We start from the raw sequence: 55929 nt of genomic DNA, 5'->3' as shown, positions 1-55929 counted from the left end.
TTCCAGCTCGCCGGATGGGACCAGTATCTCAAACTGCTGCTTAGACACATTGATCGGGCGGATTTTCACAAGAAACCCTTCCTGAGTCAGCCGGTTTTTAATGGTTTCCGCAATCTTCGGTGTTTGCGCGATATAGATAACCGTCCACATGAAAGGTACCTCCTGAACATGGTAAACTGGCTGCAAAAGCCGCCACAGGCGCGAAGCCGCGCCGATATTCCATCACGGTATCCGGGCATATGATGCCATAATGATATCATAAATGCCGAATTGCCCGCAATGCGCGCCGGTTCCTTGCAGCCAGCCGACGACGTCAGTCTTTCACGCGAAAGCGGCGACGCTTGGAACCAAGCTGCCGCCCCGGCCTTATTCCGGAACGCCGTACTGGTTCGCTTTCAAATCCTGATGGGCGATTCGCGCCGACGCCGCCGCCGCGAGACCCGCTACCAGATCGTCCAGGAAGACGTGAATATGCTTACCTTTCTCGTTCAAGCGCCGAATGATGCCGGGCTTCACTTTATCAAGATAACCGAAACTGGTCAAGCCAATCATGCCATATACGTTCGTGATGCCGAGCGCGAGCGTCTCGTCGACGCCGTACAAGGACTCATCCGCTTCCATGATCGCCTGCAGCGGCGCCGGAAGCAGCTTCCGTTCCGCCAGTTCGTCTAAGGCGATTCCGGTGAACAGCACATACTGTACTTCGCGCTTGCCCAGGACGGCTAGCACGCTGCTCTCGCACTCCGCAAGCGTCAGATCGGCGTTGTAAGGGCGTTGAAGCGAGTACACGATATCTGCCACGTCGGCGACCGTCACGCCGCGGCTTTCGAGCCATTTTACCATTTCGGTCGACATAGGTTCATCCCTCCGCTTCGGCTTGTACGCGTTCGGCAGGACTTGCGCCATGCGTCGACGGCGCCGCCGAACCGCGCGCAAGCAGCGAACTTACGGTGCCGGCGAACCTACCGGACAAGCATCCAGGGCAGCCGGCTCCGTGTTTCCTAAATGTATGCGGGGGAGCGTCCGGTTGTGCATGAAAAAAAACGCCGTCGTTATTTTACGACGGCGGAACCATGGCCGAACAGCGCTTCGATCTCCCGCAGCAGCGGCTGCGACGGTTTGACGCGGTAAGCGTCGCTCAGGGCGACGGTCTGCTGGCGGCCTTCGTAGAAGAGCACCGTCTCCAGCGGACCCGCGCTCGCGGCCAGCAGCGTCTTCAGCCGGTCGAGCGCGCCGGGCTCTTCCCGTCCGGCTGGAATTTTGATGTACACGCGCTGCTCGCGTCTTGGGCGTGCGCCGCCTTCGCGAGCTGCGGCAGGCGCGCCGTTCTTCGGCGTCGAGGCGTAAGCCGGCAGGCGCAGGCCGGCCAACTCCGGCCGCCCGGCCCCCTGCGTTGCAGGCTTCGCCCCGTCCCGCGCTGACATGCGGTCGTGGACAGGAGCCTGCTGGCCGCCATCCGCCACGCTGCGGGACGCGAGCGCAGCCGGCGGTTCGACCGCCCGGTCTCCCGCACGGTCCGAAGGCGCAGGGGCGCCCGGCGCGCCCGGACGGCGTGCTTCGCCTCCTCGCCCGAACCCGCCCCGCCGGCCGGATCGCGCCCGCGACTGCAGCCGCTTCACGTCCTCTGCCAGCCGGCCGGCGGCGGCCGCCTGCGCGAGGGGCACCGCTTCCTCCAGGATGAGCTTGAAGTCTTCCTCCTGATGCTGGACGCCCGCTTGCAGCACTACGAGATTGCCCGGCTGCAGCTGCGCGGACTGGCGCTGCCAGATCGAAGGGAAAGCCACCGCTTCGACTTTCAGAATACGATCCTCCACTTCGAGGAACGCCATCGCCTGCCCCTTCTTCGTCGTGAATGGCTTTACAGACACGACCATGCCTGCAATGTGGGCAGTCGCGCCTTCCGGCGCCTCCGCCAGATCGACGAGCCGATCCAGTCCGAGCGGCTCAAGCGTTCCTTCATAATCGTCAAGCGGATGACCGGATAGATAAAGCCCAAGCAGCTCGCGCTCCAGCACCAGCTGCTGTCCGGTCGTGAACGGCTGCACTTCGGGCAGCGTTACGTCCCAGTTCTGCACCTCATCGAACCCGAATAGCTCGATCTGCAGCTCCTCGCGGTCCTTCCGCCAGCGCGCGGCGGCTTCCACCGTCTCGTCCAGCGCCGCGAACAGCTGCGCCCGATGGCCGCCGAGCATATCGCATGCCCCTGCCTGAACAAGCGATTCCAGCACGCGCTTGTTGACGACGCGAAGGTCGACGCGCCGGCACAAATCGACCAAGCTGTCGAACGGACGCTCCGCCCGTTCCTTCATGATCGAATCGATCGCCTGAGCGCCGACGTTCTTGATTGCGGCCAGTCCGAAACGGATCGCTCCGGCGATGGGCGTGAAGGAGACGCCGCTCTCATTGACGTCGGGCGGCAGCACGGCGATGCCCATCCGGCGGCATTCGTCCACGTATTCCGCCGTCTTGTGATGGTTGCCCGTCACCGACGCGAGCATTGAAGCCATGAACGGCACGGGATGGTTCGCCTTCAGCCAAGCCGTCTGGAACGCGAGCACGCCGTATGCGGCCGCGTGGGCGCGCGGGAAACCGTAATCCGCGAAGCGCACGATCATATCGTATACCTTGTTGGCGTCCTCCTCCGCATACCCTTGGCCCCGGCTGCCTTCGACGAAATGCGCGCGCTGTTCGTCCAGCACCTCGCGCTTCTTCTTCGACACTGCGCGCCGCAGCAAGTCGGCTTCGCCGAGCGTGAAGCCTGCCATCGTCGAGGCGATCTGCATAATCTGCTCCTGATAGACGATAATGCCGTACGTATCCGACAAGATCGGCTCAAGCGACGGATGGGGATATTCGACCTCAATGGCGCCGTGCTTGCCCTGGATATATTTCGGTATAAACTCCATTGGGCCCGGACGGTAGAGCGCCAGCACCGAGACAATATCCTCGAATTGCGTCGGCTTCATCTCTTTCAGCACGCGCCGCACGCCCGCGGACTCCAATTGGAAGATGCCGGTCGTATCGCCGCGTCCAAGCATCGCGTACGTCGGCGGATCATTGTCCGGAATGTGCCGGAAATCGACGGTGATGCCATGCTGCATCTTCACCCAACCTAGCGCCCGCTCCAGGATCGAGAGCGTCCGCAGGCCGAGAAAATCCATCTTCAGCAGACCGACGGATTCCAGATGCTCCATCGAATATTGCGTTAATGCAGTGCGCTCCGTGCCCGCCTGAAGCGGTACCACATCCGTAAGCGGACTGCCCGCGATCACAACGCCCGCGGCATGGGTCGACGCGTGCCGCGGCATCCCTTCGACCTTCAGCGCCATATCCAGCAGCGCCTTCGTCTTCGGCTGGCGCTCCGCCGCCTCGCGGAGTTCGGTGCTGACGCGAAGCGCCTCGGCGAGCGTCATGCCCATCTGCCCCGGGATCAGCTTCGCCGCGCGGTCCACTTCGGCGAACGGGACGTTCATCGCCCGGCCGACGTCGCGCACCGCGGCGCGTGCCGCCATCGTGCCGAACGTGATGATCTGCGCGACGTGCTCCTCGCCGTACTTCGCGCATACGTAAGCGATGACCTCGTCGCGGCGCTCGTCGTTGAAGTCGATGTCAATATCGGGCATCGTGATTCGTTCAGGGTTGAGGAAGCGCTCGAAGAGCAGCTTGTATTTGAGCGGATCGACGTCGGTGATGCGCAGCGTGTAGGCCACGAGGCTTCCCGCCGAAGAGCCCCGCCCCGGGCCGGTCCGAATGCCCTGCTCGTGCGCGAACCGGATGAAGTCCCATACGATCAGGAAGTAATCGCTGAAGCCCATCTTCTCGATGACGGACAGTTCGTAGGCCAGCCGTCTCTCCGCCGCTTCGCGGAAGCTCGGGTCTTCGCTCCACTCGGGCTTGCCGGCATAACGTGCCTCGAGCCCTTCCGCGCACAGCACGGCCAAATAGGATGCGCTCGCCATACCCTGCGGCAGCGGGCCGAACGATGGCAGCAGCGCCCGGTCGAACGTCAGCTCCAGATTGCACTTCGCCGCGATCTCAGCCGTACGCGCGACCGCATCCGGCGCCTGCCGGAACTGCTCCGCCATTTCGCCGGCGCTCTTCAAAAACATCTGATCGGTCAACATGCGCATCCGGTCCTCGTCGTCGACCGTTTTGCCCGTTCCGATGCAGATGAGCACGTCCTGGACGGCCGCGTCGTCCGGATGGAGATAGTGCACATCGTTCGTGGCGGCAAGCGGAATGCCGGTCTCCTTCGACAGCTCGATCATCCGCCGGACGACCTTCTTCTGGTCGAGCAGTCCATGGTCTTGAAGCTCCAGGTAGAAGTCGTCGCCGAAAATCTCCTTGTACCGCAGCGCCGCCCGCAGCGCCTCGTCGTCCCGGTCATGCAGCAGATGCCAAGATACCTCGCCCTTCAGGCAGGCGCTCAGACAGACGAGCCCTTCCGAATACTGCGCGAGCACCTCGTGATCGATGCGCGGTTTATAATGAAAGCCCTCCAGCTGGCCGATCGAGCAGAGCTTCATCAGGTTCTTGTAGCCCGTCTCGTTCTTGGCGAGCAGGATGAGATGGTAGGTCGGATTGTCCTTGCGCGAGCCCTTCTCGAACCGGGAGCCCGCCGTCAAATACACTTCGCATCCGATTATCGGCTTGATTCCGTTCGCCCGGCACGCCTTGTAGAATGCGATTGCTCCGTACATGACGCCGTGGTCCGTCAGCGCGAGCGCCTTCATGCCCAGTTTCGCCGCCTTGGCGGTCAGGTCGCGGATGCGCGCCGCGCCGTCCAGCAGGCTGTATTCGCTATGAACGTGCAAATGCACGAATTCCGTTTCGGCGGTCATGGCCGTCCCCTTCTTCCCCGGGCGCAAAACAAGTGTTCGCGTCCTTTTTCACCTAGTTTAACATATTACGCACCCGGACGGCCATAGAATGGAACTAGTGGGGACACGCCTCCCCATAATTCACGAACGGAGTGGAGCGGATGCGCGCCATGATCAATATACACCCCGTACTCGTACTGGCCTTTATCGATTTCTTCACCGCGTTCGGCGTCGTGTTCGGAGGCGCGATGCTTGCGGGCATCGGCGCGACATTCCTGTTCATGCCCCCCTCGACGATGATGCTCAAGACGGCCGCGAACCTGAAAATATGGGCGGTCGTCGCTGCGATCGGCGGCTCCATCGACCCCATCCGGGTCATCGAGAGCAATCTGTCCGATGGCCAGCTCTCCCCGGTCGCGCAGCAGATCGCCTTCATCGTCTGCGCTTTCCTCGGCGCGCACTTGGGCACCGAGCTGATCCGATGGCTCTGCAAGGGGGCCGCATAGCCGATGCGCGTCCCCCAATTCGAACGTTACGCGGTGCTCACCCAAGGCGCGGCCAGCTTCCTCGTCGGCGCTATCGTCGGTGCGATTTTCTACCATTCCGTCTTCACGGCCAACTTCGAAGCGGTCATGATCGCCAATTCGGACATGGAACAGCAGCTCTCCCAGTACGAGATCGATCTAAAGGAGCTGCGGCAGTTTAAGAACAAGCATTCCGTCATCAAGGGCGTCCTGCCCATCCAAGAAGATGCCCGCGATGCCGATGGCGAGACGATCGAATTCGACGAATTGACCAAAGCCGAGCTGAAGAAGCGCGTTCGTGCCAACTTGAACGCCCTGCTCGGGACAAGCATCTACGATATTGGCACCAATTCCAAAATCGCCCGGCTGCTGCTGGACGACAAGGTGTTCACGGGCATATACGGCAATTCGTATACGATCGAAATCAAAACGATGCTCGTCTCCGACAACGTCCTTCAAGTGTGGTTCAAAGCGAGCATCCTCAAGCCGTCGCCGGGTTAATGCGCAAGCGGCTGGATTCATGGTACAATGGAAGGCAATAATGTTATGCAAAGGAGCTGTCCCTTCGTCATGGAAATTGCCCTCCACTGGGTGCTCATCATCGCCATCATCGCGGTGTCCGTCTGTTCGGTCACCTTCAGCTTCAAGGCGCGCCGCTCGTCCGATGTCCGCGTTCGCGGCTTGAACACCTCGCTGATGAACGTCTGCATGGGCGTCATGCTCATGTTGCTGGCGCTGTTCTTCCTGCTGTTGTACAGCGGGTCGACCGTCAAAGTCATCGTCAGCACGCTGCTGATCGTAATCGGGCTGTTCAATCTGTTCGCCGGATTGCGCAATCACAGCATCTATCGCTCTATGAAAGGGTAGCCCCCGGCGGCTGCCCTTTTTTGGTCCGCCCAGCCTACGATCAGAACGGGTCGATAAGCTGCGCCGTCAGCATGGCCTTGGCCGCCAGCCCCGTCGCATCGAGCAGCTCGACCTCAAGCTTCGCGTTCTTGCGGCTCATCTCGAGCAGCTTCGGCACGATCGACACTTCGCTCTCGAGCTGCAGCGGACGAATGAAGTATGTGCTGAAGCTGTCGATGCCATGGTCGCGCTTGCCGAGCTCCCGGATAAGTCCGCGGGCCGCCTGCGCCATCAGCGTCACAAGCACGCCTTCGGAGATGACGCCGAGCGCGCCGGACATCTGCGGGGTGATTTTGCCCCGGAAAATCCAGCCATCGCCCGCATCCTCGGCCTTCATGAATCCCGCGCCGATCAGATCTTCGAACGTATCGCCCGATTCCTGCTGCTTGCCGGCGTAGCGCATCGCGTCGAGCACCTCGGAACGCGTCAGCGTCGCCAGCAGCTTGCGGTTCTTGTCGACGATCGGCAGCAGGTCGATGCCCTCGGCCGCCATCGTGTGCGCCGCCGAAGCGATCGGGATGTTCGGCGCCGCCGTAATGGGGTGCTTCGTCATCAGCTTGTCCACCGTTTGCGACTCCGGCGCTCCCTCGGCGTCCTTCATCGTCATCATGCCTACGACCCGGCCCCGGTCGTCCAGCACCGGGAATCGCGAGCGGCCGGTCCGCGCCGCGAGGGCGTGAAAATCACGGTTCGTCTCGGTCGTGCGCATCGTCTCGATCGGACGGCTGTAGGTCACGATATCCTCGACCAGCATGATTTTCTGCTTGATCAACCGGTCGTACATCGCGCGGTTGATCATCGAAGCGACCGTGTACGTGTCGAATTTGGACGAGATGACGGGCAATCCGCGTTCGTCCGCCAGCCGCTTCATCTCCTCGCTCGTGCCGAATCCGCCGGTGATGAGGACGCCCGCCCCGTGTTCCAGCGCGATTCGGTGCGCGCGGTCCCGGTTGCCGACGATGAGGAGGCTTCCCGCGTCGATATAGCGGCTCATGGCGTCGAGCTCCATCGCGCCGATGACGAATTTGTGCAGCGTCTTCTCCAGGCCCGATGCCCCGCCGAACACTTCGCCTTCCACGATGTCCGCCACCTCCGCGAACGTCAGCCGCTCGACCGCGCCCCGGTTTTTGCGGTTGATCCGCACCGTGCCGATCCGCTCCTTCGTGCTGACCAGCCCGAGCGCCTCCGCCTCCTTGATCGCTTTGTACGCCGTTCCTTCGCTTACCTCCAGCTCCTCCGCCATCGTGCGTACAGACAGGCGCGTCCCGATTTTCAGCTTCGTTATATATTGAATGATCCGCTCATGTTTCGTATGCGCGACGTTATTGCTATCCCTGGGTTCCATCGCTTCCGCTCCTTTCACATAATACGACAAATAATGATTCCTATTTTAGCAGAAAGCCGATAAAGTAAGGAGTATAGCCAAGCCCGACACGGCATTAACGGAAATACGAATAGGCGGGACGGCGCCGCCAACGCGCGTTCCGGCGTACCTAAGAAAGGCAGAATGCACGATGCAAAATTGGGATGAGATTCACCGGATCTATGCGTTTTTCATTCTTACTTATCCGCAATTCGTAATTTATATGTATTTCTCCGCCGTCCTGCTGGGCATGTGGCAGCCCATCCTTCGTCGCCGCCTGCTGCTGCCGACGGTATTCTTCGCGCTGGCCTATGTGGACGTTCTGTTCGCCGTGCTGCCGACATCGCTGCACTTGGTCAACTCCATGGCGACCAGTCTAGTTATCATTTGGCTTGTGTTCCGCAGGCAGCCCGTCAAGATGAAATTGCTCTTATTCACGCTGCTCAACTTCATGGGCATCATCTTCGACACCGGTTTTTTGATCATCTATTCCCGATTTGGCGATTACGACGAAATATGGAATTCTGCCCCCTATGTCATATACCTCGTCTACTGGATTCTGTTCAGCGCGCTTCTATATGCAGGACGCAAGCTGCAGCGGGCGAAGATCCCGCCGCTTAAGCGGTTCATCGCTTTTCTACTGAGCCTGAGGGGACGTCCCGCGTTCTATCTGACTCTATTATCGGTGATGCAGATCGCCTGCATTTCCTATTTTATCGTCAGTCGCTATGTGGACCCGTTATTCGTCAGCGGTTTTGAAGCGGCGCTGTACGTCTCGCTCGTCCTCATTGTGCTTGTCTTGATCTTGGCCATTCGTGAAATCATCAAGACGCGTGAAGAAGCGACCCAGGCGACGCAACGAACGTACATCTCGGAGCTCAACCAAATGTTCGCCACCGTGCGGGGCCAGCGGCATGACTTTATTAACCATGTGCAGGTCATGCACTCTCTGCTCGCGATGAACAAAATGGACCGGCTGCGCGAATACATGCACAGCATTGCGGAAGAAATCCGCACCGTGGACCGCGCGCATGTGGATCATCCTTCGCCCGCGCTGGCCGCGCTAGTCGAAGCCAAAATCGCCATCGCGGACGCCAAACGGATCGCGTTCGACTACAGAATCGACGACGCCCCCGCCACCTTCGGCGCTGTAACGAGTATCGACCTCGTGCGGATGATCGGCAATTTGATCGACAACGCGTTCGACGCCGTCCTCGCCCTGCCCGTCGGCGAACGGTTCGTGCTGCTGGAGATGACAACGCTCCGCAGGGCGTTAATCATCTCGGTGACCAACCAAGGCACCCTCTTGACAGAGGAGCAGATGAAAGCGATGCTGGCCCCCGGCTATACCACGAAGACAGGCGAGCACTCCGGTCTTGGCTTGAGCAATGTTGTCGAACGCGCCGCCGAATATCGCGGCACGGTTGCCGTGGAATCCGACGAAAGCCGCGGCGTCGTGATCACCATCCGAATTCCGAACGTGGCCAATGCCAAACCGAAGGCAGGTCGCCAGACCGCACATGCTGCCGATAAGGGGAAGCGCGCGGAGCGCTCGTGAGGTTGGTCAGTCGATTCTCGACTCCGTTCTTGGCCCGCTCCCGTATATTCTTCTATGGCTGCGGGCCGTTCGCCCGCGCCCCATTATCGCTTGTGAGGGAGTTTTTCGAACTATGACTTACGCTCAGCTCGATACCGTGCTTGAATTCATTTTTATTACGCTGCCGCAGACCTACGCCCTCTTCTGGTTTATTTATGCGGTGCTTGGGCTGCAGCAGCCGTTGACTTGGCGTCGTCTTCTCGTCAGAACGGCCGCGCCGACCATTTACATGGAAGTGATGTTCAATATTCTGCCGACATCGCTGCATTTTCTAAATTCCGTAGCTGTCTTATTTATTGCGGTCATGCTGACGTTCGGCAAACAATCTTTCAAATTGCGATCGCTTTTCGTCGTGCTCTTTTTCCTGTTGGCTATCCTAACGGATCTATCGAGCATTTTCATCGCGTCCAAAACCATCACGTTTGAATCGTTTATGAGCGCCCCCTTTTATTACAAAATGGCGTTCTGTACGCCGATTCATGTTTCTTTATACGCTCTGGCGCTCTACCTAAGGCGCATAGAGTTCGCACCGTTAAAGCAAGCCGCGCAATTCGTCATCGGGCTGCGCGGGGCGCCAACCTTCTACTTGGTCGTGTTGACCGTATTTCAACTTGTCTGCATCAGCTACTTCCTCGTTAAAACGTTTATCGACACGTCCGCCGATGCCGGGGTCGAAATTTCGATTTATGTGTCTTTGGTACTGATCTGCTTCATCTTCGTCCATACGATCCGGCTCATCGTCCGTATCCGTGAAGACGCGATCCAATCGACCCAGAAAACCTACATCGACGAGCTGAACCAAATGTTCGCCACCGTGCGAGGACAGCGTCATGACTTCATCAATCACGTTCAAGTCATGCATTCGATGCTCGCCATGAACAAGCTGGACCGGCTCCGCGAGTACATGCACGGGGTGGCTGAAGAGATCCGCACTGTGGATCGCGCGCATGTCGATCATCCTTCGCCCGCGCTAGCCGCTCTCGTCGAAGCGAAGCTGGCCATCGCCGATACGAAGCGGATCGCCTTCGACTACCGGATCGAGGATGCGCCTGCCACGTTCGGCGCGGTCACGGGCATTGACCTTGTTCGCATGATCGGCAATCTGATCGACAATGCGTTCGACGCCGTCCTGGCGCTGCCCGTCGGCGAGCGGTTCGTCTTGCTGGAGATGACCGTTACACGCGGCACGCTAGCCATCTCCGTCGCTAACCGCGGCACGGTGCTGACCGAAGCCCAGAAGAAGGCGATGGTGACGCCGGGCTACACGACCAAGGAAGGCGAGCATTCCGGACTTGGCCTCAGCAACGTCATCGAACGGGCTGCTCAGTATCGCGGCCTGGTCTCGATCGAGTCCGACGAGGAGCGTGGCGTCGTGATCACGATCCGAATTCCGAACGTGGCGCGCGACAAGGACGCCGGACGCGGGCAAGCGTCTGGAGGAGACAGAAGCCATTCCGTCGTCCGATCTTAGCCATCTCCGCGATAGCGGCAAGCCCGTTTGAACCGAAAGAGCCCGCAGGCCGGTCTTGGACCGTACCTTGCGGGCTCTTTCGCGCTGCGCCTTGCTTGTCGCTTGCTCCTCCGGATTAACCGCCCACGGAACGCAGCGCATCGGATATAATGCGGTTCACGTCATCGAACACCGCGCTGAACCGCCGCTCCGCGTCGAACAGCTGTCCGATCAACGGGTGGCGCGCGATGGTCTCGTACCGTTCGCTTAAGCCAGCCATGGCATCCTCCGCCGGTTCTTCCCCCGCCATAATCTGCTGCTGCAGCTGGGCTTGCCGCTCGCGAAAGTCGTCCATAAGCCGCTTCGCTTCGGGGTCGGCGTCCACGGCGGCTTGAGCTGCTTTAAGCACCTTCGCTTCCTCGCCGTCCGTTAACGCTTTGGCCAAGTCGTACGCCTTGTCATATACGTTCATCGTCCGTCTCCTCTCCTTCAAAGCCGACCGTTATTTATAAAATCAGGCTTATTCGCCCTGCAATCGCATGCCTTGCGCCAATCACCAAGGATGATCTGTCCTCATATGATGAAGTAATTCGCATAAACACCCATAAGACCGCTAGCTGCCCGCCCTCAATTCCCAGCGTGGAAGGAGATTCCTATGCTGAAATCCAAAATCGCCGTACAAGTGACCGGCCCGGGCATTCTGCCCGATGACGTGGTCATGCTGGGCGATGCTTATTTGAAACCGTGGAAAATCCCGCAAGGCCAGCCGGTCACGCTCAAGTTCGGCGCGATGCGCCAACCCGTTAAGGTCGTTGCGGTCGAGAAATTCGACGGCATGCGCATCAGCCAAAGTCTGGCCAGGCGCATGGGTATTGTTGCCAGCTGTCAACTCCGGCTGCAGTACCGCAGCGCAAGCGCCGTGCTTGCCCTTGGCCCCTTGATCGGCGTGCTGATCAGCCGGGATGATCCGAGTATGCCGGAGAAACCGTTTGGTTCGATTACGATGTTCTGCAAGGAGCTTGTCGATGCTTGCGCCGTCTACGGCGCGCATGTCTACTTCTTTACGACGGAAGGCATCGGCGACAGCCATCAGCACGTGAACGGCTGGGTGTACGCCGGCGGCTGGCGCAAGATCGCCGTGCCCGTCGCCGATGTCATCAGCAACCGGCTTACCTCCCGCAAGCTGGAGAACAAACCCAGCGTACAACATTTTTTCCGAGAAGTAAAATCGCGCCACCACACCGTTGTCTTTAATGAAAAGTTTCTGGATAAACCGGAAGTGTTCGAGGCATTGGGACGCGACCGCACGCTTGTGAAATATTTGCCTGAGTCGCATGTACTGCGGAACTACGCGATGCTGAAGTCGATGTGCTCGAAATATTCGACCGTCTTCTTGAAGCCCGTCCGCGGCAGTCTCGGTAAAGGCATTATCCGCATTACGCGGCTGGATCAGGAAAATTTCGTCGCACATCACGCCACCGTCGGGGGGACCCGTAAGCAGAATTATTCCAACCTGCTCAAGCTGTTCTCATCCATCTCCGGCAAAATGAAGTCCGTTCGTTATCAGATTCAGCAAGGCTTGAACCTGATCGATATCGGCGGGCGCCCGGTCGACTTCCGCGCGCTCGTGCAAAAAAACGAGCAGGGCAAATGGTCGATGACGTCCATCGTCGCTCGCACCGCCGGCAGCCATCACTTCGTCTCCAACCTGGCCCGGGGCGGCACGCTGAGCACGGTCAAGGAAGCGGTCGCCAAGTCCAATCTGAGCAATGCGCAGGGCCACGATGCATTCGCGCGGCTGCAGCGCGCCGCGCTCGACATCGCCCAAGGCATCGATACGCAGATTCCCGCCCACTTCGGTGAGCTCGGCATCGATCTAGCGCTCGATACGAACGGCCGGGTATGGCTGCTCGAGGTTAACTCTAAGCCATCGAAGAACGACAACACGCCGCTACAGCCGGATCAGAAGATCCGCCCGTCCGTCCGCAATCTGATGCGTTACGCCCGGCATCTGGCCGAATTCTAGATACGGCTTCGCGCCGCAGCTTAGGAGGCAGCACCGATGAGAGCCCACGCAACGCCTGCATTGGCGATCCTCGCCAGACCTCCCAGCCCGAGCGAGGAGCAGCCAGGCGAATCATCGCCAAGCCTCCTGCCCGAAGACCGGTTCTGCCGCGAACTGTGCCGGATGGGCGCCGAGCTTGGCATGATCGTGTATGTCGTCTATGCACACCCGGCTTGGGCGGCCTTAAGCGAGACGGAATTGACCGGCTACGCGCTGCAGGGCGGCAGATGGACCGAGAAGCGCTGGCCGCTGCCCGACTTGGTATACGACCGGGCCATCGGCGCGAACCCGGCCGAGCGGCAAGCGAAAGCCGGTCTGCTGAAGCAGCTGGCCGAGCGGAAGCCGCTCACGCCGCTCAACGGCAGCCTTCCCGGCAAGCTCGCCGTCTACGAGGCGCTGCGAACCGATCAGCGGCTTCGTCCGGCGCTGCCGCCTACCTTCGCTTATCCGGGCACATCAAGCTTGCAACGGCTCGCGCTTCGGTTCCCCCGCGGCGTGTTCCTCAAGCCGGACGCCGGGTACCAAGGTCGCGGCGCCATTGCGATAACCGCTCGCGATGGGCTCTGGCGGGCAGAAGGACGAACGATCGGGAACGCCGCCGTCGCGCGCACGTTCACGAACGCGGCCGCCTGCGCGGCTTGGTGCGAACGGTTCATTCGCGCCGCTTATATTGCGCAGCCGTATTTGCCGCTTCGGAACGAATCCGGCGCAAGCTGCGACATTCGCTCGCTCATCCAGAAAGACGAACGGGGCCGCTGGCGCATAACCGGCATCGCGGTGCGGGAAGGCGCGCCCGGCAGCGTTACGTCCAATCTGCACGGAGGCGGCGAAGCCAAAGACGCGGCTGCCGTGCTCGCCGCCCGCTTCGGCGAGGCGGCGGCGCGCCGCCTGCTCCTGCGGACGGCACGGCTCAGTCTGCGCGCCTCCCGCGCGCTGGAGCAACATTTCGGCCGTTTCTTCGAACTGGGCCTCGATTTCGGCCTTGAAGCAAGCGGCCGGCTATGGCTGCTCGAAGCGAACGCCAAGCCCGGCCGAATGTCCTTCTATGCGAGACCGGCCATCTACCGGCTCGCCGTCCTGCGTCCGCTCCAGGCCGCCATGCGGCTCGCCGGAGCCGGCCGCACCGTCCTGTCGCCTGTTCCGCTATCGTCCCATCATCGGTCCACACGCGGCTCCACCTACACCCAGCAAGCCCGATACCATCGGGGATGCATCCAGGAGGTTCATCCATGAGTTTGACATCGTGTCACGTCCACTTTTCACCGCATAACGATAAAGTCATCCACTTGTCGGGTTCGCTCCTCAAATCGCTCAACTTATCCGGCAAAAAGAACGTTCAGCTCAAGCTCGGCAGCGAATCGATCACCGCCGCGCTTAAACCGATCCGCAAGCAAGGCCATCACGTCTATCTGTCCGCGGGCGTGCGCGAGCGCATTCGCGTGCCGAAGACTGGCAGTATCTCGGTCGTGCAGCCGACGGAAGGCGAAATGCAGCTCGGGCCGCTCGTCGGTATTCTGACCGATTCGGGCGTCCGCGCGTCGAATGCCCCTTTCGGCGGCCGTACTGGCTATATTCGCCAGCTTATCCGCACCGGCGAGAGCAAGGCGTATATTTTCGCGTTCACCCCGCGTGACATCAATTGGCAGCAAGGCACCGTCAACGGCTATTTCCTGAACGCGCAGGGCGGCTGGTACCGCAAAACGGCTCCACTGCCGGACGTCGTCTACAATCGGCTTCCCAGCCGCCGGGCGGAAGTTACAACTTCGATCGTGAACTTGCGCGAGCGGTTCATTCGAAATAAAATACCGTTCTTCAACTGGAGCTTCTTTAACAAGTCCGACGTGTACAAAATGCTCGACAAGGACATCGAAGCGCTGGAGCATTTGCCCGAGTCCGTCAACCATCCGAAGCCGGAGAAAATAAAGGAGATGCTCGAGAACCATCAATTCGTCTACTTCAAACCAACCGCCGGCAGCCTGGGGATCGGCATCTATCGGCTGACGTACCATCCGAACCGCGGCTACTTCGCCCGTTATCGCCAGAATGGCAGCAACGTGCTGCTGCGCTTCAACACATTCAACGCGTTGATGCGGATGCTCCAAGGGCGGCACGGCACGAACCTGAGTCAATACGTTTGCCAGCAGGGCATTCGGCTGATCGAGATCGACGGATGCCCGATCGACTTCCGTTTCCACATGCATAAGAACGGCAAGAACGAGTGGGTGCCCGTCGGGATTGGAGCGAAGAAAGCCGGCAAGGGCAGCGTCACGACCCATATCAAAAACGGCGGACAGCTGCTAACGCCGGACCAGGCGTTGAACCAAACGTTCGGCAGCCGCTCGAGCGAGATTCTGGAGAAGGCGAAGAAGGTGTCCATCAAGCTGTGTCAGGCCATCGAGCGCAATTTCCCGCATACGCTGGGCGAGCTGGGTCTTGATATCGGGATCGACAAAGACGGTGAAATCTGGATGTTCGAAGCGAATGCCAAACCGGGTCGCTCCATCTTCGGGCACCCCGCGCTTCGCGGTCAGGGGCGTGATTCTTACTCCCATATCATCGAACATTGCCTTTACTTGGCCCGCTTCAAAGGGAGGGAGTAGCCCATGGAGCTTGAACTCCAAGATACCGGAGAAGGAGCGGAGATCTTGGGCAGGCAGCCCGTGCTCGCCATCCTCACGATCGAGGACGATATTCAACTGTTCCGGGGCAATCGGAGCAATTTCGCGGATTTGATCCGTATCGGCCGTGAGCACGGCTTTCTCGTCTACGTCATCACGGCGAAACAATTGAAGTTGACGCAGCGACAGATGAACGGGTTTACGTACCACGATAAGACGGATACGTGGATTGCGCACACCTTCCCGTCTCCCGACGTGGTCTACAATCGGATCCCGCTCCGCGAGGACGAACTGCAGCCGGCCGTCAGACGAAAGCTCGAAGCTTGCCTGAACCATCCGCACATCCATCTGTTCAACCCGCATTTTTTCAATAAATGGACGCTCTTCAAATGGCTGCGCGAGGCGCCGACCACCCGTCCCTACATTCCGACGACGCGCCGCATGATCAGCCGCGAAGCGCTCAGCGATATGATGCGGGAGCATCCGTATCTCTATTTGAAGCCGGTGAGCGGCAAAGCGGGCAAAGGCATCATGACGATCAAGGTCCGCCCTGAGAAGACGCTGCCCTTTCGGCTGCAAATTCAAGCCAAACGCAAGAGCATCGCCTACAATTGCGACACGATCGGCAAGCTGTGGGCACGGGTGAAAAGAGAGAGCGGCGGGGAGCGCTATATCGCGCAGCAAGGCATCCCGCTCGCCTCGTTCCAGACCCGCCGCTTCGATCTGCGCGTCCTCGCGCAGAAGAACATCCGCGGCCAATGGGACATTACCGGCATCGGCGCGCGCGTCGCCGGCTCGCTCAGCATAACGACGCACGTGCCGCGCGGGGGGAGCATCGAGGATCCCGAGAAACTGCTCGTCAGCGTATTTGGCCAAGAAGAGGCGCGTAAGATTTACACAAGGGCCAAACAAGCGGCGCTGGTCATTGCCAAGCAAATCGAACGAGGCGCAGGTATGAATCACGCCGAGATGTCCATGGACTTGGGCGTGGACCAGACGGGCAACGTGTGGTTCTTCGAAGCCAATGCGAAACCGATGAAATTCGACGAGCCCGAAATCCGCAAACAATCGCTCGACCGGATTTTCCAATACAGCCGCTATTTGCTTCGAATCGGCAGCAAGCGATAGCCCTAGAAGGGAGGCGGAGGAAATGAAAGTGCAGCTGCTCGCGCCCGAGCGCTGGGCGGCCATCCGAGCGAAGCTTGTCGCCTTTGCCGGCCGTCACGGCGACAAACGGATAACCGCCTCCGCAATCGCCAAGCTTCGCGCGCTCGATCCGGAAGAAGACACAGATGCCGGCATCGCCGTCGCAACCGACGACGGCGAACTTGCCGGCTTCGCCTTCGTGCTGGATAACGGTGAACGCGCCTGCATCGTCGTCGTGCGCGGCGATCTGCGCGGACGCGGCATCGGTTGCGCGCTCCTGCGCGCCCTGTGCGTACGTTACGGACGCCTTTCCTGCACAGTCGCGGCCGACAACGCCTCCAGCATGCAGATGTGCTTTAAGGCCGGAATGACCGCGGTCGCGCTGCAGCGCGGTCCGACCGGCAAGCCGACGCTGCGCTTCGAATACGGCCGTTCGCGCAATTGACCCAAGGAGGATTCCCATGGCCCAACCCGTGCTCGGTATTTTGACGCTCTATCTCAACGACGCCGGTCTGCTGGAGGAGCGGCCTGTCTACCAGAAGATGACGCTAGCCGGACAGCAGCTGGGGCTGGACGTATTCGTCTTTACGCCGGATGACGTCAACTACCAGACGAACCGCATTCATGCGCATGTTTACTACCCTAAACTAAAGACATGGCACCGCGAGTGGCGCGCATTCCCGACCATGATCTTCGACCGCTGCCGCATTCAGCGCAGCCCCCGGTTCGAACGGCTGCAGCAGTTCCGCAAGCAATACGGGCACCTGTTTTTCCTGAACCGCATGCTTCGCAACAAGTGGACGGTCTACCGGACGCTGCGCCTAGAAAGCCAGTTCCGCGACCATTTGCCCGAAACCCGCCTGTACGAGAGCCAAAGCGATTTGTCGGAACTCATCCGCAAATATCCGCTAGTCTACTTGAAGCCGATTACCGGCACCGGCGGACGCGGCATCCTCCGTATTGAGAAGCAGAAGGATGGCACTTATCTGATCCAGGGCCGGGAGCATAATCGGAAGATCATCCGGCCGCAGCGCGTACCGCTCTCTTCGCTGCATGCCCGGCTCGCATCCTGGGACTTAAAAGGCAACCGTTATCTCGTGCAGCAGGGCATCCAGCTCAAGCTGGCCAGCGGACGCGTGCACGACTACCGCATGCTCGTCCAGAAGAACGGGAACGGCGAATGGGCGGTGACCGGCTGCGCGGGGCGTATCGGCCCCTCCGGCAGCATCACGTCGAACTTGCACGGCGGCGGCGAGGCGATCCCTATGACGGACTTGATGCGTCAGTGGCTCCAGGACGAGGAGATCGAAGAGGCGGCCAAAGCGGAAGCCGAGTCTTTCAGTCTTGAGGTTGCCGCCCATCTGGAGGCGTCCTATGGCCGGCTATGCGAGCTCGCGCTCGATTTGGCCATCGACAAGAAAGGTCACATCTGGTTAATCGAGGTCAATCCGAAGCCAGCCCGCGAAGTGTTCAAACAAATCGGCGACCAAGAGACGTACCAGACAGCAATCACGCGTCCGCTCGAATTCGCCTTATGGATGTATGAGCAAAAACAGCAGCGTAAAGCGGCAGCGGCCGCCATCAAACGCAGCAACGACAAAAAAGCCGGTTCTCGCTGAGAACCGGCTTTTCGTGTTCGGCGTGCGGTTGCGGCTTAGAGCGCCAGCAGTTCGCGGAAATCACGGATCAGTACGTCCGCGCCGGACAGCTCGTCCGGACGACCATAGACGGCGTACGCGCAGCCGATCACGGGCAGGCCATTGCCCTTGCCCGCTTCTACGTCAGAAGAGCGGTCCCCGACCATCCAGGCGGATTCGAGTCCATGGTCCCGGAGCAGGCGGGCAACCAGATCCACCTTCGTCGCCGTCTTGTATTCGCCGGCGCTGTAGACGCCGTCGAACAGTTCCAGAATGCCTTGATGCCGGGCAACACCCTTCACGTAATGTTCCAGCCCGTTGCTTGCGACGTACAGTTTGCGGCCGCGCGCCTTCAGTTCGCGCAGCACGTCCGCAACGTGCGGATAGAGCGAACCCTCGCCCGCTTCCAGCCCTTCAAGCTCATACTGGAGCATTAGCTCGTCGGCGCGCAGACGGGCGGCCTCCGTGCTGCCGGGCATCAAATTCATCCAAATATCCTCGAGCAGCATGCCCAGACACCCGAGCAGCTTCTCGACCGGCGGCGTCGGCTCCAGATAGAGCCCTTCCTCGCGCAGCGTATCGAAGATTCGCTCATGCACGCCGCGCAGCAGCGTGTCCGTCTCGAACAGCGTGCCGTCCATATCGAAAATAAGCGCCTGCGGTTCCGGCAGGCGTGGCGTTTGCTCCATCGTACGCTTCTCCCCTTTCATGTCTGCACCTATGATACTGGAAAGGGGGTAGCGGACGCAATGACAAGCGGGGCTCCTTGGTTCACCATTTTCCCGCATCAATATCCCCCGGCCGAAGCCCTGCCCACACGTTCGGAATATCGACCGACTCCGGGTCGTCGAAGACGAGGAACGCAGTCGGCAAGTAACGGCCTTCCTCGCTCTTGGTGGACGGGCGATTGAGCACCTTGTCGTCCTTGACGAGCACGGTGGACGAGCCTCCGTCCAGGTTGGCCGCGATGACGGCGCCGTGCTCGAGCATAATATTTTGCACGTCGTACAGGTTCGCCCCGATGCTGTGGCCTGGCTGGCGGCCGTCGATGACGACGAAGATGATCGCCCCGTCCTCTCGCTGACCCATCGCCGTGCGAGGTGCGATCCCCCAACCGTCTTTGGCGTTCTTGATGAGCCCTTTGCCGTTGACGATGAGCCGCGGCTGGAACGATACCGCTTCCCGCACGTTCAACGCCTTCATCTCCTCCAACGAATAACGACCCGCGATCATCTTGCCGTTGTAGTCAAGCCCGACGATCTGCGTCGTCTTCTTCTTGCCAAGATCGCTATAGAAAACTTCGCCGTGCGAAATGACGACGCCGATCGGCTGGAAGCCGTTGCCCTGCCAATTCGGGTCCGCGAACCCGCCGGCGTTGACCCCGGCAATGGCGCCGGTACGCTCGACCATGCTGCGCACGCGTTCGCCCCGCCCTTGCTTGGCCGGAACGCCGAGCCGAATCTTCGTCGGGTCGTTCACGATCATCACATGGCCTTTATAACCGGTGCCGGAAATTTCCTCAATCTCGACCAACGGCTTCGTCTCGACTTCCCCCGCCGTCTCCGCCGCTGTAGACCGCACGATCTCATGCGTATCCACTTCGACGCCCATCTGCTCTTCGATCGCCTTCTTCTCTGCGACCCGCTTGTCCAGTTCAGCTTGCCCGATAATATACTTCGCCCAATGGCGATGCTGCGTAATAATGAGCGAATCGGCGGCCAAATACCGCAAGTTCGTGCCGGACGGCGTCAGGAACAGCCATCCAAGGCCAGATGCCGCTACCAGCATGAAAAAAGTACTCAAATAAAAGAATGCTTTATACGACCGGCGTTTACGCGTGCGCCGCTTCATGCTTTTGGCCTGCATGGCGGCCTGCGCGCGCGTGGATGCCGGTGGAAGCTGTGCTGCCATCGTCGTACTTCCCCGCTTTCTACTCTCGTTCTAATGCTACATCCTAGACGATGGTGAGAAGCAGAAAGTTTCACATGCCGACGAAATTTTACAAATTAAGTAAAATAATTATCGCGAACGGAGTGCCTGAACGACGGTTGGACGATCAATTGTTACAGACCGGCGAACTTTGAGGCGCGTTCAAAAAACGTTCAACCTCTATGCCCATTCCGAAGTTGGTCTTATGTTACGATAGGATCAACTTCAAGGGAATCGTGAAAGGAGCCGTCCTTTTGTTAGATAAAGCGAAGGTTTACTATGAAGCGCGCACCACGTATTACTCTATCGTTCTCATCGTCAACGTGGTCGCCATGGCTGCCCTCACATCATTTGCAATGACCCATTTCGTCCTTTTTCTGGCCAGCCTGCTTGTCTACTCGTACGGACTGCGCCACGCGCTCGTCGCCGAACTGACAGCATCGCGCCAACATTCGGCCAGCGCCCGACATCGTTCTGCTTCCGATCGCTTTGGCCCCCGCATCCGATGGGAACGGACGGCCGTGCTCTGGTTCTCCCTTCTCTATACCGTTTCGCTGACCGTGCTCACGCTCGTCATGTCGACCAACTAATCCAACGCTTACAAGCAGGGACCGACGCTTGCGCATATCCGTCATGGGTATACGTGATCGTTCCCTGCTTTTTTGTTGTTTTATGAATTCCCGTTAGAACACCTTTCTCGCATCCCGATCCGCTTTGATGATCTCCACCGCTTCCTTGAATCGAAGCGCATGGACGATCTCGCGTTCACGCAGGAACTTCAAGCTGTCCTGCAGATCGACGTCGTCGGTCATGTCGATCAGCCATTGATACGTCGCCCGTGCCTTCTCTTCCGCCGCGATGTCCTCGTACAGATCCGCCAGCGGGTCGCCTTTCGCCTGAATGTACGCCGCCGTCCATGGCACGCCTTCCGCATTCGCATAGAAGATCGCGTGGTCCCTCTGTGCGTAGTTGCCGCCCAGCCCTGCCGCCTCCAGCTGCTCGACCGTCGCATCCTTGGTCAGCTTGTAGATCATCGTCGCGATCATCTCGAGATGCGCGAACTCCTCCGTGCCAATATCATTCAATAATCCAATTACCTTATCCGGTATCGTGTACCGCTGATTTAAGTAGCGCAGCGCGGCGGCGAGCTCGCCGTCGGCGCCGCCATACTGCTCAAGCAGAAATTTCGCCATGCGTGGATCGCACTTGCTTACCCTTACCGGATACTGCAGTTTTTTTTCGTATACCCACATGCGTCTCTTCTGCCTCCTTTAAGTACGATCAATAGTCACGCCAACTGTCTATACTTGCCAAGGCCAAGGACTTTCCACCCATTGCCACGGATACTTCGAAAAGCTGTGCCCGAAATTCATGAGGGGGCCGTATTGGTGTTCGAAATGAATAGCGCATTGTTTACGCTGCTGAGCCAGCTGATTGTACTGCGTCACCGCCTGCATATCGTTCGGGTGGGTATCCAGATACAGATTCAATTCGACGAGGGCAAAATCCAGCTGCTGAAGCTCCAGAAGCTTCGCGTAGTAATTGGCGTCTAGCTGTCGCTCGCTCATGGCCTTGGTCCTCCCGTTCCGCATTTGGATTCATAGGGGCTGAACAACGCCGGCCAGAGCGTGCCGAGCTTCAGCGCCTGATCGAGCGGGAATTGCGGCAAGTTCATCGGCTGATACGGAATATACTGATTCGGCGGCACGACATATGTCTTGACGATAATCGGTGGACACGGATCGAACGGTCCTACGAACGGATACCACTCTCGAAGCTGATTGTTGACGCTCACCGTTTAACCTCCTCTTGGGTGCAGACTTCATTCTTGTTTATGTATATGCGGCGCCCATTGCTTTCTTGTTCGTTATTTCGGCAATTTCCCGGGTAATAAGACAGGTTTGTCCAATTGCTGCCCCCTGCTTGCGCAACGAAAAAAGCCTGCAGCCGCATGCGCGGCCGCAGACTTCAAGAAAGTCGGACATTATTCCAGTTTGATTTTCGTTTGGAACAGTCCCGCTTTGCGCGCCGCCATATAGACGATGACGACAAGCGGTCCGAGAAACACGCCGATGACGCCGACGAGTTTAAACCCGACATACAAGCTGATGAGCGCAGGCAGCGCGCCGATCCCGACCGCATCTCCCAGCACCTTCGGCTCGACGATCCGGCGGAAGACCGTGATGACGACGAACAGGATGAGCAGGCCGGCGCCTTCGAAGCCATGGTCGGTGAGAAGTAAGTAGCCCGCCCACGGTACGAGCACCGAGCCCGTCCCGAGGATCGGCATAATGTCGACGATGACGACGAGCAGCGCGATGGCAAGGGGATATTTAAGCCCGAGGATGATCAGGCCAATCAACGTAATGACATAGGTCAGCGCGCTCAGAATGAGCTGCGAGCGGATAAAGCCAAGCACCGATCTGCGCAAATTTTCGAGCACCTGCTCGACTTGCCCGCGCGAACGCTCGTCGAAAATCGAGAGGAACGAGGATTTGAGCGAAGACAAGCTGAACGTGAACAAATATACGGCGACGAGAAACACGATGAAGAAGATGAACATCCCCGGTATGCCCTTGGCAAAGCCGACGAACGAATGCGAAATATTCGCCACCACGCTCACTAGCGAGTTAGACAGTCCCTTAAGCGTGCTCTCCAACTGACTCGCTGCATCCGGCGGCATATGGGCGTACAGCTCCTTCGCGCTGTCGATCGTCTGTTGAATGTATGCGTTCGCTTCGCCGACGACCCGCGGCGCCTTATCCCAGAAGGCGATCACTTCCGCGGATAGCTTGACGCCGATTCCGATGAATAGGCCGATCAGCAGCACGGTAAACAACGTGCATGAGATGATGCCCGCGGCCAGACGGTTCAACCGCAACTTCCTCATAAATAACCGGTTGAGCGGCTCGAGAAAGATCGCCACCAGCAGCGCGAGCAAGAAAGGCGATCCTACCGTAAACAGCAGGTAGAGAAATATAAGCCCCGCCGCGGCAGTTAATACTTGTTTCATGGACATTGGTCCGGTTCCCCCTCTATCTGTCTCCCCAAGCCCAAGCCCCCTCCCGATTCACTCGGGAGATGCTTCTACGACTCGAAGCGGCGGCTGCTTGTAGATATGTACGCGAAGCACGCGAAGCTTAACACTTTCGGCCACTTCGAAAATATAGCCGTCGTGGATGATTTTCTTCCCCTTCACCGGATTGCCTTCAAGTCTGGTGAACAACCAGCCGCCGATCGTATCGACGTCCTCATCTTCGATGTCGAGCTGGAACATCCCGTTCACGTCCTCGATGAGCGTGCGGCCGTCCACCGACGTGACTTCGCCGTTCACGACGATGCTTGGTTCTTCCGTATCGAATTCGTCATGGATTTCCCCGACGATCTCTTCCAGAATCAGCTCGGTCGTCAACATCCCCGCCGTGCCGCCATATTCGTCTACGACGATAGCCAGCTGGGAGTGCTTAAGCTGCATCAGCTTCAGCACGTGGCTGATCTCCATCGATTCCGGCACATTCAGAATCGGGCGCACGAATTTCCCCAATTCGTGCTCTTCGTCCGGGTCAGCCATCAAGAGGTCGGTGATGTGGACGAAACCGATGATTTGATCCTTATCGTCAACGCAGACTGGAAAGCGGGTATGCTTCTTCTCGTAGACGAGCTTCATGTTCTCGGAGAACGGCATCTCCGCATTCAAGCAATCCATGTCCGTGCGCGGCAGCATAACCTCGCGGGCTAGCCGGTCCGAGAATTCAAAGATGTTATCGAACAGCGTCATCTCGTCCTTATCGATGATGCCGCTCTTGGTGCTCTGATCCATCAGGATGCGGATTTCTTCCTCCGTATGCGCGGACTCGTGCTCGCTGGCCGGCGCGATGCCAACCAAGCGCAGCAGCCGGTTGGCGGTCCCGTTCAAGACGAAGATTGCCGGCAGGAACAGCCGGTAGAACCAAAGCAGCGGAACGGACAGCCATAGCGAGGTTGCCTCCGACTTGCGGATGGCCAGCGACTTGGGCGCGAGCTCCCCAAGCACGATATGGAGGAATGTAATCACGACGAAGCCGATAATGACCGATACGGTCGTAATGAGCCCTTCGTCGGTCATCCCTAGCTGATAGAAGAGCGGCTCGACGATCAGTTCTGAGATCGCCGGCTCCCCGACCCAACCGAGACCGAGCGAAGCAAGCGTAATGCCAAGCTGCGTCGCGGATAAATAAGCATCGAGCTTACCGTTCACTTTGAGCGCGTAACGTGCGCGGACATTCCCTTCGCCCGCCAGCTGGGTCAGCCGGGTCGAGCGGACTTTGACAAGGGCGAATTCGGCGGCAACGAACAGACCGTTCAGGATGACGAGTACGATGACGAGCAGCAAATTGAGTACGATAGATCCGAGGTGAAATTCGGTATGCACGGCCTTAAATCCGCTCCTCTCCCGCCTTTTCTTATTACATAACCGCCTGGCGCTTCGTGAAATCGACGTCCTTGTAATACATGTCCTTCACAAGCAGGTTCGGTCCGCAGCAGGAAGCTTGCGGGCAATGGCAGCTGACGCTTGCCGCGAGGGAATCGCCGAGCCAGCGGTCGAACAGGTCGCCGAGCCGGTCGCGCTGCACGTTGCCGAACGAAGGTACATCGGCGAAGTCGGTCACGAATACGTCGCCGGTGAACAGGTTGACGTTCAGCCGATTGCGGCCGTCCGGATCGTTGCGCACGGTGACGTTCGGCTCCGACGCCAGTCGCCGCAGCAGCTCGCGGTCCTCCGCGTTCTCGCTGCAGTGGAAGAACGGCAGCGTGCCGAACAGCATCCATGCCGATTTGTCGCGGTGATCGAGCAGATCGACGATCGCCCGGCGCATGTCTTCCCCGCTCAGTACGGGCAAGTTCGCCGCGAACGCGCTCGGATACATCGGGTGCACCTCGTGGCGCTGACAGCCCATCTCCATGATTAGTTTGTGAATGTCGACTATCTTCGTATGCGTCCGGTAGTTAATCATCGATTCCGCGGAGACGAGCAGCCCGCCTTCGGTCAGACGACGCGTATTGTCAATCATACGCTCGTACATCCGCACCGCCGCTTCCCGGGGCACAGCATGACCGCTCTTCGCGAATCCGATCTCGTGGAAGTCGTCCGCGTTCGTATAGTTGAAAGAAATGTGCATGACATCCAAGTACGGCGCGATCGCCTCGTACCGGCTATAATCAAGCGTCACGTTCGAGTTGATCTGGGAGCGTACGCCCCGGCTGCGGGCATATTTCAAGAGCGGGATAATGTACTCGCGAACGGTACGCTCCGCGAAGGACGGCTCGCCGCCCGTAATGCTGATCGTCTGCAAATGCTCCACTTCGTCCAACCGCCGCAGCATCAGATCCAGCGGCAGCTTCTCCGGCTCGCGGAGTACGAGCGTATCGCCGACCGCACAGTGCTCGCAGCGCATATTGCACAGATTGGATACGGTCATCTCGACGCTTGTTAGGCGATGCCGGCCATATTGCCGCAGCGACGTAATCGGGTCCCAGGGGTCGTTCTGCGGCGATAATGGTGATAATACATCATGTACGTTCGGTAAAACTTTCATCACGTGTCAACACCTTAATAAATAAAATTGTAGCGTTTATGGAAGCAGATCGAAAAAATACAACTTTCAACGCTCGGGTATAATACCCTTTATTGTAATGTTCGCCAACCCAGGTTGCAATCTTTTGCGCGATCTTGAAGCCTGCTTACGGATAACAGATAGTTAGAAAAAAAGAGCCGTTGCCGGCTCTGTTATCGTTCATATGGGATTATTCGTGATCGAGGGCAACGCCGACGCGGACGATCATGCGGCTGAGCTCGCGTGACAAATCCACTTCATATGGCGACTGGATCGGCTGTCCGTCCTGGTCGTACAGCATCCGGATCGTCGGCCGATGGGGAACGATTGGATTAAGCTTGGCGACGATGCCCGACTCCCCGGTCCCGAGCTTCACGGTCACGCCGATCGGGTAGATCGCCACATGATCGCGGAAGCATTGCAGCATCCGCTGCTCGTATAAGGTGCCCGACCCTGCGTACAGCCCTTCCATCGCTTCGTGGGGAAGCATCGGATCGCGGTATACCCGCGTCGTCGTCATCGCGTCGTAGGAGTCGACGAGTCCGATCCACTTGGCATACTCATGGATCTGATCGCCGGCAATTCCCCTCGGATACCCGCTTCCGTCCAGCCGCTCGTGATGCTGGAACGCGCAGTGCGCCGCGAGCAGCGGTATGTTCGGTTCGTCCTTGAGGAGCAAATAGCCCCGCTCGGCATGCCGCTTCATCTCCTCGTATTCTTCCCGGCTGAGCGAACCCGGCTTCTTCAGTACGCCCATGCTGATCTGGGTTTTGCCGACGTCGTGCAGCATCGCTCCAAGACCGAGCGTCATCAATTCCTCCCGGGTGTAGCCGCTTGCGATGCCCAGCATCGTGGAGTACACGCAGACGTTCAGCGAATGTTGGAATAAATAATCGTCGACGATGCCCATGTTCATAAGCATGATAAGCGCGTCCTGCTGGTCGAGCAGATCGTCAAGCACCAGGTTCATGACATCGCGGAAAGGCTTGGATATGTAAGGATAAGGTCCGTTCTTATTGGCGCCGTTCATCAGACTTTGGAATTGCTTGCGAATCACGCCGAGCGCCTTGCTTCGCGTCTCGTCGCTAATCATATCCGGCACGTGCAAATCGGCTGTTCTTGGATCTTCGATATAGACGAAATGAACGCCATGATCCGATAAACGGTCGATCAGTTTCGCGGTCAGTTCCACATGCTCCGCCAGCAGAACGAGTCCTTCTTCGGAATAAATTTTCTTCGCCAGCCTCATGCCGGGCGCGCATTGGGTGATCGATATTAGACGCATCGGATTTATCGGCCTTCCTTTATCTTTCCCTGTAGGAAATTCGACATATTTCGTCGCCATGTCGTAATGTTAATGTAAGGGATATTGTAAAAAAGAGCAAGATGTTAGCAGAGTTTGTCGATAATTTTTCGCTTTCTCGACTACATCACGAAGAGCCAGAACAAGGCGGCGAGGACAAAGCGATAGATGGCGAAATGCTTGAGCTTGATGCGCTGGATGTAACGAAGAAAGACCACGATGACTAGCCAGGCGACGAGGAAGGAAACGATGAAGCCAACGAGAAAAAACGGCAAATTGTCGCCTTGTATGAGCTTGTAATTCTCCAGCAGCTCATAACCGGTCGCCGCCGCCATAATCGGTATCGCCATAATGAAGGAGAAATCGGCGGCGGCTCGGTAGGAGGCGCCGACAAGCATCCCGCCCGCGATCGTGGAACCCGAACGGGAATAGCCGGGCCAGAGCGAGAGACATTGCAGTAAGCCGATGAGGAAAGCTTGCTTATAGGAAAGGTCGTCTATCGTCTCAGAGACGGTCGCGATCTTGCCGCGTTCGACGAGCCGCTCCGCCGCCCACATGTAGATGCCGCCGACGACGAGCGCGAATAGGACGGGGAGCTGATTGAAGCCGTCCCCTTTAATGAGGTCGCGAAGCATGAACGCCAGCAGCATAGGCGGTACAATGCCAAGCGCGATATGGATTAGATTCAGCCGGCGCGAAGGTCTTCTCCCCGCAGCGGACAGCTTGCCGATCACTTCGGTTCGGCGGGATAAGCCGAGCAGATTGGCGATGCGGGCGCGATAGACGATCGCCATCGCCAAAATCGCGGCCAGCTGAATGATAATTTCGAACGTAATGATGCGTTGATCGCCCGGCGCATAGCCGAGCAGCTTGTTCGTCAAGATCATGTGGCCGGAGGAGGAGACGGGCAGAAACTCCGTCAGCCCTTCCACGATGGCCAATATAACCGCGTTGATCAGCTCTCCCATAAGCGCTTAAGACCCACTCCTTTGCGAGATTGACTCAAAGAGCGTCCGAATCGGTCGTCCACCTCGGCCGCAGGCAGTCCAACAGCGCTTCCTCGCGCTGCAATTGGAACGCCAGCACGCCGCGAATAAATTCGGGCAAGTAATAACGCACCTCGGTCCCGAGTTTGATGGATTCGTAGCCCGCCCCGAACGTGAACATGTCGATCGTGCCTACCGTGTAGTCGCGTTCAAGGTCGAACGGTCGCCCGTCGCTCAGCGTCATCCGCGTTATTTTGCTGCCTTCCGGCGCTGATGGATCCCACTGGATGTCGAGTCCATCCACGGCCAGCGTGCCGAGGACGAATCCGCGAAAACCAAACCCTTTGATCGGTTTGTCGATGAACTCGGGCAGCAGCGATTCCTCTAGCGCGCGCAAGAGCGCCCTTCCGCCTAGTCTCATTCGACACGGGTTGATCGGCGACGGGCACAAGGCATGTATTTGCCCTTCGGTTACCTCGCCGGCCGGCAGTCCGCCCAAGAGCTGGCCCGCGTTGACAAGCCCGATCTCCGCCCCGGTCCAGCGGCGCAAGCCGTACGCGAGCAGATTGGCAAGCGGCGATTCCTGATCCGCGCGCGCGGGCAGCGGCTCATGCAGCTCCGCCACGACGCGGCCAAGCTGACGCTTGCCTGACGCCAAATAACGTTCTGTTACCGCGGCGGCCGGCGCATATTCCGCAAGCGCCAGTACTGGCACGCATTCCGCGTGGATGACCGGCTTGCTCGTGCTGGAATTAAGCGACACTTCAACCCGTCCCACATACTCGCCGAACTTCCCTGCCGCGCATACGTATGTATCCCCGTACACCTCCGGCTGTTCGAGCAGGTGATGGGTGTGGGCGCCTAGAATAAGATCGATGCCTTCCAGTTCTACCGCGATTCTGCGGTCATACAGAATGCCCAAATGCGACAGCAAAACAATGACGTCAGCTTGCGGCCGCAGCGCTCGCACTTGCTCGCGGATCGCGTCCATCGGCTCCTCGACATCCCAATCCAGCAGCCGGTAGAACTCCGTGTATGCCGCCGTCGCTCCGATCAGTCCGAAACGGATGCCGCCCTTCGTTACAATGGCGCTCGCCTCCATCCAGGGAGGGCGCTGCGTCTCTCCCCGGCGCTTCAAATTCGCGCAAATCGTTAGGAAGGACGTGCCCACGCCATAGACGCGATCCAACTGGTCCGCCGTTAACGTCAGTCCTTCGTTATTGCCAAGCGTGATGGCATCGTACCCGGCAGCACGCAGCAGCTCGACATTCGCCTCCCCATCGCTGCCTTCCGTTTCAAGGCGCGCCCGGTCCATATGATCGCCGATATCTAGCGCCAGCACATGTTCTTCACCGTACTGAAGGCGGGTTTGATGGATATAGGATGCAATCTTCGCGGCGTTCTCGAGCCGGCTGTGAATATCGTTGCTATGCAGCAGAACGACCGCGGAATGGGTAGGATTCGTTTCGTTCATGCCAGCCTCCGTACGTGAATGTTATCGTTTCTTCAGCATCTCCTGCGGCGAAAACGTGTTTTTGAAGCCATAGGAAGCTTCATCCTGGTCATGCTCCAGATGCAGAAACCGGCAGACGACGACGCTCTTCACGTTCAGGCACTCGCTTGATCCGTTGGGGGCATAGAGGCGAATCGGTCCGCCCTTGACAAGCGGCTTGCCTTCCTGCGCGTATTGGAACGCCGCATTCCCCAGCTGCGCCCAAGGAATCTGCGCTTCGAACGTATCGGCTGCTTCCACCTTCATATGCGTCGGATGCGGATCGTCCTCCGTCAGTCCTTGTTCCCTGCGCCAAGCTTCGTACCATGCGGCAAAATCGAACGCCTCGCCCACGCCGCCCTCGACGCGTTCCCGCAACGGGAACGTGCCGCCGGCCAGCTTGGCCATCTCCTCCGGCGTGGTAAGCACCGCCTTGCCCCCTTCATGCTCGATCCGAATGCGTTGTTCCGTCATGCGCTGCTCTCCTCTCCCTGCTTCCCGGCACCGCGATGCTCGGTTGCGCGCCGGGCGGTGAAACCTTCTATCTTCCCGTTCGCCGGTTACCCGCCAATTTGGGACATCCGTCTTGCGGTAGGCTCGTGGCTCAGCTCCTGATTCGCGAGCTTCGCCGCCATCTCATGGTTGAGCGGCTTCAAGTCCAGCGCGCGCATGAACAGCGCATGCATCGCCTCTGGGTCGCCCAGCGCCGGCTTCACGTTCAACTCGTCGATCCAATACAAGCACGGCTTCAGCCCGCCGTCCGAGGTCAGCCGCAGACGATTGCAGTTCGTGCAGAAGTGATCGCTGATCGGATGAATGAGTCCGAACGATCCAGCCCCTCCCTCGATCAAGTAATCTTCCGACGGGCCGTTGCCCTTCATATCGCTCTTGGGGCTTACCGCGAATCCGGCTTCCTCCGCGATCTCCAGCACGCGCGAGAGCGGCAGGTAGTGCTGTCTCCACCCCTCGTCGGCATGTCCGATCGGCATGTATTCGATAAAGCGGACGTGCAGCGGCTGCTCCACGCTCATGCGCAAGAAGGAGAGGATTTCGTCCTCGTTCACGCCCTTGAGCAGCACGCAGTTCAGTTTAATCGGCGAGAAACCAACACGCGCGGCAGCTTCAATGCCGTCCATGACGCGTTTCAAATCGCCCCGGCGGGCAATGAATTTGAACCGGGTCGGGTCGAGCGTATCCAGACTGATGTTCACCCGGTTGACGCCGGCATCGCGAAGCGCCTGCGCCTGTTGAGCCAGCAGCACGCCATTGGTCGTCAGTGATATATCCTGGATGCCGTCGATGGCGGACAGCCTGGCGATCAAGCTGCTCAGATTAGGCCGGACGAGCGGTTCACCGCCCGTTATCCGCAGCTTCGTGATGCCCAGTTTGGCTGCGGTCTCGACCACCTCCACGATGGCATCGTAACTAAGCAAGTCCGAAGAAGGGGCGAATTCGACGCCCTCCTCGGGCATGCAGTATAGGCAACGCAAATTGCAGCGGTCGGTAACGGAGATGCGCAAATAGTCATGCACCCGTCCAAAACGATCGGTCAAAGTTTGCACGGCGGCACTCTCCTTTCATTAGGTCCTCCTAGCATAACATTTTTGCAGTGATTATGGTATGCTAGATGAACATGAAACCAACGGTAATGAGAGGTTTTCTACCATGACGATCGAATGGAAATTGCAGCTGTTTGCCGGACTAGCCGACCGGTTCGGCGCGCCGGCTATCACCCTTGCGCTGGAAGAAGAGCAATTGGCGGTCCACCAGTTTAAAGCCGCGCTGGCACGGCGGTACCCGGAACATGACGCGCTGATCGGGATATCGTTCGTCGCCTGCAACCAAGCCTATGCGGCAGATGGACAAATCATTCGGGCAACCGACGAGCTTGCCCTGCTCCCGCCCGTCTCTGGCGGCGAAGAGACGCCATCGGATACCGAAGCTCAATCCGACGCGCCGCGTTACGTCATCACCTTTGACCCGCTCTCCGTCGAGGCGGTCACGAATTCGGTCATCGCGCCTGGCAACGGCGCGACGCTTACGTTCACGGGGACGACGAGAGAGTGGACGCACGGCGTGCGTACCGTACGCCTCGAGTATGAAGCTTACGTGCCCATGGCGCTGAAGACGCTCGAACAGATCGGCGACGAGATCGCCGAGCGCTGGCCGGGCACGCTGTCAGCCATCGCGCACCGTCTCGGCGTTGTCGACATCGCCGAGATCAGCGTCGTGATCGCCGTCTCCTCCCCGCATCGCGATACGTGTTATGAAGCAAGCCGTTACGCGATTGAGCGGCTGAAGCAGATCGTGCCGATCTGGAAACGCGAGATCTGGGAAGACGGGTCCGAATGGAAAGGCCATCAGCTTGGCCCATGGGATCCGACGGCTTCGCTCTGACCCTGCCCTTCCAACATGCGCTAATGCACCAACCCTTATTCGCAATATAGAGGAGACAATCACGCATGACCGATCACCAACTCCCGTCCGTCGGACTGCCAAGCCCTGAGCAGCGCTATGCCCGCCAGATTCGTTATGCACCGATCGGTACGGACGGCCAAGCACAGCTCTCCGCCAGCCGGGCGGCCATCGTCGGGCTCGGCGCGCTTGGCTCCGTCGCCGCGCAGCATCTCGTCCGATCGGGCGTCGGTTACGTCCGCCTCATTGACCGCGATGTGCTGGAGTGGAGCAACTTGCAGCGCCAGGTGCTCTACATGGAGGAAGACGTCGCGCGCATGCTGCCCAAGGCGGAAGCGGCGGCCGTCCGGCTTCGCGCCGCGAACAGTTCCGTCGTGCTTGAGCCTGTTATCGCCGACGTCACCGCCATGAACGCGGAAGCGCTGCTCGGCGATGTCGATGTGATCATCGATGCTTCCGACAACTTCTCGGTTCGTTACCTTATCAATGATGTCAGTCTCAAACACGGCATTCCGTGGATCTACGGCGGCGTCGTCGGCGCGACCGGGATGACGATGAATTTCCATCCCGGCCAGACGCCTTGTTTCCGCTGCTTGTTCCCGGCGCCGCCAGCCACAGGTGCCGTCGATACATGCGATACGGCCGGCGTCATCGCGCCAGCCGTCGACGTCGTCGCTTCGCTGCAGGCGGCCGAAGCGTTGAAGCTGCTGAGCGGCAATCGCGCCGCGATGCGCGGCACGCTGCTGCAGCTCGATCTTTGGTACCACCAGTGGATGCCGCTTCAGGTCGGCGGCTCACGCCGGGACGACTGCCCGGCATGCGCGCATCATCAGTATGACTATCTCGACCAGCGTCATGCCGAACCCGCCGCTGCCGCATTGTGCGGACGCGCAACGGTCCAGATTACGCCGGCTGACGGAGCGCAGCCCGTCTCCTTGAGCGAACTCGAGAAGCGGCTTGCCCGTATCGGCGAAGTGGAGCGAAATCCGTTCCTGCTCCGCTATCGGCGGGACGACGAACTCGTCGTGGTCGTATTCACAGATGGACGCGCGCTTATCCAAGGTACGGAAGATCCGCTCGTCGCCAGACGCGTCTACGCAGAGTTGTTCGGCGTCTAGGACGGTCGCGTCAACTATGTTTGTACGCAAAAAAAACTCCGGTTCGCCGCTTCGCGGTAACCGGAGTTTTTGGTATATTGGGGCTGATCTTAACCGATCGAGCCTTCCATTTCGAACTTGATTAGACGGTTCATCTCAACCGCGTATTCCATCGGCAGCTCTTTCGTGAACGGCTCGATGAAGCCCATGACGATCATTTGCGTCGCTTCGTTCTCTGTCAGACCGCGGCTCATCAGGTAGAAGAGCTGGTCCTCGGATACTTTGGAGACGGTCGCTTCATGCTCGAGCGTAATGTTGTCGTTCATGATTTCGTTGTACGGAATCGTGTCGGACGTCGATTGGTTGTCGAGGATGAGCGTGTCGCACTTGATGTTCGCCTTGGAGCCTTCGGAGTTGCGGCCGAAGGAAGCCAGACCGCGGTACGTTACTTTACCGCCGTGCTTACTAATCGACTTGGAGACGATCGTCGACGTCGTGTCCGGCGCCAGGTGGATCATCTTCGCGCCCGCGTCTTGGTGCTGGCCTTTGCCTGCTACCGCGATCGACAGAACCATGCCTTTCGCGCCGCGGCCTTTAAGCACGACCGCCGGGTATTTCATCGTCAGCTTGGAGCCGATGTTGCCGTCGACCCACTCCATCGTCGCGTTCTCTTCCGCAACCGCGCGCTTCGTCACGAGGTTGTAGATGTTCGGCGCCCAGTTCTGGATCGTCGTGTAACGCACGCGCGCGTTCTTCTTGCAGATGATCTCAACGACGGCGCTGTGCAGCGAGTTCGTGCTGTATACAGGAGCTGTACAGCCTTCAACATAGTGCACGAAGCTGTCTTCGTCCGCAATGATGAGCGTGCGCTCGAATTGGCCCATGTTCTCGGAGTTGATGCGGAAGTAAGCTTGAAGCGGAATTTCGCACTTCACGCCCTTCGGAACGTAGATGAAGCTGCCGCCCGACCATACCGCGCTGTTGAGCGCCGCGAACTTATTGTCCGCCGGAGGAATGATCGTGCCGAAATATTCTTTGAAGATCTCCGGATGCTCGCGAAGCGCCGTGTCCGTGTCCATGAACAGCACGCCTTGCTTCTCCAGATCTTCCTGCATGTTGTGGTAGACGACCTCGGATTCGTACTGAGCCGATACGCCGGCGAGGAACTTCTGCTCCGCTTCCGGAATGCCGAGCTTATCGAACGTCTCTTTGATCTCTTGCGGTACTTCTTCCCACGTCTTGCCTTGCTTCTCGGACGGCTTGACGTAGTACTGGATATCGTTGAAATCCAGGTCGTCGAGCTCGCCGCCCCAACGAGGCATCGGCATTTTGAAGAACTGTTCCAACGATTTGAGACGGAATTCCAACATCCATTCCGGCTCGCCTTTCATTTCGGAAATCGTGCGGACGATCTCAGGCGTCAATCCTTTACCGGATTGGAATATCGCTTTGTGCTCGTCGCGAAAGCCATATTTATACTCTTCCATTTCTGGCATGCTTTTAGCCATGGGTAAGCCTCCCTTTGGTTGATGCGCGCATCTCGTGCACGGTTACGATTGTTGTTCGACGCCCTTGCGGAGCGCATTCCAGGCGAGCGTGGCACATTTGATGCGCGCCGGGAATTTGCTGACGCCCGACAACGCCTCAATATCTTCGTTCTCGTCGAATTCGACGTCCTCGCCTTTGATGAAGGCAGAGAACTTCTCCGCCATCGCGAGCGCTTCGGCCGGCGTCCGGCCCTTGACCGCTTCGGTCATCATCGAGGCCGATGACATGCTGATCGAGCAGCCTTCGCCGGTGAACTTGGCCTGCTTCACGACGCCGTCCTCGACCTGCAGCTGAAGCTGAATGCGGTCGCCGCAGGTCGGGTTGTTCAAATTGATCGTAACGGCGTCTTCTTCTAGCGTTCCGCGGTTGCGCGGGTTTTTGTAATGATCCATAATGACGCGGCGGTATAAATCATCCAATTGCATAACCGAAGAACTCCTTTGCGTGCCCGAGGGCGTCCACAAGCCGATCAACGTCCTCTTCGGTATTGTAGATATAAAAGCTTGCGCGCGCCGTGGCCGATACGTTCAGCCAACGCATAAGCGGCTGCGCGCAGTGGTGACCGGCGCGAATCGCGACGCCGCGCGTATCGAGCACGGTAGCCACGTCGTGCGGATGAACATCGTCCAGGTTGAACGTGATCAGTCCCGCGCGGTCGTGGGCAGGTCCGTAAATCGTAATGCCGTCAATCTCGCTCATCCGCTTATACGCGTAAGCCGTCAGCGCATGCTCGTGACGCTCGATCTCGTCCATGCCGATCTCCTGAAGGAAATCGATGGCCGCCCCCAGGCCGACGGCGCCTGCGATGATCGGCGTGCCGCCTTCGAATTTGTACGGAAGCTCCTTCCATGTCGATTCGTACAAATCCACATGGTCGATCATCTCGCCGCCGAATTCGACCGGCTCCATCCGCTCGAGCAGCTCTTTCTTGCCATACAAAGCGCCGATGCCCGTAGGTCCGCACATTTTGTGGCCGGAGAACGCATAGAAATCACAATCGAGTTCGCGCACGTCGACCCGCTTATGCGGCGTGCTCTGCGCGCCGTCGACGACCATCTTGGCGCCGTGCTTGTGCGCGATCGCCGCGATCTCCTTCACCGGGTTGACGACGCCGAGCACGTTCGATACGTATACGACCGAGACGATCTTCGTACGGTCCGTTATCGTCGCTTCCACATCTTCAATCCGGATGGAACCATCCGGCTGAAGCGGAATATACTTAAGCGTTGCGCCGGTCGCCTTCGCCACCTGCTGCCACGGAATGAGGTTGCTATGATGCTCCATCGGCGTCAGGACGATCTCGTCGCCTTCGCCGCATACTTCCCGCGCATAGCTGCTCGCCACAATATTCAGCGCCGTCGTTGTCCCCCGGGTGAAAATGATTTCTTGCGCGCTCGCCGCATTGATGAATGCGCGAACTTTCTCGCGTGCCCCTTCGTATGCGTCCGTTGCACGAGAGCCCAGCGTATGAACGCCGCGATGCACGTTGGCGTTGTCGAGTTCGTAGTAACGTGTGACCGCATCAATGACGGAACGCGGCTTCTGGGAAGATGCCGCGCTGTCCAAATAGACGAGCCGATGCCCGTTTATATCTTGATGCAGAATCGGGAACTGTTCCCGAATCGCCTCAATGTTCATGCCTCCAGCTTCCTTTCAAGCAGGGAACGGAGCTGCTCTTGAACCGCCTCGATCGGAATTTCCTCGACGACCGGCGCCAAGAAGCCGTTGATGATCAGACGCTCCGCTTCGCGCTTCGAGATCCCGCGGGACATCAGGTAGTAGACCTGTTCCGGGTTAACCTGCCCTACGCTTGCCGCATGGCCTGCAGTTACGTCGTCTTCGTCGATCAGCAGGATCGGGTTGGCGTCGCCGCGCGATTTCGGGCTAAGCATCAGCACTTTCTCCGTTTGCTCGCCGTTCGCTTTGGTCGCGCCCTTCTCGATCTTGGTCACGCCGTTGATGATCGCCGTTGCCGCGTCCTTCATGACCGCGCGCGTCACCATCTGGCTGTCCGAACTGCGGCCAACGTGCACCGCGCCGGTCGTCAGGCTCATCTGCTGCTTGCCCGAACCGATGCTGATCACTTTGGCATCCGATGACGAACCGTTGCCGCGAAGCACGGAACGCGTGTCGGACAGCGTGTTGCCGTCGTGCAGATCGCCGACGATCCATTCGATGCGTCCGTCGTTCTCGACGATTGCGCGGCGGATCGACAGGTCGATGATGTTCTCGGCCATGTGGTGGATCGTCGCGAAACGGACATGGGCGCCCGGCTTCACGATGACTTCCACGACCGATTGCTTCACAAGCGTAGCCGCTGTGCCTTCGAAGGCGCTGCTCACATTGTCTACATACGTTACGCGGCTATTGTTGTCCGCTACGACCAGAATATGCGGCGCGAACGTCGCTTCCGCGTCGTCGCTGAACAGCAGCGCCTGAAGCGGCAGCTCGACCTCGACGTTCTTCGGCACGTACAGGAATACGCCGCCGTTCCAGATCGCCGAGTGCAGCGCCGTCAGTTTGTCTTCATCCTGCGCTACGGCCTTGAACAGATATTGTTGAACGAGATCGCCGTGCTCGCGCGCCGCCGTCTCGAGATCGGTGAAAATAACGCCTTGGCTTTGAAGTTCAGCCGACAGCTGCTTGAATACGATGCCGGAGTTGCGCTGCACGACGAAGCCCGCCGGCGATTCGCCGCTTAGGTTACGTACCGCTTCCGGCAGCTCTTCTGCCGAAGCGATCGCCGCTTGCGGCTTGTGAGCGCCGATATTCGTCAAATTCCAACGGTCGATCCGGACTTTCTCCGGCTTCGGCCATTCCAGTGTCTCCGACAGCTCCGCGCCTTGTCCACGCAGCGCCGTGAGCCATGCCGGCTCGCCTTTGCTGCGGGAAAGCGCTTCGGCCGCTTCGCGGTTAACCGGAGTCGATAGTTGTGTGCTCATTTCGATACTCCCCCTCCGCTTAAGCCTGGCCGACTGTTTCGTCCACGATGCCCAGTTCTTCTTTAACCCAATCGTAACCTTCGTTCTCCAGACGCTCAGCCAGCTCCGGACCGCCGGATTTGACGATGCGACCTTGCATCATGACGTGAACGAAGTCCGGTTTGATGTAGTTCAGCAAACGCTGGTAGTGCGTAATGATCAGGAAGCCGCGGTCCTCGGAACGCATGCTGTTCACGCCGGCTGCGACGATTTTGAGGGCGTCGATGTCAAGGCCGGAGTCGATCTCGTCAAGCACGACGATCTTCGGATCGAGCAGCAGCATTTGGAGAATCTCGTTGCGCTTCTTCTCGCCGCCGGAGAAGCCTTCGTTCAGGTAACGGTGCGCGAACTCGGGGTTCATGTCGAGTTCTTTCATCTTGCCTTCCATCTGGCGGATGAACTTGATCAGGGAGATCTCGTTGCCTTCGCCGCGGCGCGCGTTGATGGCGCTGCGCAGGAAGTCGGAATTCGTTACGCCCGTGATCTCGCTCGGATACTGCATGGCGAGGAACAGGCCTGCGCGTGCGCGCTCGTCCGTTGCCATCTCAAGCAGGTCTTCGCCGTTCAGCGAAGCCGAACCGCCGGTTACTTCATATTTCGGATGCCCCATGAGCGCGGACGCGAGCGTACTTTTGCCCGTACCGTTCGGTCCCATGATCGCATGGACTTCTCCGCCTTTAATTTCGAGGTTGATGCCTTTAAGAATTTCTTTATCTTCGATCGAAGCGGTCAGACCGTCGATCACGAACTGCGTTGCCATATTGTAATACTCCCTCCGTTAGTCGGCTGTCACACTTAATGACAATTCCTTATTAATAATTATTCTAATCTGATTCTCAGTGATTATCAATCATTATTTTATTACAAGATTTTGTCTAAAGCAACTTGACGCGCCGCCAAAGCCTGTCCACTGCGCGACTTTACAGTCCGAGCGCCGCGATCACGGCATCGCGCTCGCGCGCGAAAGCTTGATCGTCCAGCACCGGCTTCCAATCCGGCCGAAAGCCCAGCGATTCCTCCTCTAGGCTTACCCATGACTTACAGCCTGAATAAGAGGGCAGCATGGGTATCTCTAACGGCTCGTCTGCCGCGTAAACACGAAGCAGCAGCAGGTGCAGCGGCTTGCTCCGTTTCCATTTGAGCCGCTCTTCGGCGAACGCATCGGTCCAGATATGAAATTCACGAATACGGTCCAGCGCTTCCTGATCCCGTATCTCGATATCCGCCACCGCTTCGGCGTACGCGCCGACCCGCACAGTGCCCATCTCCGGATTCCAGCCGGCAAGCGCCTCCTCGATTCCGCCTCTGTATGCTTCCTTGAGCAGCTCCGGCTTCTGGTGCTCGTATGCCGGCAGCAGGTAGAAGGCGTCGCTGATCAGCTTGAAATCCCGCGTCTCCTCCGCAATGCCGCCCTTGCGAAGCACGAGGATCTGCTCGCCTTCCGTCAGCGCCTTGACCGCGACCGCCCAATCGCGCAGCGCCGCGGGCCGATTCTCTTGTTCGCCGCTCATGTTTCTCCCCCTTACGCTCGACAACAAAATGCCTTTCCATTATAGCAGAGCGGGTATTCCAACGCGAACCGATATTCGGTATACTGTTTAGCAGGTCAAACGAGAGGCGAGGCGAGTCTCGTTCCGGAGAAGCTGATTGGTTTGCGTTCACGGTCGTAAGACCGGGAATGCAGCATTCAGCGATTAACGAATACAAGATGAAGCGTGAAACTCCATACATTCTTGTATTTCGGAAAGTCCGAATCAAGGCTATCGCTAACGTCCTGGAAGCTTGTACGGAAGGCCCATACCATACCAAACCGGAGGTGGACGCAGCATGTCTGCATATCATCCCTTAACGGAGCGCGAAGCCATCGAGATCGCCCGTTCCCTAAGAAGCGTATTTCCCGATGCGCCCGACAATCTATCCTGCCGCGAGATCGGCGACGGTAATCTGAATTTGGTGTTCCACATTACGGATCCCGCCAGCGGACGGAGCGTGATTCTGAAGCAGGCGCTGCCATACGCGAAAGTTGTCGGCGAATCGTGGCCGCTGACGCTGGACCGTGCGCGAATCGAGAGCGAAGCGCTCATCCAAGAGGGCAAGCTCGCTCCAGGCCTCGTGCCGCAAGTTTACGCCTACGATGCGGAGCTCGCGCTCACTATTATGGAAGATTTAAGCGACCACGTGATTATGCGCCGCGGATTGATGGAAGGCGGACGCTATCCGAAATTCGCGGATGATATCTCGACGTTCCTGGCACGGACCTTGTTCTTCACGTCCGATTTGGGCATGAACCAGCAGGAGAAGAAACTGCGCGTCCGCGACTTTATTAACCCGGAACTGTGCAAGATAACCGAAGACCTTATTTTCGACGATCCATACACGGTATCGGCGAATAACAATTACGATGCAGCTATCGAGGACGAAGCCCAAGCACTTCGTACCGACGAGCAGCTTCAGTTCGAAGTAGCCCTGCTTCGCGAGAAGTTCCTGACGCAAGCCCAAGCGCTGCTTCACGGCGATCTACATACCGGCAGCATCTTCATCACGCCGGAGTCCACCAAAGTCATCGATCCTGAGTTCGCTTATTACGGCCCCGCCGGATTCGATATCGGCGCCGTCATCGGCAACCTGCTGCTGAACTTCGCGTCCCGCCGCGGTTGGGACAAGACTGAAGCCGAAGCAGACGATTACCGCCAATATCTCGTCACTACGATTCGAGATATCTGGACGCAATTCGAAGCCAAGTTCCGCGCATTGTGGGACGAGCATGGCGTCGACCGTCTCGCCTCCGCCAGCGCCGTATATAAAGACGATTACATGAACCGTCTGCTGCAAGACACATTCGGCTATGCGGGCGCCAAAATGGTCCGCCGCATCGTTGGTCTTGCACACGTTGCCGATATCGACCGCATCGAAGACGCTGCACGTCGCGAAGCCGCCCAGCGGCTGGCGCTTACGATCGGCAAATCGCTGATCAAAACCGGCCGGCAAGCTACCTCCATCGAACAGCTGATCGATATCGCCCTGACCGCAGCAGCGGGTGCCAAGGCATAAGAAAGGAAGTTTAACCATGACGCAATCTGCTAACACGGCGCTGCAGTCCGTAATCTGGGCCGGCGAACATCTGGACCTGCTCGACCAGCGCCTGCTGCCTGAAGAAGTTGTCTACCTCCCGCTCGTATCCGTACAGGATGTATGGGAAGCCATCCGTCATCTTAAGGTGCGCGGCGCCCCTGCCATCGGCATCGCAGCCGCTTACGGCGTCGTGCTCGGCAGCCGGGATATCGCGACGAACGCAGCCGACTGGCTGACCGCGGTCAAAGAAGCCGCCGCTCATCTGGCAACGAGCCGACCGACCGCAGTAAATCTGTTCTGGGCACTCGACCGCATGACCGCTCGCGCCGAGAGCCTCGCCGGCAGCGGGACGGATCTCGTTGCACTCAAGCAGGCGCTGCTGGACGAAGCAATCGCGATCCAGAGCGAAGACGAGGAGACGAACCGCCTTATCGGCGAGCACGCGCTCGAGCTGTTCCAAGACGGCATGGGCGTCCTGACCCACTGCAATGCGGGCGGACTTGCGACTGCCAAATACGGCACCGCGCTCGCACCGTTCTACCTGGCCAAGGAACGCGGCATGCAGTTGAAAGTATTCGCCGACGAGACGCGTCCGGTGCTCCAGGGCGCAAGACTGACCGCCTTCGAGCTTCAGCAAGCCGGCGTCGATGTCACGCTCATCTGCGACAACATGGCCGGCATGGTCATGAACAAAGGTTGGGTCAACGCCGTCATTGTCGGCACCGACCGCGTCGCGGCCAATGGCGATGTCGCCAACAAAATCGGCACATACAGCGTGGCCGTGCTCGCCAAGGCGCATGGCATTCCGTTCTACGTCGCCTGCCCGCTGTCCACGATCGACCTGAACACCGCCTCCGGCGATCTGATCCCGATCGAGGAGCGCGGCGAAGAAGAGATTACCGAAGGCTTCGGCAAGCGTACCGCGCCGAAAGGCGTGAAAGTATTCAACCCCGCCTTCGACGTGACCCCGCACGAGTATGTCACGGCGATTATCACCGAGAAAGGCGTCGTTAAGCCGCCGTTCGACGTCAATTTGAAGAAACTGTTCGATCTGTAGAGCGCGAACGTTAAAAAGGGTTGCCAGATACACGGCCGCATAAACGGCTGTCTGTCCGGCAACCCTGTTATTTCGGCTATCAACGACTTACAACATTAGTTCCAGCGCTTTCGCTCCGGTCATGCCCGTGCTGATTCCGAGTGCCGCAGCTTCGCCGGTTATCGATTCAAGCGGAGCGGCCATCAGTTCTTCCAGCGTTCGGACGCCTACCGCGCGGCCGGCAATGATTTTGCGCTCCGCGAGCCGTTCGTTGAGCAGGCCGACGTCGAGCGCGCCGCACATGATATATCCTTTATCCGTCGTCACGGCGATCAGCGTCGTCTTGGGCAGCTTCACCTCGACCCCGATTACGGTCGCCCCGTTCTCGAGTACGATTGGTACCACTCGCATCATCCGAAACCACCTCCTTTGCGGCGGTGTCACCCGCCTAGTTGGAATCATCGCTTGCTCCACTATATGCGGTATGCGGTGGTTTCGTTCGGCAAGATAAGCGCCCACTAGTACGGAAATGGCCATATAATCGAGCGTGAAGAGCCGTTATAGGATTGGCATTCAAACAGTGGTATGATAAAGGATATTCATGTCTTATGGAGGCACTATGAACCCAAACGATACCAAGACACCTGACGATCAAACTGCCTATTTGTTTAACGTGGATATTATGGTGAAGGGCGTCACGAATGCGCAAGCCATGGAGAAGCTGCTGCAATTGCTGAACGGCGGGGGAGCAGAGGATTTCCGCATTGTCACCGGCGCCAACCTGGGCATCCGGATTAGCCAAATGGAACAGCTCGCCAAACGCATCGAACAGCTCGAGCAGAAGCTTGCCCATACGACCGGCTTGCCTGTTGCCAGCACATCGCCGAAGAAGCAACCCGACCGGGCCGGGGCGCAGGATTCGGCCAAGTTAGCGAATGCGATCAATGCAGCCAAAGCCAAAGTGAACATGCAGGCACCCGAAGCCCCGACCATGACATACAGCGCGTTCTCCCAACGGATCAGCGCGATCATTGAAGAGAAGCGGCTTATCCGGCTGAAGGTGAATCGCGGCGCTGGCGTCATGCTCAGCATTCCTTGCCGCGTGCTCAGCTACGACGAGCGGGCGCAGACGATCACGGTGTACCACGTGGACGAGAAACAGGTCTATACGTTTAAGTGGACGGAAATCGAGGACTTCATCGTTTAACACGTGTATCCGCGAAAATCTGTTCGCTTATCTATCGATAAAAGAGGAGCGCCCCGCGCAGCGGACGCTCCTCTTCTTTGTTTTGATGCAGCGATCTACGCGCCTGCCGCGTTACTTCGCTTGCCCGCGCTGCTTCCAGAGCACGATAACGACGAGCGCCCACGCGGCGATGAACGAGACGCCTCCCAGCGGTGTAATCGGACCGACCCACTTGAGTTCCGTCAAGCTTAGAACGTAGAGACTGCCCGAGAACAGGAAGATGCCCAGGTGCATCAACCGGCCGGCGATCCGCAGCTTGCCTTCGCCGCCGAGCCGGTCGGCGAGCAGCCCGATGATCAACAGGCCGAGCGCATGGTACATATGATAGCGGACACCCGTCTCGAAGACGGCCAGCATGTCTTCGGAGATGCGCTCCTTCAACGTATGGGCGCCGAAGGCGCCGAGAATGACCGCAAGTCCCGCGTGGACCGCGCCGTATAACCCGAATTTGGACAACATAAACACGACTCCTTCTCTTTGCAGAAATGATTCCGTCAGGTACAATGTGGCTAGATTCCCGCACGAGGGCGCGAAGCCGCTCGCCTACATAAACAACCAAAGGGGAGAACCTGCATGTCCGATTCTTACCACCCTCAAGACCCGGTGGACGGCCCGGCGCCATTCGTTCCGGCCGATCCTCTCGCGCCCGAAGCCCCTGCCCCGAGCAAACAATCCGGGCTCGGTATCGCGTCGTTCATAATCGGCGTCGCGAGTATAGCCGGCGTCATCGTCAGCATCATTATCATCACGTCTTACATTATGAACGATCTGGGATTGAACGGCAACATGATCGAGATCGACGCAGCGGAGCTGGGGCCCCAGCTGATGCTTGGCGGCCTGCTCATGTTGGGCAGCGTGCTGCTCGCCCTGCTCGGCCTTATCCTCGGCATCGTCGGCGCCTGCATGCGCAATCGGCGCAAGGCGTTCGCGATCGTCGGCATCGTACTGAACGGTCTGCTCGTCGTCCTGGTCGGCGCGCTGTTCCTGATCGGCATCCTGAAGGGAGCAACCGCCGTCTAACTTCGGCGCTTAGCCGCCCTATCTTCCCGTCTTCCGGCCTCTTCTGACGCGTGCAGCGCATGCGTCAGAAGAGGCCGGATTTTTTGTGTAAACCGCCCCCTTGTTCATTCTTCTCACATAACCGCAGGACGCGCGAATAAAATGAGTATTACAGGCAGTAGAGGACGAAGGAGGTGCGCTTCGCATGGAGGCCAATCAAGGACAGTCGTTCATCGTATCCCGCGAGGACTGGTCGCTGCATCGCAAGGGTCATCAGGATCAAGCCCGGCATCAGCAGAAAGTGCGCGAAGCCATTAAGCAGAATTTGCCCGATCTCGTGTCTGAGGAAAATATTATCATGTCCGATGGCAAGCACGTCATCAAAGTGCCGATTCGCAGCCTGGACGAATTCCGGTTCGTGTACAATTACAACAAGAACAAGCATGTCGGCCAAGGCGACGGCGACAGCCAGGTCGGCGACGTGCTCGGCACCGATCCCGCATCCGCGCAGAAAGGCGGCAAGGGGGAAGGGGCAGGCGATCAGCCCGGCGAAGACGTCGTCGAAGCCGAGATCAGCCTGGCGGAGCTGGAGGCGATGCTGTTCGCGGAGCTCGAGCTCCCTTATTTGAAGCAGAAGGAGAAAGACCAGATCGAGACGAAGGAGATTCGCTTCAACGATATCCGCAAGAAAGGCATCATGTCCAACATCGACAAGAAGCGGACGATTCTCGAGAACTTGCGCCGCAACGCCACAAGCGGCAACCCGGGCATCCACGGCATCACGCCGGACGACCTGCGCTACAAAACATGGGAGGAAATCATCCGCCCGCAGTCCAACGCGGTCATCATCGCCATGATGGATACATCCGGAAGTATGGGCTCGTTCGAAAAGTACGTCGCCCGCTCCTTCTTCTTCTGGATGACCCGCTTCCTCCGTCACCAGTACCAGAAGGTCGAGATCGTCTTCATCGCGCATCATACCGAGGCGAAGGAAGTGACCGAAGAGGAATTCTTCACCCGGGGCGAGAGCGGCGGGACGATCTGCTCCTCGGCGTATGTCAAGGCGATCGAGATCATCGACAGCCGGTTCCCGCCGGCGCAATACAATATCTATCCCTTCCACTTCTCCGACGGCGACAACCTGACGAGCGACAACGAGCGATGCGTCAAGCTGATCGGCGAGCTGCTCAAGCGCGCGAACATGTTCGGCTACGGGGAGGTCAACCAGTACAACCGTTCCAGCACGCTCATGTCCGCCTACAAGCATATTCAGTTCCCGAACTTCCTTCACTACGTCATCCGCGAGAAAAACGAAGTATACAACGCGCTTAAATCATTCTTCCGCAAACGCGAGAGCGTGCCGAGCTAAGGACATGAGGGCTTCGCCCTTTCAGATCCCATTTTTCCTCCCCCTTCCCCCTCCGCCGAGGGGAACCAGAGGACTTCGCCCTCTGGACTCCCCTGTTCGTGCTGGCACATTTGTGCGCGGTCGGCGGGTTGCTTCGAGCTGGCACGCTTTTGTCCTCCCGGACAAAGCTTCAGTGAGTTTTGAAGTCAGTCCGAAGACATAAGCCTGTCAACTATAGGCCACGGGTGGCTTCACCGGAGATGTTTTTCCTTAACCTGACAGCATTGCCAGCCGCCGAGGGGAACCAGAGGACTCTGCCCTCTGGACTCTGCTAATAAGCGTGACTCGTTTCGCGGCCGTCTTTGATGTGTCCTTCGAGATAAGCTCGCGTTGTCCTAAGGGACAAAGCTTTTGTTCGCGCTTCGTTCGAGACGGTTTGCCTTGGGGTGTAAACCTGTCACTTCGTGTACTTGGCGAGACATCGTTCTGACCTTCGCTTGCGTCGGCTCTCGCGGACACGCTTTACGCTGATTGAACCACACATGAACAGATGCTTAGATTCCTTAACAATAAAAAACTCCAGCCTCCCGTGTAAGCGGAGCTGGAGTTTCTTATGTTCCGTACAAAATTCGAATAAGTGCCGTCCGCGGTTATACGTCTTCCGGCTATAAGTTCGTCCGGTAAATCGCCTTGTTCTCCAGTCCGCGGAGCATCGGGGTCCACGGCTCGCTCTCCAGCGTCGTGTCCAGCGCGTCCTCGACCATCTGAAGCTTCGCGTCCAGCGAGTCGATCAAGTGGAGCGCGACCGCCTCGGCCATCTGCGGCTGAACCGGGCTGCCCCATTCGCCCAGGTTGTGATGCGCCAGCACGACGTGCTGCAGCGCCAGCACCGGCTCGGAATCGAGCGGGATGCCGTGGTGAATCGCCGCCTCGACGATCCAGCCGGATGCGAGCGCGATATGGCCGATTAGCTTGCCTCTCACACTGTAGTCGGAGACAATGCCCAACTGCGCCGTCATCTCCTCGGGCTTGGCGATATCATGCAAGATAATGCCCGCCTTAACCAGGTCGGCGTTCAGGAACGGACGCTGCTTGCAGACGAATTCGCCTAGCTCCAGCATCCGCGTCATGTGGTAAGCAAGTCCGGCGAAATACGCGTGATGATGGGTTTTGGCCGCCGGATAATGCATCAGCTTGTCTTCAACCTTCGCCGTGCAAAAGTCGACGATCGCCTTCAGATCCGCATGTCCGATGCTCGCGGCCGATTGCTTGATCGCATGGATCAGATCGACGGGGCGAATCGGGGCGGAGCGGACGAAATCGGCGATATTAACGCCGTCCTCCTCCGTCGTCTTGCGGATGCGCTGGATTTTGACCTGCAGCTTATCCCGGTACGTCTGCACGAGCCCGCGCACCTTCACGAGGCCCATCGGGAAAAACGTCTCTTTATCCGTCTGCGTCACGTCCCAGTACTTGGCCGAGATTTGGCCGCTGGCATCGCACAATACGATATCCATGTAGTCCTTGGGCGGTGTCGCGTTCGTCTGCTTCACCTCGCACTCTTTCAAGAGATAAAAGCCGGTGAATTCATCCTGGGGTTGCATCTGAATAATCTGCGTCATTGTGAAGCTCCTCCTGTGTTCGGTACGATCATTATACAATGGAACGCCTCCCGCGCGCGACGCAGCCGCAAAATACTAGCCAAGGCGAACCGGCTGGGCCGTCTTTTCGGCGATGCGCGTTTCATTCCGGAGGAGCGCGCCGCCCACGCGCTTGCGCTCGCCGTCCGCGGATGCCTATGATAGTTCTGTACCCGAATAACGCTGGGAGGACGGCATGCATGAGCGATTTTCAAACGAAACTGAACAACTACGCCGACATTATTTTGCGGATCGGCGTTCATCTGCAGCAAGGACAGACGCTTATCGTGAACGCGGACCTCGACGCGGCCGAACTGGCGCGGCTCGTCGTCAAGCGGGCTTACGAGCTCGGCGCGGCCAGGGTCAAAGTGTACTGGACCGACGATATCGCCACGCGCCATCACTTTGATCTGGCGCCGGACGCAGCGTTCCTGGAAGAGCCGAAGTGGTCGGCGGCCGAGAAGCTGGAGCTCGTAGAGGCAGGCGCGGCGTCGGTAACGATCAAGTCGTCCGATCCGGATCTGCTGCGCGGCGTTGCCAAGGACCGCATCGTGAATGCGGAGAAAGCGGCGCGGCAGGCGAATACCAAATACCGCGAATACGTGCAGGCGTTCAAATTCAGCTGGTGTCTGGCCACCGCCCCTTCCGAAGGCTGGGCGGCGAAGGTGTTCCCGGACGCGCCGAAGGAAGAGCAGGTCCCGCTGCTGTGGGAGGCGATCTTCCGCATGGTGCGCGCCGATCAGCCCGATCCGATCGAAGCTTGGGAGCATCATCTGGCGGAGCTGAAGCGCCGCGCCGACTACTTGAATGCCAAGGCCTACAAGACGCTGCACTATACGTCGGAGGGCACGGACCTTACAATCGAGCTGCCCGAAGGTCACATCTGGCTCGGCGGCCGCAAGACGAACGATCAGGGCGTCGCCTTCGTGCCGAACCTGCCGACCGAGGAAGTGTACACGGCGCCGCTCGCAACTGGCGTGAATGGCACCGTCCGCAGCAAGAAGCCGCTCAGCTACGGCGGCAACATCATCGACAACTTCTCGTTCACCTTCCAGAACGGACGTGTCGCGGATTGGAGCGCGGAGCAAGGCGCGCAGACGCTGCAAGGGCTGATCGAGATGGACGAAGGCTCCCATTACCTCGGCGAAGTGGCGCTCGTCCCGTACGACTCGCCGATTTCGAATTCGAACCTGTTGTTCTACAAAACGATTTTCGACGAGAACGCCTCCTGCCATCTGGCGATCGGCAGCGCCTACGCGGCATGCGTCGAAGGCGGCGGCAAGCTCTCCCGCGAGGAATTGAAGGCGCGCGGTCTGAACAACTCGCTCGCGCACACGGACTTCATGGTCGGCTCGAAGGACCTGACGATCCGCGGCGTGACGAAGGACGGCGCGGAAGAGCTCGTGTTCAAGGACGGCAATTGGGCAATCTAGCGGATCGATCAGCTCCAAGACCAAGACAATGCAAAACGGACCTCGGGTCCCATCTCTGGATGGGAACGAGGTCCGTTGTCAGTTAGGAGCTAAAACATCGGCAGCAGCTGCTTGCGCTCTTCGAGGATGATGCCCGCCGTCTCCTCGATCGCGCGGTTCGTCACATCGACGACGAGGCAGCCGAGCCGGCGGAACAGCTTGTGTGCCAGCTCGAGCTCCTCGGAGATCCGGTCCACGCTGGCATAACTCACGTCGAACGGCAGCCCCATGCTCTTCAGCCGTTCAATACGGATCGCGATGAGCTTCTCCGCGTCCATCGTGAGGCCGATCAGGCGCTCGGACGGCATCCGGTAGAGCTCTTCGGGCACCTTGACCTCCGGCACGAGCGGGTAGTTGGCTACCTTGATGCCTTTGTGGGCCAAATAGATGCCAAGCGGCGTCTTGGAGGTGCGCGAGACGCCAAGCAGGATCAGATCCGCTTGACTCCAGCCGCTCACGTACTGACCGTCGTCGGATTTGACCGTGTATTCGATGGCCTCGACCCGGTTGAAATAGGCCCGATCCATCCGATGCGGCATCGCCGCTCGCTGCGCGGGCGCCGAATCGAAGGTGCGGATGAAGCCTTCCATCACCGGTCCCATGACGTCGATCGCGCACACCCCGAGGCGGGCCGATTCCTGCCGGATCATCTCGCGCAGTTCGGGCAGCACGAGCGTATAGACCACGAAGCTGCCGAGCGAGGCAGCCCGCTCCATCATCTGGCGAATTTCTTCTTCGTACTTGATATTCGCCCACCGCTCCAAGCGAACCTCCTGATCCTGGAATTGGCGCATGGTAGCGCGCGCAACCGTCTCCGCCGTCTCGCCGGCGGAGTCCGAGCCGACCAGTATCGTCTTGATATCCTTATTCAACTTCGCTTCGGCCCCCTTGTCTGAAATGACTGTACACCGCCGCTTCAGCCCCTGACGGAGGCCTCGTAAAATAGCTTCACGACCGTTGTCTTCGTAATGCGGCCGACGACCTCGAACCCCGCATCGGCTTCCTTGCCTCTAGGCACGACGACCGGCAAGCCGTCGATCTCACGGGCAATCATAATCCCCATCGCATCCCGCACCGTATGCTCTGGCGTGACGGTCGCCAAGTTGGACAGACGGGTCATGACCAGGCCGAGCAGCATCTGGGAAGCTTGAGGATTGCCAAGCGACACCTTCAATAGGTCTTTGCGCGAGACGATCCCCGCAAGCCGCCCTTCCGCATCGACGACCGCCAAGCTGCCGACGTTCTCGAGGAAGAGCGTAACGACGGCATCGCTCACCGTGGCGGTCTCGCGCATTACGATTGGCACGCTCATCGCTTCCCGCACCGGCAGCATAGCCGTATCGTAGGCCGCGGCCGCCGCCGGCTCGCCGTCTTCATCCCGGTCCTTCCGCAGGTAATAGCCTACCTTCGGCTTGGCCTCCAAATATTCAAGCATGACCAGCAATCCGAGGTCGGAGCGGATCGCCGGACGCGTCACCCCGAGCAGCTCCGCAATCTGCTCGCCCGTAATCGGGCCGCGTTTGCGAACCAGCTCCACGATCTTTTGTTGTCTTGTCGATAGCTTGATCGCTTATCCCTCCGATCGCAACGCTTCATCCCTTTATTGTAACCGATGGCGGAAGAGCCGCACAACAGAAGGCGAACCGGCCAACGCCTTCCGCGTCCGGCAATTGAAACGGCTTATGCGGCAGAAGTAAACGTGCCGCCCGCTCATGCCGGTTCCTCCCCGATATCGGATGGGACGGCTTGCAACGATCGGCAGCGCTCCGAATCGCATAAACTATACAGTTTTTTCACGCCGTTCGTGGGCAATGTATCAATGATTTCGTTACAATGCCGGCACAATACAAGACCGTAGTTTTCTCGGCTTCCGTACACTTCCGCGCGCTCTGCTCCCATTCGAATCCTCTCCTTCAACCTCGATTATATAAGACGCATATATAATTGTGACGCCTCATAGTAGACAGCAATGCCCAGCTGTGCCTTACGCGCCCATCGACGGCACGATGCCCGCCGCCTGTTTCAACGCCAGATCATGCTCAGTCTGGATATAACGGACCGTATGCGTGGCTGCGCGCATGACGACGGAATGGGTGGCCGCCCTTCGGCCCGGCAAGTAACGAACTCCCTCGAGGAAGTCCCCGGGCGTCACGCCGGTCGCCGCGAAGATAACGTCTCCGGTGCCGACCAGATCGTCCATGAGCAGCACGTCGTCCGCGCCTGCAAGCCCCATCTCGCCGAGCCGCTGGCGCTGCTCCTCGTTCTCCGGCAGGAGCCGCCCTTGGATTTCGCCGCCAAGACACCTGAGCGCGGCTGCCGCAAGAACCCCTTCCGGCGCACCGCCGGAGCCGATATACAGATCGACGCCCGTCTTGGCGCCGCACGGCATGAGCGCGCCGAATACGTCACCGTCGGTCAGCAGACGGACGCGGGCCCCCAGTTCCCTGAGCTCCGCGATCATCTTAGCATGACGCGGCCGGTCCAGCAGCAGCACGTTCAGCTCCGATAGCGGCTTGCCTAGTCCTTCCGCAGCCTTGCGCGCAGTAACGGACAACGGATCGCGAAGACTCAGCTTCCCGGCCAGCTCAGCTCCGACGGCAAGCTTCTCCATGTAAATGTCCGGCGCATGAAGCATCTGCCCTTTGGGCGCAAGAGCAAGCACCGATACCGCGTTGTTCATCCCGCTGGCCACGAGCGTGGTCCCTTCGAGCGGATCGACGGCCACGTCGACTTCAGGTCCGTTCCCGTCCCCGACCTGCTCGCCGATATACAGCATTGGCGCCTCGTCCATCTCGCCTTCCCCGATTACGACCCGTCCGCTGATCGCGAGCGAGCGAAACATGCTTCGCATCGCTTCCGTCGCCGCATCGTCCGCTTCCGTCTTGCTCCCTCTCGCCACCCACGGCGCGGATGCCAGCGCCGCCGCCTCCGTGACGCGCACCGCCTCAAGCGCCAATTCGCGTTCCATTGCCCTCATCCTCTCCGGTTATCATTTCCACACCAAAAATGTATCACATTTAAATATGACTCACAATAGAAAATCACAAAACGATGTATGACGCCTAAATAAATAGGCGCCACAGACCTAATCGCCTGTGACGCCAGTTCTATTTTGCGAGCAGCAACGATGGATTCGCCATTGGAGTCGCGCATCCCCCAAAGCCGGCCGAGCGGCTAGAGAAGCCGGAACAACGCATCGACGCGCGCATCCTCCGCGATATGACCGGGATAGATGAATCCGCGGTCATCCTTCCGAAAATGGATGTCCGCCCGCGCGAAGCATGCCTCCACGAATTCGGAGCAAATGTAGGCATCATTATCCTCATGTCTGCCAAGACCCAGCCCAATCCGTGAGACGATGCGGGCGATCTCCTCGTTATCATACTTGCGGTTCAACAAGTCGAGCCCCCGATCGACCAAGGCGCCGATGCGCGCGTCTTCGTTCCCTAAGCCGGCCAGCTCCCGATGGCGCGCGATGTACAGCTCGCCGTTATATGGCGCGTGGCGATTCTCATAATTCTCTACATAATGAGTCAATGGCACGAGGCGGACGCCGTCGTCCTCGACGCTCTCCAGAATCAAGGGGCGTTCGCGCCACCGCACGATGATGGCGACATGGCTGAACATGGAGTCCGAGAATCGTTTGATCAGCTCGCTTACCATGTAGTTCCCTGATCCCAGCATAATATCGCCCGTCCGCAGCTGTCCTGCCGCCTCTTCGTACGCTATTTTCTTCACGTCCTTGAACTTGTGTCCCATCTTCTTCCCACGCTCCCCTGCATCATGATTAGTCGCGATATCCCCTTGCCGACGCCCTTACCCTAATACCCGAAGCGCCTTCGAATATGAAGTCAGCACGTCGGCGCTGCCATCCGCGCGAATATAGACGTCGTCCTCGATGCGGACGCCGCCGACGCCCGGCACGTAGATGCCCGGCTCGATCGTGAACAGCAGGCCCGGCTCGGCAAGCGTCCGGTTGGCGCCGTGCAGCGACGGCGATTCGTGCACGTCCATGCCGAACCCGTGTCCGACCCGGTGCGTGAAATAGTCGCCGTAGCCCGCCGCCGCGATTACGTCCCGGGCCGCCGCGTCCAGCTCGGCCAGCGCCACGCCCGCCTTCGCCCGGGCGATGCCGGCCATGTTCGCCGCGAGCACCGTTTCGTAGATCCGCTCCTGCTCCTTGGATGCTTCGCCCATGATGAACGTGCGCGTTATATCCGAGCAGTAGCCGTCCGCCACGACGCCGATATCGATCAGCACGTAGTCGCCCCGCGCGATCGCGTAGTCGCCCGGCTTGCCGTGCGGCAGCGCGGAGCGCGCGCCGGCCAATACGATCGATTCGAATGCGGGCTTGGACGCGCCCAGCTTGCGCATCTGGTACTCCAGCTCCGCCGTCAGCTCGATCTCCGTCATACCCAAAACGGCGCGGGAAGCGGCGAAGTCCACCACCTTCTCCACGATATCGATCGCATGGCGCACTTTCGCGATTTCATCCTCGCTTTTCTTCAGCCGAAGCCCCATGATCGCCGGTTCCGCGTCCGCGAAGACAGCGTCTGGCAGCAGCGCGCGCAGCTTCTCGCCCTGCGCCATGCTGACGGCGTTCATCTCCACGCCGAACCGACCGCCGCGCTCCGGCAGCCGATTGCCCAGCAGTTCGTACGCATCCTCGGTGTCCGATACCGTCACGATGTCAGCCGGGTAGCCCGCTTCGATCGCCGCGTCCTTGTCGAGAAGCGGCACGAACAGCGCTTCTTGGCGCTCATGCAGCAGCAGCCCCATGAACCGCTCGTGCGGATTGCACAGGAATCCGGTCAAATAATACACATTCGTCGGCGACGTGATCAGCGCGCTTCCGATGCCTTGTTCGGCCAGCGTGGCCAGCAGCCGTTTTTTGCGTTCCATATAGATGTTCATTCGTCGTCATTCCTCCTGATCGATCGGATCGGGTTGCCCATTCAGTCCTATTGGCATTATAGCCGATATCCTCCGCTCGCGCCGAGCGAGCTGTTTAACGCGGTACAGCAGCACCTTTGGAAGCCGTCAAAATCAGAGAATATTCGACTTTGATGCTGTCGAATTTTCATATATCATAGAGACAGCGCTTCCATCCGTTCGAGGCGGAGCGCTGCAGATTCGATAGGACGTAGTGACTCGATCTCCCCTGCAATAGTTGTCCATACGATCATTTTCGCGTACCGGGAAGGCCGATCCTGTACGTTCTATCCAACGGGCCTAGCATCACCTATAATGAGAGCAATTCTATCCGGATTAATAACATCGATTTGCATACGGAACCAAGGGGTGGCGGCATGTACAAGGTCATCATCGTCGATGACGAAGCGGTCGTACGCGACGGCTTGAAGAACACGATTACGTGGAGCGACCACGGCTTCACGCTCGTCGGCGATTACGCCAACGGTCGGGAGGCGCTCGACGCGGTCGAGCAGCATAAGCCCGATCTGATCATCTCGGATATCAGCATGCCGTTCATGGACGGCCTGGAGCTGGCCGCGGCCGTCAACGCCTGCTATCCCTATATCAAGATGATCATTCTCACCGGCTTCGACGAGTTCGATTACGCCCAACAGGCGCTCCGGCTGAAGGTATCGGACTTCATCGTCAAGCCGATCACCGCCCGCGAAATCCGCGAGCTGCTCGACAAGACGCGCGCCGAGATGGACGAGGAAGCGAAGCGCCGCGAGGACATGAGCCGGCTGCAGAGTCAGCTGAAGCAGAGCCTGCCGCTGCTCAAGGAACGCTTCCTCGAGCGGCTCGTCATCAACGGCCTCGGCCGGGCGGAAATTACCGAGCGCTTCGCGTACTTCGGACTGCCGCCGCTCTCCTCGATGTATGTCGCGATGGTCATCGACATTGACGACTTCGGCGACCGCGAAGGGGTCGACTTCGACGCCTTCGACGAGGAGATGCTGCGCTTCGCGGCCTTCGACATCGTCAGCGAAATTTGCGCCGGCGAAGGCGTCATCGTCTTCCGCACCCGCGAGGAGCGCATGGTAGCCGTCATCTACGGCATCGCGGAGGAGAGCGCCCTCTACGACAAGGCGTTCCGCGTCGCCGAGCAGGTGCGCCACGAGATCGAGCGCTACCTCAAATTCACGATCACCGTCGGCATTGGACAAGCGTGCCAATCGACCGAACGGCTGCCAAGCTCGTACCGCAGCGCCCTCGGCGCGCTGGATTACCGGTTCCTGCTCGGCAAGAACCGCATCATCAGCATTATCGACCTCGAGGGCAAGGCGCAGACGCTGCCGCCCGTGCAGCCGGATTGGGACCGCAAGCTGGCCTCCAGCGTCAAGACCGGCTCCATGCAGGACGCCCAGCGGCTGATCGAGCAGATGGTCGCGGAACTGAAGTCGTCCATGGTCCCCATCGAAGCATGCGTGCTCCATATGCAGAAGGTCGTGCTCGCGCTCATGAACTCCATTCAGGAATTGTCGGCCCATGAGAGCGGCGGCATGAATTTCGACCCGCAGACGATGCTGACCGACGTCTACCGCTTCAAGACGGTCGACGAGATCGAACAGTGGCTGAAGCAGACCGTCAAGACGGTCATGACCGTCATCGAAGGCAGCCGTACCCACTACACGGGAGCGCAGGTACGGCGGGCGATCGAATACATCGAGACCCACTATGCCAACGAGAAAATGTCGCTGCAGGAGCTGTGCCGCCACGTGCTCATGAGCACCAGCTACTTCAGTCTCGTATTCAAGCAGCATACCGGCGAGACGTTCGTCGAATATTTGACCCGCGTGCGGATCGAGAAGGCGAAGGAGCTGCTGCAGCACACGACGCTCAAATTCTACGAGATCGCGGAGAAGGTCGGCTACGGCGATCCGAACTATTTCAGCATCCTGTTCAAGAAGCACGCGGGCGTTACGCCTCGGGAATTCCGCGAACGGAGCGGCGCCTGACATGTTCTTCGGACACCGCCGCCCGCTGCTGCCCTTGTTCCCGCTCAAGAGCATCCAATCGAGCATCTCGTTCGCCTTCTCCTGCCTGATCCTCGTGACGATCGCCGTGACCAGCTTCATCAGCTACCGGCTGTCGGTCGAGGCCGTGGAGCAGAACGCGACGGGCTACGTCGAGGAGATCATCAAGCAGGTCAACAGCAACATCCAGTCCTACGTCGACAACATGGAGAACATTTCGCTGCTCGCCATGACGAACAAGGACGTCAAATATTACATCGCCGACAACAGCTTCATCAGCGCCGAGGAGCGCCGGGTGTACGAGAAGCGGATCTCCGACCTGTTCCAGGCGATCCTGTACACGCGCAAGGACATCGCCTCGATCATGGTGTTCGGCTACAACGACCGGTTCGTCTCGGACCGCCGGATCACGAGCCTGAACCCGAACGTGCGCCCCGAGGATACGCCTTGGTTCAAGGCGGCCAAGGAAGCGAAAGGCCGCTCGGTCATCTCTGCGCCGCATGTGCAGAACATCATCAAGAACGAATACCGGTGGGTCGTCTCGCTCAGCCGCGAGCTGCGCAGCACCGATGGCATCATGCCTGAAGGCGTCTTCCTCGTCGATCTGAACATGAGCGTCATCAACGACATGGCCCGCCAGATCAACCTCGGCAACAAAGGATACGTGTTCATCGTGGACGACGCGGGCGACATCGTCT

At 58.9% G+C, this 55929-nt stretch carries 55 protein-coding genes (2 of these 55 running past the window's edge); 22 read left to right on the top strand and 33 right to left on the bottom strand.

What is annotated here, in order from left to right; all coding sequences use genetic code 11:
* The 3 genes from ACFFSY_RS16395 to ACFFSY_RS16385 form a co-directional block, all read right to left on the bottom strand.
* Positions 1–150: the 5' portion of a glutamate decarboxylase gene (locus tag ACFFSY_RS16395; protein ID WP_148931832.1), read on the bottom strand. It extends 45 nt beyond the left edge of the window; 150 of the gene's 195 nt are visible here — the first part of the coding sequence; its start codon is at positions 148–150; its stop codon lies off the left edge, out of view.
* A gap of 216 nt (positions 151–366) precedes the next feature.
* A complete protein-coding gene (locus tag ACFFSY_RS16390) occupies positions 367–855 on the bottom strand; it encodes a phosphatidylglycerophosphatase A family protein (RefSeq protein ID WP_377495882.1) in 489 nt (162 codons plus the stop codon).
* Between the two features lie 197 nt (positions 856–1052).
* On the bottom strand, positions 1053–4841 hold the full coding sequence (locus ACFFSY_RS16385; RefSeq protein WP_377495880.1) for a DNA polymerase III subunit alpha: 3789 nt from the start codon (positions 4839–4841) through the stop codon (positions 1053–1055).
* Positions 4842–4990: 149 nt separating this feature from the next.
* Between ACFFSY_RS16385 and ACFFSY_RS16380 the strand changes: the two genes are divergently transcribed.
* The 3 genes from ACFFSY_RS16380 (at position 4991) to ACFFSY_RS16370 (ending at position 6211) form a co-directional block, all read left to right on the top strand.
* The gene (locus tag ACFFSY_RS16380; protein WP_377495878.1) at positions 4991–5326 is read left to right on the top strand and encodes a YtrH family sporulation protein; all 336 of its coding nucleotides are present in this window, start codon (positions 4991–4993) and stop codon (positions 5324–5326) included.
* A 3-nt stretch (positions 5327–5329) separates the two neighbouring features.
* Complete coding sequence (locus ACFFSY_RS16375) at positions 5330–5845, top strand: sporulation membrane protein YtrI (protein ID WP_377495876.1); 516 nt, start codon at positions 5330–5332, stop codon at positions 5843–5845.
* A 69-nt stretch (positions 5846–5914) separates the two neighbouring features.
* Complete coding sequence (locus ACFFSY_RS16370; protein ID WP_377495874.1) at positions 5915–6211, top strand: YtpI family protein; 297 nt, start codon at positions 5915–5917, stop codon at positions 6209–6211.
* Between the two features lie 40 nt (positions 6212–6251).
* Here the strand turns inward: ACFFSY_RS16370 and ACFFSY_RS16365 are convergent, their stop codons facing one another.
* Positions 6252–7595, bottom strand: coding sequence for a DRTGG domain-containing protein (locus ACFFSY_RS16365; RefSeq protein ID WP_377495872.1), 1344 nt, complete (start codon positions 7593–7595; stop codon positions 6252–6254).
* Positions 7596–7764: 169 nt separating this feature from the next.
* Here ACFFSY_RS16365 and ACFFSY_RS16360 point away from each other — a divergent pair, with 169 nt between their 5' ends.
* Together ACFFSY_RS16360 and ACFFSY_RS16355 are read left to right on the top strand one after the other, a co-directional pair.
* Positions 7765–9171, top strand: coding sequence for a sensor histidine kinase (locus ACFFSY_RS16360; protein WP_377495870.1), 1407 nt, complete (start codon positions 7765–7767; stop codon positions 9169–9171).
* A gap of 112 nt (positions 9172–9283) precedes the next feature.
* Entirely contained in the window at positions 9284–10681 is a 1398-nt protein-coding gene (locus ACFFSY_RS16355) for a sensor histidine kinase (protein WP_377495868.1), read from the top strand.
* 115 nt (positions 10682–10796) lie between these two features.
* Here ACFFSY_RS16355 and ACFFSY_RS16350 read toward each other — a convergent pair whose 3' ends face one another.
* A complete protein-coding gene (locus tag ACFFSY_RS16350) occupies positions 10797–11132 on the bottom strand; it encodes a YlbF family regulator (protein WP_377495866.1) in 336 nt (111 codons plus the stop codon).
* A gap of 183 nt (positions 11133–11315) precedes the next feature.
* Between ACFFSY_RS16350 and ACFFSY_RS16345 the strand changes: the two genes are divergently transcribed.
* Genes ACFFSY_RS16345 through ACFFSY_RS16320 form a run of 6 tightly spaced genes read left to right on the top strand, consistent with a single transcriptional unit; the run spans position 11316 to position 18108 of the window.
* Positions 11316–12686: a YheC/YheD family endospore coat-associated protein gene (locus ACFFSY_RS16345; protein ID WP_377495864.1), complete on the top strand. Its 1371-nt coding sequence runs from the start codon at positions 11316–11318 to the stop codon at positions 12684–12686.
* A gap of 36 nt (positions 12687–12722) precedes the next feature.
* Positions 12723–13958 carry a YheC/YheD family endospore coat-associated protein gene (locus ACFFSY_RS16340; protein ID WP_377495862.1) on the top strand — a complete coding sequence of 412 codons (1236 nt, stop codon included), beginning with the start codon at positions 12723–12725 and terminating at the stop codon, positions 13956–13958.
* Positions 13955–15325, top strand: coding sequence for a YheC/YheD family endospore coat-associated protein (locus tag ACFFSY_RS16335; RefSeq protein ID WP_377495860.1), 1371 nt, complete (start codon positions 13955–13957; stop codon positions 15323–15325). Before ACFFSY_RS16340 ends, ACFFSY_RS16335 begins: the two co-directional genes overlap by 4 nt.
* A gap of 3 nt (positions 15326–15328) precedes the next feature.
* The gene (locus ACFFSY_RS16330) at positions 15329–16471 is read left to right on the top strand and encodes a YheC/YheD family endospore coat-associated protein (protein ID WP_377495858.1); all 1143 of its coding nucleotides are present in this window, start codon (positions 15329–15331) and stop codon (positions 16469–16471) included.
* Between the two features lie 22 nt (positions 16472–16493).
* Positions 16494–16934 (top strand): GNAT family N-acetyltransferase, encoded by a 441-nt coding sequence (locus ACFFSY_RS16325; RefSeq protein ID WP_377495856.1) that lies wholly within the window; start codon positions 16494–16496, stop codon positions 16932–16934.
* Positions 16935–16950: 16 nt separating this feature from the next.
* The gene (locus ACFFSY_RS16320) at positions 16951–18108 is read left to right on the top strand and encodes a YheC/YheD family endospore coat-associated protein (RefSeq protein WP_377495854.1); all 1158 of its coding nucleotides are present in this window, start codon (positions 16951–16953) and stop codon (positions 18106–18108) included.
* 35 nt (positions 18109–18143) lie between these two features.
* Here ACFFSY_RS16320 and ACFFSY_RS16315 read toward each other — a convergent pair whose 3' ends face one another.
* Positions 18144–18815 carry an HAD family hydrolase gene (locus ACFFSY_RS16315; protein ID WP_377495852.1) on the bottom strand — a complete coding sequence of 224 codons (672 nt, stop codon included), beginning with the start codon at positions 18813–18815 and terminating at the stop codon, positions 18144–18146.
* A gap of 82 nt (positions 18816–18897) precedes the next feature.
* Positions 18898–20037 carry a phosphodiester glycosidase family protein gene (locus tag ACFFSY_RS16310; RefSeq protein ID WP_377495850.1) on the bottom strand — a complete coding sequence of 380 codons (1140 nt, stop codon included), beginning with the start codon at positions 20035–20037 and terminating at the stop codon, positions 18898–18900.
* A gap of 272 nt (positions 20038–20309) precedes the next feature.
* On the opposite strand from ACFFSY_RS16310, the gene ACFFSY_RS16305 reads away from it, so the two are divergent.
* Positions 20310–20645, top strand: a complete 336-nt coding sequence (locus ACFFSY_RS16305; protein WP_377495848.1) for a hypothetical protein — start codon at positions 20310–20312, stop codon at positions 20643–20645.
* A 93-nt stretch (positions 20646–20738) separates the two neighbouring features.
* On the opposite strand, the gene ACFFSY_RS16300 is transcribed toward ACFFSY_RS16305, so the two are convergent.
* The 11 genes from ACFFSY_RS16300 to moaA form a co-directional block, all read right to left on the bottom strand.
* Complete coding sequence (locus tag ACFFSY_RS16300) at positions 20739–21308, bottom strand: manganese catalase family protein (RefSeq protein ID WP_377495846.1); 570 nt, start codon at positions 21306–21308, stop codon at positions 20739–20741.
* A gap of 48 nt (positions 21309–21356) precedes the next feature.
* Positions 21357–21623 carry a spore coat protein CotJB gene (locus ACFFSY_RS16295; protein WP_377495844.1) on the bottom strand — a complete coding sequence of 89 codons (267 nt, stop codon included), beginning with the start codon at positions 21621–21623 and terminating at the stop codon, positions 21357–21359.
* Positions 21620–21850 (bottom strand): spore coat associated protein CotJA, encoded by a 231-nt coding sequence (locus ACFFSY_RS16290; RefSeq protein WP_377495842.1) that lies wholly within the window; start codon positions 21848–21850, stop codon positions 21620–21622. Before ACFFSY_RS16290 ends, ACFFSY_RS16295 begins: the two co-directional genes overlap by 4 nt.
* Before the next feature lie 189 nt (positions 21851–22039).
* Complete coding sequence (gene ytvI / locus ACFFSY_RS16285; RefSeq protein ID WP_377495840.1) at positions 22040–23074, bottom strand: sporulation integral membrane protein YtvI; 1035 nt, start codon at positions 23072–23074, stop codon at positions 22040–22042.
* A gap of 51 nt (positions 23075–23125) precedes the next feature.
* The gene (locus tag ACFFSY_RS16280; RefSeq protein WP_377495838.1) at positions 23126–24466 is read right to left on the bottom strand and encodes a hemolysin family protein; all 1341 of its coding nucleotides are present in this window, start codon (positions 24464–24466) and stop codon (positions 23126–23128) included.
* A gap of 34 nt (positions 24467–24500) precedes the next feature.
* Positions 24501–25631, bottom strand: coding sequence for a radical SAM/CxCxxxxC motif protein YfkAB (gene yfkAB / locus ACFFSY_RS16275; protein WP_377495836.1), 1131 nt, complete (start codon positions 25629–25631; stop codon positions 24501–24503).
* Between the two features lie 208 nt (positions 25632–25839).
* Entirely contained in the window at positions 25840–26934 is a 1095-nt protein-coding gene (locus ACFFSY_RS16270) for an HD-GYP domain-containing protein (protein WP_377495834.1), read from the bottom strand.
* Between the two features lie 140 nt (positions 26935–27074).
* Positions 27075–27920 (bottom strand): undecaprenyl-diphosphate phosphatase, encoded by an 846-nt coding sequence (locus ACFFSY_RS16265; protein WP_377495832.1) that lies wholly within the window; start codon positions 27918–27920, stop codon positions 27075–27077.
* Between the two features lie 34 nt (positions 27921–27954).
* The gene (locus ACFFSY_RS16260) at positions 27955–29412 is read right to left on the bottom strand and encodes a bifunctional metallophosphatase/5'-nucleotidase (protein WP_377495830.1); all 1458 of its coding nucleotides are present in this window, start codon (positions 29410–29412) and stop codon (positions 27955–27957) included.
* Between the two features lie 21 nt (positions 29413–29433).
* A complete protein-coding gene (locus ACFFSY_RS16255) occupies positions 29434–29904 on the bottom strand; it encodes a hypothetical protein (RefSeq protein ID WP_377495828.1) in 471 nt (156 codons plus the stop codon).
* An 86-nt stretch (positions 29905–29990) separates the two neighbouring features.
* Complete coding sequence (gene moaA, locus ACFFSY_RS16250; RefSeq protein ID WP_377495826.1) at positions 29991–30992, bottom strand: GTP 3',8-cyclase MoaA; 1002 nt, start codon at positions 30990–30992, stop codon at positions 29991–29993.
* 103 nt (positions 30993–31095) lie between these two features.
* Here moaA and ACFFSY_RS16245 point away from each other — a divergent pair, with 103 nt between their 5' ends.
* Positions 31096–31827, top strand: a complete 732-nt coding sequence (locus ACFFSY_RS16245) for a molybdenum cofactor biosynthesis protein (protein WP_377495824.1) — start codon at positions 31096–31098, stop codon at positions 31825–31827.
* Positions 31828–31892: 65 nt separating this feature from the next.
* A complete protein-coding gene (locus ACFFSY_RS16240) occupies positions 31893–32963 on the top strand; it encodes a ThiF family adenylyltransferase (protein ID WP_377495822.1) in 1071 nt (356 codons plus the stop codon).
* Positions 32964–33052: 89 nt separating this feature from the next.
* On the opposite strand, the gene sufB is transcribed toward ACFFSY_RS16240, so the two are convergent.
* From sufB to ACFFSY_RS16210, 6 genes are all read right to left on the bottom strand, one after another.
* Positions 33053–34450 (bottom strand): Fe-S cluster assembly protein SufB, encoded by a 1398-nt coding sequence (gene sufB / locus ACFFSY_RS16235; RefSeq protein ID WP_377495820.1) that lies wholly within the window; start codon positions 34448–34450, stop codon positions 33053–33055.
* A 42-nt stretch (positions 34451–34492) separates the two neighbouring features.
* Positions 34493–34915 (bottom strand): Fe-S cluster assembly sulfur transfer protein SufU, encoded by a 423-nt coding sequence (gene sufU / locus ACFFSY_RS16230; protein WP_377495818.1) that lies wholly within the window; start codon positions 34913–34915, stop codon positions 34493–34495.
* Complete coding sequence (locus tag ACFFSY_RS16225; protein ID WP_377495816.1) at positions 34902–36128, bottom strand: cysteine desulfurase; 1227 nt, start codon at positions 36126–36128, stop codon at positions 34902–34904. Before ACFFSY_RS16225 ends, sufU begins: the two co-directional genes overlap by 14 nt.
* Positions 36125–37432, bottom strand: coding sequence for a Fe-S cluster assembly protein SufD (sufD, locus tag ACFFSY_RS16220; protein WP_377495814.1), 1308 nt, complete (start codon positions 37430–37432; stop codon positions 36125–36127). Before sufD ends, ACFFSY_RS16225 begins: the two co-directional genes overlap by 4 nt.
* Before the next feature lie 19 nt (positions 37433–37451).
* Positions 37452–38231: a Fe-S cluster assembly ATPase SufC gene (gene sufC / locus ACFFSY_RS16215; RefSeq protein ID WP_377495812.1), complete on the bottom strand. Its 780-nt coding sequence runs from the start codon at positions 38229–38231 to the stop codon at positions 37452–37454.
* Between the two features lie 160 nt (positions 38232–38391).
* Positions 38392–38982 (bottom strand): DUF1802 family protein, encoded by a 591-nt coding sequence (locus ACFFSY_RS16210; protein WP_377495810.1) that lies wholly within the window; start codon positions 38980–38982, stop codon positions 38392–38394.
* A gap of 316 nt (positions 38983–39298) precedes the next feature.
* Between ACFFSY_RS16210 and mtnK the strand changes: the two genes are divergently transcribed.
* The gene (mtnK, locus tag ACFFSY_RS16205; RefSeq protein WP_377495808.1) at positions 39299–40522 is read left to right on the top strand and encodes an S-methyl-5-thioribose kinase; all 1224 of its coding nucleotides are present in this window, start codon (positions 39299–39301) and stop codon (positions 40520–40522) included.
* A 16-nt stretch (positions 40523–40538) separates the two neighbouring features.
* Positions 40539–41600, top strand: a complete 1062-nt coding sequence (mtnA, locus tag ACFFSY_RS16200) for an S-methyl-5-thioribose-1-phosphate isomerase (protein ID WP_377495806.1) — start codon at positions 40539–40541, stop codon at positions 41598–41600.
* Between the two features lie 87 nt (positions 41601–41687).
* Here the strand turns inward: mtnA and ACFFSY_RS16195 are convergent, their stop codons facing one another.
* Positions 41688–41993, bottom strand: coding sequence for a YunC family protein (locus ACFFSY_RS16195; RefSeq protein ID WP_377495804.1), 306 nt, complete (start codon positions 41991–41993; stop codon positions 41688–41690).
* 205 nt (positions 41994–42198) lie between these two features.
* Between ACFFSY_RS16195 and ACFFSY_RS16190 the strand changes: the two genes are divergently transcribed.
* Complete coding sequence (locus tag ACFFSY_RS16190; RefSeq protein WP_377495802.1) at positions 42199–42786, top strand: hypothetical protein; 588 nt, start codon at positions 42199–42201, stop codon at positions 42784–42786.
* 111 nt (positions 42787–42897) lie between these two features.
* Here ACFFSY_RS16190 and ACFFSY_RS16185 read toward each other — a convergent pair whose 3' ends face one another.
* Complete coding sequence (locus tag ACFFSY_RS16185) at positions 42898–43284, bottom strand: DUF423 domain-containing protein (protein ID WP_377495800.1); 387 nt, start codon at positions 43282–43284, stop codon at positions 42898–42900.
* A gap of 114 nt (positions 43285–43398) precedes the next feature.
* On the opposite strand from ACFFSY_RS16185, the gene ACFFSY_RS16180 reads away from it, so the two are divergent.
* Positions 43399–43845: a hypothetical protein gene (locus ACFFSY_RS16180; RefSeq protein WP_377495798.1), complete on the top strand. Its 447-nt coding sequence runs from the start codon at positions 43399–43401 to the stop codon at positions 43843–43845.
* Positions 43846–44029: 184 nt separating this feature from the next.
* Positions 44030–45193, top strand: coding sequence for a sporulation protein YhbH (gene yhbH / locus ACFFSY_RS16175; RefSeq protein WP_377495796.1), 1164 nt, complete (start codon positions 44030–44032; stop codon positions 45191–45193).
* A 644-nt stretch (positions 45194–45837) separates the two neighbouring features.
* On the opposite strand, the gene ACFFSY_RS16170 is transcribed toward yhbH, so the two are convergent.
* Positions 45838–46794, bottom strand: coding sequence for a 3'-5' exoribonuclease YhaM family protein (locus ACFFSY_RS16170; RefSeq protein ID WP_377495794.1), 957 nt, complete (start codon positions 46792–46794; stop codon positions 45838–45840).
* Positions 46795–47012: 218 nt separating this feature from the next.
* On the opposite strand from ACFFSY_RS16170, the gene ACFFSY_RS16165 reads away from it, so the two are divergent.
* Positions 47013–48245: an aminopeptidase gene (locus ACFFSY_RS16165; RefSeq protein WP_377495792.1), complete on the top strand. Its 1233-nt coding sequence runs from the start codon at positions 47013–47015 to the stop codon at positions 48243–48245.
* 89 nt (positions 48246–48334) lie between these two features.
* On the opposite strand, the gene ACFFSY_RS16160 is transcribed toward ACFFSY_RS16165, so the two are convergent.
* The 6 genes from ACFFSY_RS16160 to ACFFSY_RS16135 all read right to left on the bottom strand — a co-directional run bounded on the left by ACFFSY_RS16160 (position 48335) and on the right by ACFFSY_RS16135 (position 53198).
* A complete protein-coding gene (locus tag ACFFSY_RS16160) occupies positions 48335–49156 on the bottom strand; it encodes a pyruvate, water dikinase regulatory protein (RefSeq protein ID WP_377495790.1) in 822 nt (273 codons plus the stop codon).
* Between the two features lie 44 nt (positions 49157–49200).
* Entirely contained in the window at positions 49201–49851 is a 651-nt protein-coding gene (locus ACFFSY_RS16155; RefSeq protein WP_377495905.1) for a helix-turn-helix transcriptional regulator, read from the bottom strand.
* Positions 49852–49994: 143 nt separating this feature from the next.
* On the bottom strand, positions 49995–50183 hold the full coding sequence (locus ACFFSY_RS16150) for a GapA-binding peptide SR1P (RefSeq protein WP_377495789.1): 189 nt from the start codon (positions 50181–50183) through the stop codon (positions 49995–49997).
* Positions 50184–50268: 85 nt separating this feature from the next.
* Positions 50269–51252, bottom strand: coding sequence for a class II fructose-bisphosphatase (gene glpX, locus ACFFSY_RS16145; RefSeq protein ID WP_377495787.1), 984 nt, complete (start codon positions 51250–51252; stop codon positions 50269–50271).
* Between the two features lie 206 nt (positions 51253–51458).
* A complete protein-coding gene (locus ACFFSY_RS16140) occupies positions 51459–52043 on the bottom strand; it encodes a YiiX/YebB-like N1pC/P60 family cysteine hydrolase (protein WP_377495785.1) in 585 nt (194 codons plus the stop codon).
* 57 nt (positions 52044–52100) lie between these two features.
* Positions 52101–53198, bottom strand: coding sequence for a M24 family metallopeptidase (locus ACFFSY_RS16135; protein ID WP_377495783.1), 1098 nt, complete (start codon positions 53196–53198; stop codon positions 52101–52103).
* 395 nt (positions 53199–53593) lie between these two features.
* Here ACFFSY_RS16135 and ACFFSY_RS16130 point away from each other — a divergent pair, with 395 nt between their 5' ends.
* Together ACFFSY_RS16130 and ACFFSY_RS16125 are read left to right on the top strand one after the other, a co-directional pair.
* A complete protein-coding gene (locus ACFFSY_RS16130) occupies positions 53594–55213 on the top strand; it encodes a response regulator (RefSeq protein WP_377495780.1) in 1620 nt (539 codons plus the stop codon).
* 1 nt (position 55214) lies between these two features.
* Positions 55215–55929: the beginning of a cache domain-containing sensor histidine kinase gene (locus tag ACFFSY_RS16125; RefSeq protein ID WP_377495778.1), read on the top strand. 1085 nt of this gene lie beyond the right edge of the window; the window shows 715 of its 1800 coding nt (coding positions 1–715); it begins with the start codon at positions 55215–55217; the stop codon falls past the right edge of the window.

The sequence above is a fragment of the Paenibacillus aurantiacus genome, assembly GCF_042431225.1.
Lineage (GTDB): Bacteria > Bacillota > Bacilli > Paenibacillales > Paenibacillaceae > Paenibacillus_Z > Paenibacillus_Z aurantiacus.
The sequence above is the reverse complement of the archived record's forward strand: the minus strand, read 5'-3'. Positions and strand labels throughout refer to the sequence as shown.

What these genes read in the sequence shown, in the direction of transcription:
- ACFFSY_RS16390 (WP_377495882.1), bottom strand. Translation starts at nt 855, where the DNA reads ATGTCGACCGAAATGGTAAAATGGCTCGAAAGCCGCGGCGTGACGGTC.
- ACFFSY_RS16385 (WP_377495880.1), bottom strand. Translation starts at nt 4,841, where the DNA reads ATGACCGCCGAAACGGAATTCGTGCATTTGCACGTTCATAGCGAATAC.
- ACFFSY_RS16380 (WP_377495878.1), top strand. Translation starts at nt 4,991, where the DNA reads ATGATCAATATACACCCCGTACTCGTACTGGCCTTTATCGATTTCTTC.
- ACFFSY_RS16375 (WP_377495876.1), top strand. Translation starts at nt 5,330, where the DNA reads ATGCGCGTCCCCCAATTCGAACGTTACGCGGTGCTCACCCAAGGCGCG.
- ACFFSY_RS16370 (WP_377495874.1), top strand. Translation starts at nt 5,915, where the DNA reads ATGGAAATTGCCCTCCACTGGGTGCTCATCATCGCCATCATCGCGGTG.
- ACFFSY_RS16365 (WP_377495872.1), bottom strand. Translation starts at nt 7,595, where the DNA reads ATGGAACCCAGGGATAGCAATAACGTCGCGCATACGAAACATGAGCGG.
- ACFFSY_RS16360 (WP_377495870.1), top strand. Translation starts at nt 7,765, where the DNA reads ATGCAAAATTGGGATGAGATTCACCGGATCTATGCGTTTTTCATTCTT.
- ACFFSY_RS16355 (WP_377495868.1), top strand. Translation starts at nt 9,284, where the DNA reads ATGACTTACGCTCAGCTCGATACCGTGCTTGAATTCATTTTTATTACG.
- ACFFSY_RS16350 (WP_377495866.1), bottom strand. Translation starts at nt 11,132, where the DNA reads ATGAACGTATATGACAAGGCGTACGACTTGGCCAAAGCGTTAACGGAC.
- ACFFSY_RS16345 (WP_377495864.1), top strand. Translation starts at nt 11,316, where the DNA reads ATGCTGAAATCCAAAATCGCCGTACAAGTGACCGGCCCGGGCATTCTG.
- ACFFSY_RS16340 (WP_377495862.1), top strand. Translation starts at nt 12,723, where the DNA reads ATGAGAGCCCACGCAACGCCTGCATTGGCGATCCTCGCCAGACCTCCC.
- ACFFSY_RS16335 (WP_377495860.1), top strand. Translation starts at nt 13,955, where the DNA reads ATGAGTTTGACATCGTGTCACGTCCACTTTTCACCGCATAACGATAAA.
- ACFFSY_RS16330 (WP_377495858.1), top strand. Translation starts at nt 15,329, where the DNA reads ATGGAGCTTGAACTCCAAGATACCGGAGAAGGAGCGGAGATCTTGGGC.
- ACFFSY_RS16325 (WP_377495856.1), top strand. Translation starts at nt 16,494, where the DNA reads ATGAAAGTGCAGCTGCTCGCGCCCGAGCGCTGGGCGGCCATCCGAGCG.
- ACFFSY_RS16320 (WP_377495854.1), top strand. Translation starts at nt 16,951, where the DNA reads ATGGCCCAACCCGTGCTCGGTATTTTGACGCTCTATCTCAACGACGCC.
- ACFFSY_RS16315 (WP_377495852.1), bottom strand. Translation starts at nt 18,815, where the DNA reads ATGGAGCAAACGCCACGCCTGCCGGAACCGCAGGCGCTTATTTTCGAT.
- ACFFSY_RS16310 (WP_377495850.1), bottom strand. Translation starts at nt 20,037, where the DNA reads ATGGCAGCACAGCTTCCACCGGCATCCACGCGCGCGCAGGCCGCCATG.
- ACFFSY_RS16300 (WP_377495846.1), bottom strand. Translation starts at nt 21,308, where the DNA reads ATGTGGGTATACGAAAAAAAACTGCAGTATCCGGTAAGGGTAAGCAAG.
- ACFFSY_RS16295 (WP_377495844.1), bottom strand. Translation starts at nt 21,623, where the DNA reads ATGAGCGAGCGACAGCTAGACGCCAATTACTACGCGAAGCTTCTGGAG.
- ytvI (WP_377495840.1), bottom strand. Translation starts at nt 23,074, where the DNA reads ATGTCCATGAAACAAGTATTAACTGCCGCGGCGGGGCTTATATTTCTC.
- yfkAB (WP_377495836.1), bottom strand. Translation starts at nt 25,631, where the DNA reads ATGAAAGTTTTACCGAACGTACATGATGTATTATCACCATTATCGCCG.
- ACFFSY_RS16270 (WP_377495834.1), bottom strand. Translation starts at nt 26,934, where the DNA reads ATGCGTCTAATATCGATCACCCAATGCGCGCCCGGCATGAGGCTGGCG.
- ACFFSY_RS16265 (WP_377495832.1), bottom strand. Translation starts at nt 27,920, where the DNA reads ATGGGAGAGCTGATCAACGCGGTTATATTGGCCATCGTGGAAGGGCTG.
- ACFFSY_RS16260 (WP_377495830.1), bottom strand. Translation starts at nt 29,412, where the DNA reads ATGAACGAAACGAATCCTACCCATTCCGCGGTCGTTCTGCTGCATAGC.
- ACFFSY_RS16255 (WP_377495828.1), bottom strand. Translation starts at nt 29,904, where the DNA reads ATGACGGAACAACGCATTCGGATCGAGCATGAAGGGGGCAAGGCGGTG.
- ACFFSY_RS16245 (WP_377495824.1), top strand. Translation starts at nt 31,096, where the DNA reads ATGACGATCGAATGGAAATTGCAGCTGTTTGCCGGACTAGCCGACCGG.
- ACFFSY_RS16240 (WP_377495822.1), top strand. Translation starts at nt 31,893, where the DNA reads ATGACCGATCACCAACTCCCGTCCGTCGGACTGCCAAGCCCTGAGCAG.
- sufB (WP_377495820.1), bottom strand. Translation starts at nt 34,450, where the DNA reads ATGGCTAAAAGCATGCCAGAAATGGAAGAGTATAAATATGGCTTTCGC.
- sufU (WP_377495818.1), bottom strand. Translation starts at nt 34,915, where the DNA reads ATGCAATTGGATGATTTATACCGCCGCGTCATTATGGATCATTACAAA.
- ACFFSY_RS16225 (WP_377495816.1), bottom strand. Translation starts at nt 36,128, where the DNA reads ATGAACATTGAGGCGATTCGGGAACAGTTCCCGATTCTGCATCAAGAT.
- sufD (WP_377495814.1), bottom strand. Translation starts at nt 37,432, where the DNA reads ATGAGCACACAACTATCGACTCCGGTTAACCGCGAAGCGGCCGAAGCG.
- sufC (WP_377495812.1), bottom strand. Translation starts at nt 38,231, where the DNA reads ATGGCAACGCAGTTCGTGATCGACGGTCTGACCGCTTCGATCGAAGAT.
- ACFFSY_RS16210 (WP_377495810.1), bottom strand. Translation starts at nt 38,982, where the DNA reads ATGAGCGGCGAACAAGAGAATCGGCCCGCGGCGCTGCGCGATTGGGCG.
- mtnK (WP_377495808.1), top strand. Translation starts at nt 39,299, where the DNA reads ATGTCTGCATATCATCCCTTAACGGAGCGCGAAGCCATCGAGATCGCC.
- mtnA (WP_377495806.1), top strand. Translation starts at nt 40,539, where the DNA reads ATGACGCAATCTGCTAACACGGCGCTGCAGTCCGTAATCTGGGCCGGC.
- ACFFSY_RS16195 (WP_377495804.1), bottom strand. Translation starts at nt 41,993, where the DNA reads ATGATGCGAGTGGTACCAATCGTACTCGAGAACGGGGCGACCGTAATC.
- ACFFSY_RS16190 (WP_377495802.1), top strand. Translation starts at nt 42,199, where the DNA reads ATGAACCCAAACGATACCAAGACACCTGACGATCAAACTGCCTATTTG.
- ACFFSY_RS16185 (WP_377495800.1), bottom strand. Translation starts at nt 43,284, where the DNA reads ATGTTGTCCAAATTCGGGTTATACGGCGCGGTCCACGCGGGACTTGCG.
- ACFFSY_RS16180 (WP_377495798.1), top strand. Translation starts at nt 43,399, where the DNA reads ATGTCCGATTCTTACCACCCTCAAGACCCGGTGGACGGCCCGGCGCCA.
- yhbH (WP_377495796.1), top strand. Translation starts at nt 44,030, where the DNA reads ATGGAGGCCAATCAAGGACAGTCGTTCATCGTATCCCGCGAGGACTGG.
- ACFFSY_RS16170 (WP_377495794.1), bottom strand. Translation starts at nt 46,794, where the DNA reads ATGACGCAGATTATTCAGATGCAACCCCAGGATGAATTCACCGGCTTT.
- ACFFSY_RS16165 (WP_377495792.1), top strand. Translation starts at nt 47,013, where the DNA reads ATGAGCGATTTTCAAACGAAACTGAACAACTACGCCGACATTATTTTG.
- ACFFSY_RS16150 (WP_377495789.1), bottom strand. Translation starts at nt 50,183, where the DNA reads ATGGGAGCAGAGCGCGCGGAAGTGTACGGAAGCCGAGAAAACTACGGT.
- glpX (WP_377495787.1), bottom strand. Translation starts at nt 51,252, where the DNA reads ATGGAACGCGAATTGGCGCTTGAGGCGGTGCGCGTCACGGAGGCGGCG.
- ACFFSY_RS16140 (WP_377495785.1), bottom strand. Translation starts at nt 52,043, where the DNA reads ATGGGACACAAGTTCAAGGACGTGAAGAAAATAGCGTACGAAGAGGCG.
- ACFFSY_RS16135 (WP_377495783.1), bottom strand. Translation starts at nt 53,198, where the DNA reads ATGAACATCTATATGGAACGCAAAAAACGGCTGCTGGCCACGCTGGCC.
- ACFFSY_RS16130 (WP_377495780.1), top strand. Translation starts at nt 53,594, where the DNA reads ATGTACAAGGTCATCATCGTCGATGACGAAGCGGTCGTACGCGACGGC.